Here is a 56,017-nt window from a genome sequence, read left to right on the forward strand (position 1 = left end):
GTGGAGACGGCCGCGGGGCGCTCGACGTCGGCACCGGCCGGTGGCATCCATCGATGCCAAGGAGAACCACCGCCATGACATCCCTGGTCCTGATCGCCGAGGACGACATCGAGATCGCAGCGATCCTCGACGCTTACCTGACTCGCGAGGGGTTCCGCACAGTGCAGGCACGCGACGGCCGCACCGCGCTCGACCTCCATCTTGCGCTGAAGCCCGACCTCGTGCTCCTCGACGTCACCATGCCGCGTCTCGATGGATGGGAGGTGCTGGCCGAGCTGCGCCGCCGGGGCCAGACGCCTGCGATCATGATCACCGCGCTCGACAAGGACATCGACCGGTTGCAGGGACTGCGCATTGGCGCGGACGACTACGTGGTGAAGCCCTTCAACCCGATCGAGGTCGTGGCGCGTGCCAAGGCGGTGCTCCGCCGGTCGGGCCTTGCCAGCGCCGCGGGCGTTCTTCGGGTCGGGGACCTGTCGATCGACCTCGACGCCTATCAGGCGAGCCTCGGCGAGGCGCCGCTCGCACTGACGCTGACCGAGTTCCGCATTCTCGCCCACATGGCGCGCAGCCCGACCAAGGTGTTCACGCGAAGCGAGTTGGTGGACGCCTGCCTGCCGGGGTCGGACGCGCTCGACCGCACCGTGGACAGTCATCTCAGCAAGCTGCGGCGGAAGCTGGAGCAGTCTGGTGGTGTGGGTCTGCTGCCTGGCGTGCGCGGCGTTGGCTACCGGCTGATGGTCTGAAGCCATGAAGCTTCCCGTCGGCCTCGGCCGCCAGATCCTCCTCGCCATGTCCGCGATCACCGTGGTCGCCGGCCTGATTGTCTTTTTCGGGACCTATCTCGCCTACACGGTGATGATCGCCTTCTATCCTCGTCTGGAGTCGGACGACGGCGGGCTGACGCTGACGGACCTTGCCATCCTCGGCGCAGCCATCCTGGTGACGTTGCCGATCGCGGTCTTCGTCGCTCTTCGCCTCGCGCGTCGCATCCTCGAGCCGCTGGAAACGCTAGCCCTGAGCGCCCGTCGCATCGCTGATGGCGACCTGTCGGCGCGCGCCGAGCCCGGCGACCGCTCGCTTGGCGAAACGGCGGAACTGGTCGACGACTTCAACACCATGGCCCAGCGCCTGCAGGACATGGCGGCCGACATGGCGCTCTGGAACGCCACGATCGCGCACGAGCTGCGCACGCCGCTGACCATCCTCAAGGGCCGTCTTCAGGGCATGATCGACGGCGTGTTCGAGCCGGACGAGCGGTCGCTGCGTGGGCTGGTGCTACAGGTGGACAGCCTGGCCCGGCTGGTGGAGGACCTGCGCACCGTGACGTTGGCCGACAGCGGACATCTCGACCTGCACCGGGAGGATGTGAACCTTGCTGTGGTGGTGGCCGAGCTGGCCGAGTTCGCCGGACCCGACCTGGCGGCGGCCGGTTTTCCGGTTCGGCTCGATCTTGCCGACGTCATCGTCCGAGTCGACGCGACGCGCATCCGCCAGGCCCTTCTCGCACTCGTCACCAACGCGCGGCGGCATGGCGCTGGGGGCGCGATCACGATCTCGCTCGGCGTGTCGGAGCGTACGGTTCTTCTCGGTGTGGCCGACCATGGCCCGGGCTTGACTCCCGAACTGGCCGCCCGCGTCTTCGACCCTTTCGTGCGCGGGGATCCCGAGCGCTCCCGGGAGGTCGGCGGCAACGGCCTCGGCCTTTCGGTGGTGCGCGCCATCGTCGAGGCGCACGGGGGGAACCTGCGCTACCGCCCGGCGCCAGGAGGTGGCGCTTTGTTCGAAATCGCCTTGACCACGTCCGGTCCGCCCGATCGTGTCGCCCGCCGGGATGCCGCGTCCCCCGTCCGCACCGTCTGACGGCCGACTCGACCATCGCTTCCCAAGCGACGTGACGCCGTCCCGGTGTCCGCTCCCGTCCCGTTTCCGAAAGCCCGATCCATGACCGAGACCCTTGCCGGAAGCCGTTGGCTGGTGCTGGCCATCCTGTCCAGCGCCCTCCTGCTGATCACCATCGACGTCACCGTCCTCTACGCCGCCCTGCCAAGGCTGACGGCGGACCTGTCGGCGACCGCGTCCGAGAAGCTCTGGGTCGTCAACGCCTATCCGCTGGTCATGGCCGGGCTCCTGCCGGGGCTCGGCACGCTGGGGGACCGTCTCGGGCACAAGCGCCTGTTCCTGTCGGGCTTGGCGGTCTTTGGTGTCGCGTCCTTGCTGGCCGCTTTCGCGCCGACGCCGGTGGTGCTGATCGGCGCCCGCGCACTCCTTGCCGTCGGAGCGGCCGCGATGATGCCCGCGACGCTCTCGATTATCAGGCTGACCTTTGAGAACGAACAGGAGCGTTCCTTCGCGATCGGTGTCTGGGCGGCGGTCGCGTCCGGCGGCGCGGCGCTGGGACCCGTCGTCGGTGGCCTCCTGCTCGAGCGCCTCTGGTGGGGATCGGTGTTCCTGATCAACGTTCCCGTGGTCTTGCTGGCCCTCGCACTCGGCGCCTGGCTGATGCCGTCGCGTCCCGGTCAGTCCACACGCCCCTGGGATCTTCTCGGCTCCTTCCAGGTGCTGGTGGGACTCGTGGCCATCGCCTACGCGGTCAAGGAAGCAGCTCGACGCGACGCGTCGCTGTTGCACGCCCTCATGGCGGTCTTTGTCGGCGTCGTGGCCTTCCTCCTCTTCAAGCGGCGCCAGGATCGCGCCCGGCACAAGTTGATCGACTTCTCGCTGTTCCGTGACCGCAACTTCACTGCGGGCGTCGCGACGGCTCTCGTCGCGACATTCGCGCTGATCGGTTTCATGCTCGTCCTCTCGCAGCGTCTTCAACTCGTGCTGGGTTTGAGCCCGCTGGAGGCCGGCCTGTTCACGCTGCCGATCCCGTTGGCGGCCTTCGTGACGGGCCCGATCGCAGGAGCCGTGGTGCCGCGCCTGGGCGCGACAAACATTCTCTGTGGCGGCCTGCTTCTTGCCGGCCTCGGCCTTGCGCTGTCGGGACTGACCTACGACGCGCACCTGACATGGCAGGTGCCGGGCTTCGTGCTTCTGGGAGCGGGGCTGGGCGCAACGATGACCGCGGCGTCCGGCGTCATCATGTCGAGCGCGCCCGCCGACCGGGCCGGCATGGCAGCCTCGATCGAGGAGCTGTCCTTCGAGCTCGGCGGAGCAATCGGCATCGCGGTTCTCGGCAGCGTCCTCACCGCCGTCTATGGCGGGTCCCTGGCCGTGCCAGAAGGACTGGTGGTGGCGCCGACGGCATTCGACAGCCTCGACGAAGCGCTCGTCGCAGCCGCGGCGTTGCCGGACGGATTGTCCGACGGATTCAGGAAGGCGGCGTTCGCCGCGTTCGACCGGGCGGTCATGGCCGTCATTCTCGTGGCGAGCATCGCAACGTTCGCCGCCGGGGCGGGCGTTGGCTGGATGACACGCGTTCACGGACACGGCGTGCGTCGATAAGGGCGCTCCGCATTCCTCGCGGGAGCAGGCTCGTGCATCGAACGGCATCCACCGAACCTCCACGAATCCTGCACGCCAACGCGACACGGCGATGCTCTGCTGCGGCCCTGCCGCACGCCGTCGGCGCGCCGACCGCAAACGAGATCGCCCATGGTTCACCCCGTTTCCGCCCCAGCCTTGCGCTACCCCCTGTCGCTTCGCGTTCTGCACTGGTCGCGGGCGGTTCTCATCCTCGGGCTCATCGCCTGCGGCTGGTTCATGACCGGACGAGCGGAGGACGACGCTGTAGCCGCCTGGCTCTACCCCAATCACAAGCAGTTCGGCCTGCTCGTCTGGCTGCTCGCGATGGTGCATCTCGTCGTGCGCTGGCGCGAGCGCGTACGGCTGCCGCGCGAGGCGCATGAGCTGAGGCCGTGGGAGCGCAAGCTTTCCATGGCGACGCAACGGCTGATGATCGCCCTGACGTTTCTTACACCGATGTTCGGATACGCCATGTCGAGCGTGTTCACACAGAGCGACGGTGTGCCGTTCTTCGTGGTCTCGCGCCTGCCGGAGTTCCTGCCGAAGAACGACGCGCTGTTTCCCCTCTTTCAAACGTTGCACCGCTACAGCGCCTACATTCTGCTCACATGTGTCGCGCTTCATGTGGCGGGCGCGCTCAAGCATCGTGTGCTGCATGCGGGGGGCGAGAGGGACGTGCTGACACGCATGCTCTGAACGGTCCCGAGCGAGACCGTCGATCCGAGGCCGGTGGCTTGTCTCCCAGCATGAGCGCGAGATCGAGGAGCCCGGAAAACCGCCTGACGGCTTGTTTCAATCGTTGAGTGCTGTGCAAATCCTCCTTTCGGCTGGCGTCTGCTGCCTTCTGATGTGCTCGGACGTTGGTTCCGTCCAGAAACACCATGCCGAGCCTGACGCCGCGCTCCCGAACCAGTGCCAGCAGCTTTTTCCAGACGCCGAGCCGTGCCAGACGGATGAAGGTTTGCGCTGCCATCCACCACGGGCCAAACTCGGCCGGCAAGGATCGCCACTTCGCTCCGTTCTGGAAACGCCAGAGGATTGCCTCGACCGTCCGCCGCAGGTGCTGGCTCGGCACCTTGGCGTGAGGGCGACGCACCTCGATCAGCGGTTCCCGATCAGACCACTGCTCTTCGCTCAGCATCCCAGCTTTCCCTCATCGGAAAAGCCAGCGACATAGTGACAGACCCAGGCGCTAACAGGCGCTAACAGGCCCTCAAAACCTTCGCAACGGAGCCCGTTCGCTTCATGCCATCCGTCCCCGATGAGGGTGGACTTTCGTCCAACGTGGAGGAGAAACTCAGTGGCAGGTCAGATGCGCCCACCTCTTTCTCTCCGCCATCTGCATCGCTGGCGCCGTCATCTTCTGGATTTGATCAATGAGTGGCGAGATTAAAGCAATCTGTACTTATGATAATAAGGACTTACATCCACGGCAGTTCTCTAAAAATAAAACGGCAGTTCTCTAAAAATAAACAGGTCTCATATTATTCGTAGGGAGAGTGTTTCGGAACGATCCGGCACGTGGGTTGGAGCATATAGGCTCATGAAGATTGGTATTGGGACTAAACTCGGCTCCGGGTTTCTTGCAGTTCTGGCGATGACCGGATTTGTAGGTTACGCCGGCTACACCTCGCTCGTGCAAAGCAACGAGCAACTGAGTCTTTTCACCCACCGTCCCTTCGTCCAGATGGAGACGACCAACCAGATTCTGACGGAGCTGGAGCGTCTTCGGCGTTTCAGTCGCTATGTGATGCTGGCCGACGATGCAAAGACACGTGACAGCTTCCAAGCGCAGCATGAAGCTGCGTGGAAGAATATCGATACTCTGGTCGAGCGCTACCTCGGTGCCGTCAGCCCGGACCACCTGGCCGAAGTGTCCGACATCCGCACGTCTATGACCCAGCTCAAACCCGTCACGGACAAGATGATGGCGATGGCGATCGAGACCGATCCCAACGAAGCCCAGAACGCGCTCCGCCTGGGACAGGCCGGTCTCGAAGAGGAAACGAAGTTGCTCGACGGGGCCATGGCGGGCGCGAGCGGGGCGGAGGCGAGCGCGGCGCGCCTGAGGGCGGAGCTGGCGATGACCCGCGCCGCTCTGGCCGCCCTTGCCGTTTCGGTCGAGAAGGACGAGGCCCGGAGCCAGCTGGCCAGTGCGGAGCTCGACCGGCAGATTGCGCAGGTTCGGGCCGATCTGTCCGCTCTCGGCGGGCTGGTTCCCGCGTCGGACGCCGTTCGGGCCCTGGATGCGCAATGGACCCGGCAGGCGGCGGCCTTGCGTCAAGCCGGCGATCTCGAACTCGAGAATCGCAATGCCCGATTCATCACCGTCGCCGACACCGAGCAGCGTCCGCTGATGACGGCCGTTTCGAAACGTGTCGGCGAACTGGCGACTCGCGCCAAGTCGATCTCCGACGAGTATATCGCCAGCGGGCGGGAGAGTTTCGTCAACACCGTCTGGTTCCTGATCGCCTCCATGACGGTCGCGTTCCTGATCGGCGTTTGCGTCGCGATCCTCCTGTCCCGCTCGATCGCCCGGCGTTTGAGCCGCTCGGTCGTGCAGGCCCAAGCCATCGGTCGCGGCGACCTGACCGCGAATGTCGAGGCACGGGGAACGGACCAGATCGCCGATCTCCTGCGCGCCATGTCGGTGATGACGGAGCGCCTGCGCGAAACCGCCGTCGAGGTGACCGTGTCGGCCCAGCAGGTGGCCGCCGGCTCGATGCAGTCCGCCGCCACCGCAGAGCAATTGTCCTCCGGCTCGAGCGAACAGGCGGCGGCCAGCGAACAAGCCTCCGCCGCCGTGGAGCAGATGACGGCCAATGTCCGCCAGAACGCCGACAGCGCCTCGCAGACCGAGAAGATCGCCTCCACCGCCGCCGAAAGCGCCGAGCGCGGCGGCAAGGCCGTGGCACGCAGCGTCGAGGCCATGCGCATGATCGCCGAGAAGATCGCGATCGTGGAGGACATCGCCCGCCAGACCGACCTTCTGGCGCTGAACGCCGCGATCGAGGCGGCCCGCGCGGGCCATCACGGCAAGGGTTTCGCGGTGGTCGCCTCCGAGGTGCGCAAGCTCGCCGAGCGCTCCCAGGTCGCGGCGCAGGAAATCGGCAAGCTGTCGGGCGAAACCCTCGTGGTGGCCGAAGAAGCCAGCGCGCTGCTCGGCCATCTGATCCCCGATATTCGCCGCACCGCCGAACTCGTGACGGAAATCTCGGCGGCCTGCCGCGAACAATCGGTGGGCGCGGAGCAAATCAATCAGGCCATCGTGCAGCTCGATCAGGTCACGCAGGCCAATGCCAGCGCGGCCAGCGAGATGGCGGCAACCGCCGAACAGCTGTCCAGCGAAGCTCGCTCGCTCAATGTTCGAGCCGGCTTCTTCAAGGTGCCGGACGCGGCCGCCGCGCAAGGCGGCGGGGCGATACCGCAAAGCGGGGAGGCGGAGCCTGCGCGGCGCGCAAGCTCGTCGCTTCTCCGGTTCCTCGGACGCCGCGCGGCTTCGCCCGTCGCGGCCAATGCGGAGCGGGGGGCGACGCTCGACCGGTTGAGCGCCTAGCGCGGCTCGGGCAAAATCGGACCGCTCCGGAACGGAGGAGACGAAAGGCGGGAGCGGCGCGCTGACCGCTTCTCGCCATCATCCCGCTCATCCCGCTTGGCGGGCGGGCCTCACCGTGTGGATGCTTTCTGATCCACCGTGCCATCGGGCCGCCCGGCGCCATTGCGGGCCAGAACGAAGTCGTGCTCGACCTCCCAGAACCAGCCGTGGCGGAATGCCAGCGCGTCCGCCCGGGCCGGATCGTCGATCCGCCGGAACTCGGCGAGCAGGCTTTCCTTCACGCCGAACACGGCGTCGGAGCCGATATAGGGATCGTCGGGGTCGAAGATATGCGTCGTCAGCGCCTCGAAGCCCGGTGCCTTGACGATGTAATGCAAATGGGCGGGCCGGAAGGGATGGCGGCCGAGCGCGCCGAGCAGCTTGCCCACCGGGCCATCATCGGGGATCGGATAGAATTTCGGCTTCACCGCCCGGAAGCGATAGGCCCCGTCCGGCCCGGTGCGGAACACGCCGCGCAGATTGAAGTCGGGCTGGATGCCCTTCTGCTGGACGTCGTAGAACCCCTCGTCATTGGCCTGCCAGACGTCGATCAGGGCGTCTGCGATGGGCTGGCCTTCGGTGTCGAGGATCCGGCCATGCACCAGCATGTCCTCGCCCTTGCCGTCGAGGCAGATATTCGCGCCCATGGGCATTTCGGGCGCGTCGGCGACATGGAACGGGCCGAGCACCGTGCTTTCCGAGGCGCCGGACGGCTTTCGGTTGTTGATCGCGTCGACCAGCATCGAGACGCCGAGAACGTCCGACAGGAGGATGAACTCCTGCCGCCAGTCGTTGCACATATGGCCCGTCCGCGTCAGGAACTGGATCGCGGCGAACCACTCGTCCTGCGTCGGCTCGATCTCCTTCACCGCCTCGTGCAGCTTGCGGGTCACGACCTCCATCACCTCGCGAAGGCGCTTGTCCCGCGCCCCGGCGTTTCGGGCCGTCACGACCTCGACCGAGTCCGCCTCGGTGAAGAAGCCGCCATCGCCATCCTTGGTCTGACTCGTCATCGCATCACCTCGAAAGAACGGAGTTGAGAGCCTCGCGCAGCGCCGCACCCGCGTCGGCGACTGGACCGTGCGCGCGCCAGGCGACATGATGGTCGGGGCGCACCAGAAGCGCGCCGCCATCGCGGATTTCGCTCGCGCGTGCCCAGTCGCCGCCGAGATCCTGCCAGTCGCAGCGCGGCCCGATCACCTCCGCCGCGAGGGGCAGCCCGGTCTCGGCGGCGATCTCGCGGGCGGCCTGCGCCCACGCCCGACCGCCGATCCCGGTGAGAAGCGTGAAGCGGCCGTGGCCGCACAGGTCGAGCGTCGAGACCTTCGCGCCATCCGCGCCGTAGAGCCAGACATGGGGCAGGCGTGCGCCCGGCCATGTCGTCGGCTGGTAGTGCAACTCGGCGTCCTTTTCGAAGGCGGGTTCTGGCTGGCCGCCGGCCGCCACCGCGCCGGAGCGGTAGCGCTGGTTCATCTCGACGCCGTGTGCGTCGAACTCGTATCGCTTGAAGGCGATCGCCTCGCGGATCGCCGCCCGCTGCGCCTCGGCCTCGGCCGTGTCGTCGCAGCGCGCGTCCATGTTGGCCTGCATCGTCACCGGATCGATCGAATCGAGAAGCCCCAGCGCCCCGAAGATCGGGCCGAACTCGCCGATCGACCGATTGGCCCGCGTCACGATCTGTTTGGCGATCGGCGCGCGCTCTTGGCTGAAGCTTTCCAGGAGGTCCGCGCCCGCATGGCCCTTCAGCACGAAGGCGAGCTTCCACGCGAGGTTGAACGCATCCTGGATCGACGTGTTCGAGCCCAGCCCGTTCGAGGGCGGATGGCGATGGATCGCGTCTCCGAGGCAGAAGACGCGCCCCTGCGAGAGGCGCGTCGCGTACATGTCGTTGACCGTCCAGGTGGAGATCGACCGGATCTCGGGGTCGATGTCGGGACTGCCCACGAGATCGCGCACGACCTTTCGCGCGAAGGCCTCGTCCACGTCCGGCGGCGGCTGGTTGATGTCGTAGCCCCAGACGATGAGCCATTCGTTCCACGGCCGCACCATGCGCACGAGGCCCATGCCGATGCCGCCGACATCGGCGCCGGGCTGGACGACCCAGTAGAGAACGGAGGGGCGATGGGCGACGAAGCGGCTGAGGTCGGCCTTGAACAGGATGTTCATCGAGCCGCCGACGCCCATCTTGCCTTCGAAGGGCAGGCCGAGGTCGGCGGCGACCTTGGAATTTCCGCCGTCCGCGCCGAGAAGATAGGTCGAGCGCACGGTGAAGGTCTGGCCCGTCAGGCGGTCGCGGCAGGTGGTGGTCACGCCGTCGCCGTCCTGCACATGGGACAGGTATTCCGTGGACATCCGCGCTTGAGCACCGCGCGAACAGGCCGTCTTGAACAGCAGCGGCTCCATGAAGATCTGCGGCAGGTCGTTCATGCGGGAGGGGGAGGAGAGAAGGTGCTCGGCCTTGCTGAGCGGGTGCTGGCCCCAGCTCTTCATGCGACCGATCTCCTCGCCGGCGAGCGAGGTGCAGAAGACGTTCTCGCCCATCAGCTCTTGTTGCACGGCGAAAAGATAGGCCTCGTCCTCGACCTCGCGGCCGAGATCGCGCAGGACCTCCATCGTGCGCTGGTTGGTGATATGCGCGCGCGGCGTCTGCGCAAGCCAGCGGTAGCGGTTGATGACGAGCGTCTCGACGCCGTAGGTCGCCAGCAGCGCGGCGGCGGCCGAGCCGGCGGGGCCGGTTCCGACGATCAGGACGTCGGTTGTGATGTCAGCCATGGATTTCCTCCCGGAACGGCTTGGTGTGGTGGAGGGTCAAAGCTGTGGCGGGCGCCCCTCCCAGGCGTCCTGCAACAGCGCGCGGATATCGGTTTGCGCGAACGGGCGCGGGTTGGCGTAGGGGCTGGCGACCGCGATCTCGGCCGCCTTGTCGAGATCCGCTTCGCCGAGGCCGAGATCCTTCAGCCGCAACGGCGCGCCGAGCGTCGTTGCGAAGGCGTGCAGGCCGACGCCCGGCGAGGCCCCGAAGATCTCCGCCAGAGGGCGCAGCTCCGCCACAGCGACGGCGGCGTTGAAGCCGACCGTGTGGGGCAGCATGATCGCGTGCGTCTCGGCATGGGGCGTGTCGAACGTGCCGCCGAGGACGTGGCAGAGCTTGTGATGAAGGCCCATCGTGGACCCGCCGAGCGCCACGCCGCAGAGCCAGGCGCCATAGAGCGCGTCGGAGCGGGCGCGGGCGTCGGCCGGGTCGGCCGCGATCGCCGGTAGGGCGCGGGCGAAGGCGCGCGAGCCCTCCTGCGCCATCAGGCTGATGATCGGATTGCGGTCGGGCGCGTAGAGCGCTTCCGCGGCGTGCGCGAGGGCGTTGAGGCCGGACGTGACGCTGAGCGCGAGCGGAAGCCCGAGCGTCAGGTCCGCGTCGTAGAGAACGGTTTCGGGCAGGATCGAGGGATCGCGCCGCGTCGTCTTGCGGGCGTTTTGGGTTTCCCCGAGAATGTCGGTCATCTCCGAGCCGGCATAGGTGGTCGGAATCACCAGTTGATCCGCCCCCGTGCGCGTTGCGATGGCCTTGCCGAGCCCGGTCGTGGAACCGCCGCCGAGCGAAACCACGCAATCGGCCCCGGCGGTCCGGTAGGCTTCGAGCGCGTCTTGCGTCACCTCCATCGGCGTGTGCATCGTGGCGCGGCTGAAGACGCCGGCCGCCAGCGAGCCGAGCCGCTCCGCCAGATCCGCCGCATCGGCTTGCTGATGCGGCGTCGACAGGACGAGCGCGCGGGTCGCGCCGAGGCGCTCGACCTCCTCGCCGACGCGCTGGATCGTGCCTCGGCCAAAAACGACGCGTGTCGGCAGGCCCTTGAAGACGAAGGACGATGGCAAGCTCATGAGCTGATGTTCCTTGGTATCCGAGCGGGGATGGCGAGAGGATCGACGGTGGCGGAAAGCGCCGCTAAGAGGCACGGCGATCCGACCGGGCCAACGCGACGCGCGGCCCGTCGCGACCGGGGCCGGACAGGTGCCGCCGCGCGACCACGCTCGCCGCCCGCCCGCCGAAATCGCCTGGATGCGCTGCCTTCGCCATGCTCCCTCCCGAAGCCTTGCGGAGAGCAAGCTAGCCGAGGACGTGCGGTGCGGAGATGATATTTTTCGGGTCTGACATAGCCGATCGTTATGAAACCCGGTGCGCGGCCACGGATTCAGCGCGGCAGGCACGGATGAGATCTCCGGGCGGAGACGTTTCTTCGGGCCGTGGCACTCTTGGCCCTCGGCCCGCGACGCGGGCGCTTCGATCCGCCCGTTTCGAACACGGGCGCGGGGTTCGTGCACGAAACATCGGCCTCGGGCGCGATCACGAATTGACCGTGACGGGCTGGACCGACACGAAGCAGTGCGGGGCACGCCGTGTTCCGGAACCTTCCTTTTTCAAGACGCGCCCGGGCGGCGGATCGGGGCGACGGGCCGCGCGCTCATGGGCCCAACGGGGATCCGCCTGCCGCGACGAGGGTGCCGAACCCATAGCGATCCGCTATGCGGCTTGCCGAGAAAAGGCCGGTCATGCCATGTTTCTCATCTACGATGGACGCTCACCCTCTCGAAAGGCGAAGGCCGACGCTGCACCGTCTCAGGGAAGCGGGGACAGGCGACGGGTCGAGGGGAGGACTCCGCCCCATGCGGTCGAGGCCGTCGCCACCGTCATCCGCAAGCAGCCGCTGGCCAAGCTCCCCGACCCGCCCGGCGCGGTCCTGTCCGCGCTGGATCAGCCGATCGGCGCACCGGCGCTGTCGAAGCTCGCCGCCGGGCGGCGGAGCGCCTGCCTCCTCATCTGCGACATCACCCGACCCGTGCCGAACGGCTTGTGCCTGCGCCCGATGATTGAGCCGCTGATGGCGGCGGGCATCGCGCGCGACAAGATCACGGTGCTCGTCGCCACCGGGCTGCACCGGCCCAATTTGGACGAGGAACTCGGAGAACTCGTCGGCGACCCCTGGTGCTGGAGCATGTGCGGGTCGAGAACCATGATGCGCGACGGGATGAGGACCATGTCGATTTCGGCGTCACGGCGACGCGCGGAACACCCGTGCGGATCGACCGCCTCTTCGCCGAGGCCGATCTGAAGATCGCCACCGGGCTCGTCGAGCCGCATTTCATGGCGGGCTGGTCGGGCGGTCGGAAGGTCGTCGCGCCCGGCGTCGCCCATCACGAGACGATCCGCACCTTCCATCCCGCGCGCTTCATGGGGATCCGCTGGCGGTCCAGTGCAATCTCGTGGGCAATTCCCTGCACGAGGAGCAACTCGAGATCATCAAGATGCTGGGCGATGTCTACGCCCGCAATACGGGGCTCGACGAGGAGCGCGACCTCGTCTGCATGACCTTCGGCGAGATCGTCGCAAGCCAAGCCGCCGCCGTCGACTTCGTGTCGGGCGCGACGCGGGTGATCCTGCCCCGGCGCTTCTCCACAATCGTCACCTCGTCGGCCGGATACCCGCTGGACAAGACCTACGACCAGACGATCAAGGGCATGGTGACGCCGCTCGACATTCTGGAGCCGGGTGGAACCCTCATCATGGTGTCCGAATGCTCGGAGGGCTTCGGCTCACACGAGTTCCGGGACGCGCAGACCCGGCTGCCGGCGCTATCGGGTCGTGATCGCAGTGGCCGGGATGGACGCAGCCCTTGCCAGCGTCCTTGGCGGGCTGGTCTCGGCACCGATGATCTGCGTGCCCACCTCCGTCGGCTACGGCGCGGCGGAGGCCGGTCGCACGGCGCTCGGTGCCATGCTGGCGAGCTGCGCTCCGGGCCTCGCCGTCTGCCACATCGACAATGGCTATGGCGCGGCCTGCGCCGCGTTGCGGATTCTGCATGGGCGGGCGGATGCCACCGCGAACGCTCGCGCGCCGTAAGCGCCGTGAGCCCGGTTTCAAATCCCGATCGTCAGCTTCCCCAGACGACCGCATTCTCGTGGCGCTTGATGACGTGCTTCAACTCCTCGAAGGCCGTCACGACGTAGCCGGCGAAACGATCGGCCGCCGGCGACTGCGGACCGGCCTTCAGGCGCAGGATGCCGAGCGAGCGGTTGGGCTGCGGAATGTCGTAAGGCAGGACGGTGATCTTGTTCTCCCGCCGCTGCGCGAACACGACCGAAAAGGGCAGAACGGCCAGGGCGTTCGTTTCCGCGAGATAATGAACGACGCTCATGAGCGAGCCGCCGGAATAGCGGATGTTGAGATCGGACATGCCGATGCTCATCAGGATCATCTGGAGGTCCGACATGAGCGGAGAGCCGGGAAGCGGGGCCACCCAGGGGTAGGTCACGAAATCCTGCGCCTGAAGCCGGCGCTTGAGAAGCAGCGGGTGATCGGGCCGGCAGGTGACGACGTTGCGGCCGGGCAGGATTTCGGTGAAGTCGAAGCTCGGCCCGAGATCGAGCGTCCCGATCGGCACGATGCCGAGATCGATCTGCTTTCCCTGGAGGGCAGCGACGATTTCGGGCAGATTGAGATAGCTCTGCTCGAAGGTGATCTCCGACTCCGTGTTCTGGAACGTGGCGATCATCCGGCTGATGATGGCGTCCATGAAGAAGGGCACGCCGCCGATCCGAACGACGCCGCTCGTTCCTTTCACGAAGCCCTGGACGGCATCGGACGCGCGGCGCGAGGCGGTGATGATCGCCCGGCCCTGCGCCGCGAGCTGGGCGCCGAGAGGCGTCGCCTGGAGGGGACGGCGGCCCTTCACGAACAAGGGCTCGCCGACCCGCGCCTCGAGCATGGCGAGCGACCGGCTGACGGCCGGCTGCGTCAGGCCCAACAATCCTGCGCCCTCCGACACGCCGCCTCCGTCGAGAACGGCGGCGAGCTGCATCAGGTGTCGTTCGTTCAGCTTCATACCAAATCGCTATATCGACTCGGCAAGAACTCATCAATAGCCGACTAAAGGCATGCTAGACCATGGCGCAAGGGAGCGGGAGGTCCCGATGGATGGGCGCCAGCCACGAGAGCGCGTCCCGGATCGTGCATCCGGCGTCGCGGACGATCGCCGATGAATTCGTGCGACGCCTGCAGGAGGCCGGTCCGTCTCGCCTCGCCGATGTCGCCGGAACGAGCGTCACCCTTCTTCATGCGCTCCTGGCGGAGCTCCGGCCCACCCGAGACGAGTTCCTGGCCGCGATCGAGTTCCTGACCGAGGTCGGCCATCACACGGACGCCCGGTGTCAGGAATGGGTGCTCCTCGCCGATGTCGTCGGTCTTGCCTCCCTGATGGAGGATATCAATCATCAACGGCCCTCCGGCGCCACGCCGAACACCTCGACGGGGCCTTTCTATCGTGCCGACGTGCCGGTCCTGCCCTTCGGGGCGGACATCTCGCGCGATGGGAAGGGCGAGCCGCTTCTCGTCGAGGGGCGGGTGCAGGATCTCGACGGACGAGGGCTGAGCGGCGCTCTTGTCGAAGTCTGGCACGCCAATGCGAAGGGGCTCTACGAGAACCAGGACCCCGACCATCAGCCGGAGCACAATCTGCGCGGCCGGTTCAGGACGGACGGGCAGGGGCGCTTTCGGTTCGCCAGCGTCAAGCCGGGCGGCACCACCCTGCCGACGGGCGGCCCTGTCGGGCGGCTCGCCGAACGGCTCGGGCTTCGCCTCAACCGACCCGCTCATATTCATTTCCGCGTTTCGGCGGCCGGTTTTCAGACGCTGACCACGCAGATTTTCGACAAGGCCGACGCCGCGGTGCGCGACGACGCGATCTTCGGGGTGAAACCCGGGCTCATGGCCGAATTCCACGCGCATCCGGCAGGGGCGGGCTCGCGCCGATACGGGCTCGATCTGACCCTCGTGCTCTGCCCCCAGTCTTCAGGACAACCCGAACAAACAGGAAGGATCTAGACGATGGCTCTGGTCAACGGCTTCCATCATCTGACGATGTCGACGGATGGCGCGCAGGAAGACTTCGACTTCTACACGAAGACGCTCGGCCTCCATTCGGTGAAGCGCACCGTTCTTTTCGACGGCACGATCCCTGTCTACCACCTCTACTACGGATCGCCGAACGGCGACGCCTCGACCATCATCACGACCTTTCCGTTCCGCAAGCCCGGCGTCTACGGCCGCCGAGGCACGAACCAGTCCCGCGCCATCATGCAGGCGATCCCGAAGGGGGCCGCCGCCTTCTGGGAGGACCGACTGAACGCCCATGGCATCGCCGCCTCGCGGGTCACACGCTTCGGAGCCGACCGCGTCGTCTTCGCCCATCCCTGCGGCATCGTGCACGAGCTCGTGGAGAGCGACGGCGACAGCCGCGAGCCGATCGTCAACGCGGCGATGGGCATCGGTCGCGAGCACGGCATCAAGGGCATCTACGGCGCGAGCGTCGCGGTCATGGATCGCACCGCGATGGACGAGTTCCTGACCATCGCCCTGCCTCTCGAAAAGGAGGCCGACACGCATGAGGGCCTGGTGTTCCGGGTTCCCGACACGAACGGCGTTGTCCAGCGCGTCGAGGTGCTCGTCGATCGCGACAGTCCGCAGGGGACATGGACCCTGTCGGGCGGCACCATCCACCATCTCGCCCTCAACACGGGCGACGAGGAAAGCCAGATGAAGCTGCGCGCCCATATCGAGGGGCTCGGCTTCACCGACATCTCCGAGCAGAAGGACCGCAACTACTTCAAGTCCTGCTATGTCCGCTCCCCGGGCGGCGCGCTGTTCGAACTGGCCTGGACGACGCCGGAGGGCTGGGCCAAGGACGAGGCGCCGGGAGAGATCGGCAAGACCCTCGTGTTCCCGCCCTGGTTCAAGGACCGGGAGGACGAGCTGCGCGCCGGCCTCGAGGAAGCGACGTTCCAGTGAGCGCGCCTGACGCCTCCCTCCGGATCGGCCCGCGCGGGCCGCAGGCCAGGATGGTCTGCGTCTTCGTTCACGGGCGCGGCCAGTCTCCCGAAGAGATGGAGACCGGCGTCCTGTCGCGGCTCGATGCGCCGGACGTCGCCTTTCTTCTGCCGCGCGCCCCCAAGGGCGCGTGGTACGAGGGCCGCGCCGTCGATCCGCTGACCTCGACGACCCGCTCGGCCCTCGATGAGGCGATCGACCAGCTCGCCGCGGCGATGGATGAGGCGCGCGCGGCCTTTCCGGGCGTTCCGGTGCTTCTCGGCGGTTTTTCGCAAGGGGCTTGCCTGTCGATCGAATATGTCTGCCGCGGCCTGTCCGCGCCCGACGCGCTGATCGCCTTCACCGGCTGCCGCGTCGGCACACCCCAGGACGACCGGCCGGACGATCTGCCGAAGGGCCTGCCGGTCTATCTGTCGGGCGGCGACGCCGATCCCTGGATTCCGGTCACGGCCTTCGCCGATGCGGCCCTGTCGCTCGGGCGCTCGGGCGCCCGGCTTCGGGCCGATCTCTTCCCCGGACGGGGCCATGAGGTCTGCGATGCGGAGATTGCGATGATGGCGTCGGTTCTCACCGACCTCTCGGCGGCACGAGCCGTGGAGTTCGGAGCGCCCCGATGAGAGCGCGCTGCGTCGTCCCGCCGGCGCGCGGCGCAAACCGGCCCAAAATCTGACGGAAATCAAGGAGGAGCACATGGGCGCATTGGAGAGAATGTTCGACGTCCGGGGCCTTTGCGTGATCGTGACGGGCGGCGCGAGCGGCATTGGGCGCGCCTATGCCGAGATCATGGCGGAACGCGGCGCGCGTGTGACGATCTTCGATCTCGACCCGGACGGCCTTCAGCGAACCGTCGAGGCGATCCGGGCGGCGGGCGGCGATGTGGAGGGCGAGGTCGTCGATGTCGGCGACCGGCCGGCCATGGCGGCGGCCTTCGACAGGGTGGCCGAGAGGGCAGGGGCGATCGACGTCGTCTTCGCCAATGCCGGCATTGATGCCGGGCCGGGCTTCATGGCGCCGGACGGCACGCGAAATCCCGCCGGCGCCATCGACACCCTGCCCGACGAGCATTGGGACAAGGTGATCGAGATCAATCTCACCTCGGTCTACACCACGATCAAGAACGCCGCCCGGCACATGAAACCCAAGGGGCGCGGCCGGATCATCGTCACGTCGTCGATCGCCTCGCTGATCAACGAGAGCATCGTCGGCACGCCCTACATGCCCGCCAAGGCCGGCGTGAACCATCTTGTGCGGCAGATGGCGATGGAGCTCGGCGCCTACGGAATTCTCGTCAACGCGATCCTGCCCGGTCCCTTCATCACCAACATCGCCGGCGGACGCCTGCGCAATCCCGAGGATCGTCTGGCCTTCGAGGCCATGTCGCTGATCGGGCGCATCGGCGATCCCGAGGACATCAAGGGCCTCGCCCTCTACCTCGCATCCCCCGCCTCGTCCTACGTCACCGGCTCGCAGATCGTCATCGATGGCGGCGCGCTGTTGCGGATGACGTAAGGGCAGCCAGGATCCTGCCAGCGCCGGGGGGAGGCCCGGCGCCGGACTTCATCGAAACGGGAGGAATGGGCATGACAGAAACAACCGACCAGCGGGCATCCGTCCGGCAGCCGAACCGCCGCACGCTTCTGAAGGGGATGGGCGCGGGCGTCGCCGCCGCGACGGTGGGTATGCCGACCTATCTGCGCGCGCAGACGGCCGGGACGATCAAGGTCGGCTATATCACGCCGGCCACCGGCCCCCTTGCCCTGTTCGGCGAGACCGACGCCTACATGCTCGCCAAGATCCGCCAGACGCTCGGCGGCAAGCTCCAGGCGTCCAACGGCAATGTCTACGACATCGAGATCATCGAGCGCGACAGCCAGTCCAACACGAACAAGGCCGCCGAGCTCGCCGGCGATCTGGTCCTGAACGAAGAGGTCCACCTCCTCGTTCCGGCCTCCACGACCGACACGATCATCCCGGCCGCCGAACAGGCCGAACTCTATGAGACGCCCTGCATCTCCTCCGGCGCGCCCTGGCAGGCGGTGGTCATGCCGCGCGGCGGCAACGAAGCGCCCCTCAACTGGACCTATCACTTCTTCTGGGGCCTCGACGAGGCGCTGAATACCTTCGTCGGCCTCTGGAACGGGCTGGAGACCAACAAGAAGGTCGGAATGCTGTTCCCTCAGAACATCGACGGCCTGACCTGGGGCAACAACGAATACGGCCTCCCCGCGCCGGCCCGTGCCGCCGGCTACGACGTGACCGTTCCCGGCTCCTTCCAGCCGCGCACCAACGACTTCTCCGCCCAGATCGCCGAATTCCAGAAGCAGTCCTGCGAGATCGTCGGTGGCATCACCTATCCCGACGATCTGAAGACCTTCGTCACGCAGTGCAACCAGCAGAATTTCCGGCCCAAGGCCGTGACGGTCGCCGCCGCGCTCCTGTTCCCCAGCAGCGTCGAGGCCCTGGGCAAGCTTGGCGACGGCATGACCTCGGAGGTCTGGTGGACGCCGGCCTTCCCCTTCAAGTCGTCGCTGACCGGCCAGAACAGCCAAGACGTCGCCGATCGCTGGGAAGCGGAGACCAAGCGGCAGTGGACCCAGCCGCTCGGCTATTCGCACGCGCTGCTCGAGGTCGTGATCGACATCCTGAAACGCTCCGCCAATCCGCTCGACCGGACCGCCAACCGCGACGCCATCGCCTCGATCGATCTTCAGACGCTGGTCGGGCGCATCAAATTCGATGGCTCGACGCACAAGAACGTCTGCAAAACCCCGATCTTCGGCGGCCAGTGGGTGAAGGGCGAGACATGGCCCTTCGATCTGAAGATCGTCGACAACTCGGTGAACCAGCTCTTCGCGCCCGAACAGAAGATCAAGCCGCTCGCCTGGTGAGGCGCCGCGGAAGAAGCGGAGAGAACCGATGACGGAGCCAGTTCTCCTGGAGGCTCGGAACGTGTCGAAATCCTTCGGCGCGCATCCCGTCCTGCACGACGTGAGCTTCGATGTGCGCCGGGGCGAGGTCCTCGGCGTGCTCGGCCCGAACGGGGCGGGCAAGACCACCCTGTTCAATGTCATCAGCGGGGACCACAAGGCCTCCGGGGGAACGATCTCCCTCGATGGCACGGCGCTCGGGGCCGAGCCTCCGTTCCGGCGCTGCCGGATCGGGATCGGGCGGACCTACCAGATCCCGCAGCCCTATTCGGGCATGACGACCTTCGAGAACCTTCTGGTCGCGGCGACCTTCGGGGGCGGCCGGTCGGAGGCGGACAGCTACGGGTTCTGCGCCGAGGTCCTGCGCGACTGCGAACTGGCCGGCAAGGCCAATGTCGCGGCCGGCACGCTGACGCTCCTCGACCGCAAGCGTTTGGAACTGGCGCGCGCGCTCGCCTCGGACCCGCGCCTCCTGCTTCTCGACGAGATCGCCGGCGGCCTCACCGATGGCGAATCCAAGGATCTCGTGGCGCTGATCGGGCGCATCCGGCAGCGCGGCGTCACGATCGTCTGGATCGAGCACGTCCTGCACGCGCTCCTGGCCGTCGCCGACCGGCTGATGGTGCTCGATTTCGGCCGCAAGATCGCCGATGGCTCCCCGGCCGAGGTGATCGCGATGCCCGAGGTCCGGCGCGTCTATATGGGGATCGAGCCATGAGCGCCGTTCTGTCCACGCACGGGCTGATTGCCCGTTACGGCGACTTCCAGGCGCTTCACGGCGTCGATCTCGAACTCCATGCCGGCGAATCCGTCGCGCTGATCGGGGCGAACGGGGCCGGCAAGTCGACCGTCCTGCGCTCGGTCATGGGGCTTCTGCCGGTGGCGCCCGAGATGGTGCGCCTCGCAGGCCGCCCGGTCGGCGGGATCGCGCCGCACCGCATGGTATCCGAGGGTGTCGCCATCGTTCCGGAAGGACGCCGGCTCTTCCGCGGCATGTCGGTGGTCGACAATCTGCGCGTGGCCGTCGATCAGGCCGCGCGCGCCGGCGCCAAGGGCGGCTGGACGATGGAGCGCCTGTACCAGCTGTTTCCGGTCCTGAAGGAAAAGGCGCGCGTGCCCGTACAGAGCCTGTCGGGCGGACAGCAGCAGATGGTGGCGATCGGCCGCGCGCTCCTGTGCCAGCCGCGCCTTCTCCTGTGCGACGAGATCAGTCTCGGCCTCGCGCCCAAGGTGATCCGGGAAATCTACGCCGTTCTTCCCGAAATCCGCGCGGCGGGAACCGCGCTGATCGTGGTGGAGCAGGATGTCGGCCTCGCGCAGTCCGCTTCCGACCGCCTCTATTGCATGCTCGAAGGGCGGATCACGCTGACCGGCCGCTCCACCGACATCGCCCGCGCGGCGATCGACGAGGCCTATTTCGGAGTGCGCCATGCAGTGGCTTGATGCCCTCGTCCAGGGGATCCTTCTCGGCGGAATGTATGCCCAGTACGCGCTCGGCATGGCGCTCATGTTCGGCGTCATGCGGATCGTCAACATCAGCCACGGCGATCTGGTCATCCTCCTGTCGCTGATCGGCATTTCGATGGCGGCCAGCTGGAATCTCGGTCCGATCGCGATCCTGTTCATTCTCGTGCCGATCGCGGTGGCGCTCGGCTGGTTGTTGCAGATGCTGGTGCTGAACCGCGTCGTCGGGAGCGATCCGCTGCCCTCGCTGATCGCCACGTTCGGCCTCTCCATGGCCCTGCAGAACCTGATGCTGCAGGTCTGGTCCGCCAACAGCCGGTCGCTGCCCGGCGGCGGGGTGGAGAGCCTGTCGGTGGATGTCGCGGGCATCCATATCGGCCTGCTTCCGATGATCGTCCTGGGCGCCGCCGGCGCGCTGACCTTCGGCCTCGACGCGACGCTGAAATTCACCCGCTTCGGACGTTCGCTACGCGCCGCCGCCTCGGACGTGGAAGCGGCGTCCATGACCGGGATCAACCCGCGCGCCGTCTACGCGGCGGCGACCGCCGTCGCGGTCGGCATTCTCGGCTTTGCCGCCGTGTTCCAGGCGCTGCGCTCGACGGTTGCGCCCGCCGACGGTCCGGCCCAGCTCATCTACGCCTTCGAAGCCGTCATCATCGGGGGCATGGGCACGGTCTGGGGCGCGTTCGCCGGTTCCATGATGCTCGGCATCGCGCAGGCCATCGGCTTCCGCATCGACCCCGGCTTCGGCGTGGTCGCCGGCCATCTCGTCTTCCTGATCGTTCTCGCGACCCGCCCGCAGGGCCTTTTTGGAAGGTCATGACCATGAGCCTAGCCGCTGCTCCTCCCGCCGTGACCGTGATCCGGCAGACGACGTCCGGCCGCCTCGCCCTGACGCTTGCGGCGCTCGCGCTTCTGACCGTCGCCGCCATGCCCTGGTGGGCCTCCACCGGCACGATCCGATCGGTCCTCGTCCTGTGCTGCTACATCGCCATCGCGCAGATGTGGAATCTCCTTGCCGGTTATGCGGGGCTCGTTTCGGTCGGGCAGCAGGCTTTCATGGGGGCCGGCGGCTACGCGCTGTTCGTGCTCGCCCAGACTGTCGGCATCAACCCGTTCGTGTCGGTCGCCCTCGCTCTCGTCGTTCCGGTGATCCTCGCGGTGCCGGTCTATCTTCTCCTGCACCGGCTCGAGGGGCCGTATTTCTCGATCGGAACCTGGGTCGTCGCCGAGGTCTTCCGCCTCGTCTGCACCAACTTGCCGCTGGTGAACGGCGGCGCCGGCATGTCGCTGCGGGTGATGGGCACCTATTCCGCCTTCGAGCGAAACGTCGCCATGTCGGTCCTGTGCGCGGCGATGCTTCTCGTCACGCTCGGCGGCAGCTACTGGCTCCTGCGCTCGCGCTTCGGCATCGCGCTCGTCGCGATCCGCGACAACATGACCGCCGCCGCGAGCCAGGGCGTGGACGTCGCGCGGCTGCGCTTCCTCGTCTTTGTCGCGGCGGCGGCGGGCTGCGGTCTCGTCGGGGCGGTGTATTTCATGGCGCAGCTGCGCATCACGCCCGGCGCGGCCTTCGACCCGATGTGGGCGAACGTCGCGATCTTCATCGTCATGATCGGCGGCATCGGCTCGATCGAGGGCGTCCTGATCGGCGCGCTCGTCTTCTTCCTCGCCGAGCGCTGGTTCGCTTCCTACGGCTCGGTCTACTTCGTGGCGCTCGGCCTCCTGACGCTCGCCACCGCCCTGTTTGCGCCCAAGGGCATCTGGGGCCTGGTCTCGCAGCGCTGGGACATGTCCTGGTTTCCGACCGGCCGGCGCCTCGCCAACCCCCTTCGCAGCTGAGGTGCCGTCATGAAGGCCGCCATTTTCGATGAGGTCGGAACCCCCTTGCGCATCGGCGACATGGCCGATCCCGCGCCGGGGCCGGACGAGGTGGTCCTGCGGGTGGAGGCCTGCGGCATCTGCGGCAGCGACCTTCACATGACCCACGATCCCGAGCCGTTCGGCCTTCTCGCGCCCTTCGTCCTCGGTCACGAGATCGCGGGCGAGGTCGTCGCCCTGGGCGCCGAGGTGGCGGACCTGCGCGAGGGGGACCGCGTCGCCGTCGCGCCAATGCGCGGCTGCGGCCATTGCGACGCCTGCCGCGAAGGGGACCCCGCACGCTGTTCCGCCATGACGCTGATCGGCGGCGGCTATGCCGAGCGTGTTCTCGTCGCCGCGCGGCAATGCCGGGTGCTGCCGGACGACGTGGCAACGGCCGATGGCGCGCTGGCCGAGCCGCTCGCCGTCGCGCTCCATGCCGTTCTGCGCTCGCAGATGAAGCCCGGCGCGCGCGTCGCCATTCTCGGTGCCGGTCCGATCGGCCTTCTCGTGGCCTTCTGGGCGCGGCGGCTGGGGGCGAACCGTGTGGCGATCGCCGATCTCAACACCCATCAGCGCGAGCGGGCGCTGCAACTCGGGGCGACCGGCTTCGCGCTGTCGAACGAGCGGCTGACGGAAAGCCTCGCGGAACTCTGCGGCGGCGCGCCCGACATCGTGTTCGAATGCGTCGGCCGTCGCGGCCTGATCGAAGCCGCCATGCGCGCGGTGCGCCTGCGCGGCACGGTGGTGGGCGTCGGCCTGTGCCTCGGCGGCGACGAATGGAACCCGTTCGTCGCGCTGTCGAAGGAAGCGAACCTCGTCTTCTCCGCTTTCTTCCACCACGGAAACGAGTTCGGCATGGCGATCGAAGCGCTGCGCGGCGGCGGTCCCCAGGCGCTCATCACCGACCGGATCGGCCTTTCGGCGGTCCCCCGGGTTTTCGAAGATCTGCGACGGCGCACCGGGACGTGCAAGGTGCTGATTCAACCTGCCAAGGCTTGAGGAGACGACCAACATGACGGTTGCGTTCGAAACGCTTCGCTTCGAGATCGACGGGGTCGAAACGGTGGTGAAGGCGATCGGCCAAGGCCCGACCCTTCTCTATCTCCACGGCGCGGCGACGCTCGAAGGCTTCGACTTCGCGGCCGCGCTGGCCGATCGGTTCCGCGTTCTGTGCCCGAGCCATCCCGGCTTCGGCTTCTCGGGCGATGCGCCTGACGTGTCGGGCATGACCGACATGGTGCTGCATTACCTGAACCTTCTCGACAGGCTCGCTCTGCCCGAGCCGCCCCATCTGATGGGCTTTTCCATGGGCGGCTGGATGGCGAGCGAACTCGTCGGCCTCGCGCCCGAACGCTTCGGCAAGGTCGTGCTCGTGTCCCCGGCCGGTCTCAACGATCCGGCCTATCCCGCGACGGATCTCGCCGCCGTCCAGCCACAGGCGCTTCCGGCCTATCTGTCGCACGACCCGTCCGTGGCTCTTGGCTACTTCCCCGATGGTTCGGACGAGGCGGCCGCGCAGCGCTTCGGCGCGGACCGTGCGCGCGAAGGCGCGGCGGTCGACCGCCTCACCGCGCCCTTCGGCATGGGCCACCCGAACCTCGCACGCTTTCTGCGGCGCATCCGCCAGCCCGCCCTCGTCGTGTGGGGCACGAACGACCGGCTGCTGCCGGCGGGGCAGGCGGACGTCTGGGCTGCGGCGCTGCCCGACGCGCATGTCCTCCTGGAGGAAGGCGCCGGGCATCTGATCCTGCAGGAGCGGCCTGATGTCCTGCAACGAATTGGCGACTTCCTCGACGAGGCGTCCTGACACAAAAGCGGAGGATACGATCATGAACAAACCCATCCATCACAGCTATTGGGGCTCGAGCGTCGATCATCGGCAGCTCCTCGACAAGGTCGCCGAGATCGGCCCGCTTCTGGAAGCCAATGCCGAGGCGGACGAGGCGAATGGCGAGCTGACCGCCGACAGTTTCGAGGCGCTCAAGCCGTTGCGCATGTCCCACGCGCTGGCCGCCGAGGCGCTGGGCGGGGCCCAGTTTCGCCCGACGCAGGTGTTGGAGCTTCTGGAAGCCATCACCTGGCATTCCGGCGCGGCGGGCTGGGTCTCGATGGTCCACTGCTGCATCGGCGCGATGTCGGCGGCCTTCCTGCCCGACAGCGCGGTGGAGCGCCTGTTCGGCCCCGGCACCGACAATCGCTTCTCCGGCCAAGGCGCACCGCTCGGCTTGTTGACGAAAGTCGAGGGCGGCTACCGCCTGACCGGAAAGTGGAGCTACGGCAGCGGCTTCAGCCACGCCACCTATTCCCACAGTGCCGCCTTTCTCGACGACGGGACGGGCAAGCCGGCCAAGGACGCGGACGGCAACGCCCTCATCCTGTGCGCCCATGCGCCGATATCCGAACATGACAAGCTCGGCAACTGGGACGTGCTCGGCCTCAACGGCACGGGGAGCATCGACTACGCGGCCAACGACGTCTTCATTCCCGACGATCTGGTGTTCCCGATCCAGACGGCGGTTCCGCAGCGCCAGAGGGAGCTTTTCAGCCTCGGCGTCGTGGGTCTTGCCGCGATCGGCCACACCGGCTGGGCGATGGGGCAGGGCCGACGGATGCTGGACGAGATTGCGAGCTTCGCCCGCTCCAAGTCCGGGCGCGCCGGTCTGATCGGCGAAAGCGAGAAATTCTGGTACGATTACGCCCGCCTTGAAGCCCGCTACCGCGGCGCCCGCGCCTTCGTCTTCGAGGTCTGGCGCGACGTCGAGGCCACGGTGGAAGCGGGCCATCCGGTTTCGACACGCCAGATCAGCCTCGTTCATCTCGCCAAGTCCGAGATCCACGAGGTCGGCGTCGATGTCTGCACCTTCGCCTACCGCGCCGCCGGCGGCGCGTCGCTGCGCGCGGGAACCCTCCAGCGTACCTTCCGCGAGATGATGGTGGGCGCCAATCACTTCACCATCGCGCCCGGCATCGTGACCTCGGCGGGCCGCAATATCGGCGGGCTCTGGCCCGATCGCGTCTGGCGCTTCTACGACCTCGTCGAACCGAAGTGAGCCCTTGGCCCGGCGCGGGTCGCCGGGCCACCCCTTATGTCCAATGCGAGACAAGGCCGATGAACCAGCAGTCCAAGATGTCCGACGCCTTTCGCACGGCCTTCCGCCACCATCCGGCCGGCGTTGCCGTCGTGACGGCCGATCCGGGCGACTGCCCGGTCGCGCTGACGATCTCGTCGCTGATCTCGGTCAGCGCGGCTCCTCCGGTGATCGCCTTCTCCTTGTCGGCGCGCTCGAACTCCACCGAGCCCCTGCTGCGCGCCGAAACCATGGTCGTGCATTTTCTGCGCTATGCCGATCTCGATCTCGCCCAGCTCGGCGCGTCGAGCGGCGCGGAGCGCTTCGGCGGGGCCGTGCCCTGGGAGCGGCTGCCGACCGGCGAGCCACGCTACACCGGCGTCGGCACCTGGTTCCGCGTCCGCAAGCTCGGCCTCCTTCCGGTCGAAGGGGCGACGCTGGTGGCGGCCGAGCTCCTTGAGGGCGAGGTGGGCTCGGACGGGGACGCTTCCGACATCGACGCTCTCGTCTATCAGGACCGCCGCTGGCACCGCCTCCAGAAGGGCGTCGACGCCTCGGCGCACCTCTGCGACCTGTCCCATTTCCTCTAGATGTTTGATCCCGGGGTTTGATGGTGTGACCCTTTCCGTAGAATGGAAGGAGGCACTATGGGGCAGGTACGTCACGGCAGCGCCATGACCATGCACGCCACCCGCCGGCGCACGAGCCGGGTCCGGCGAGTGACCTGCCGTCTGAAGGCAGGGGGCCGATCGTCCGGAGCCCGCGCCACCGACCGCATACGAGCCTCGGCAGTTTGAACCCCGGCCGAGGTCGCGGACTAACTCAGAACAGCCCGAGAACTCTCATGACGCCTGGGCCAAAGTCCGGGGCAGGACCACTGGGGCAAGTCGGCTTACGGAGGACCGACCCTTCAGCTGGCTCTCGTTCGATGACGTCCCGCTGGTTTCAACGTCGGACACCTCATGATGCACAGGAGCAGAGGTGGTCTCCTCGTCCAGCGTGAAGAAGCTGACATGCTCGCTGAGATGGGCGGCCTCCGTGGACAGTTGCTCGGCGGTCGCCGCCATCTCGTTGGCGGCCCCGGCATTGTTCTGCGTCACGTGATCGAGCTGCTGAATCGCCTGATTGATCTGTTCGATGCCGACGGACTGCTCGCGGCAGGCCGCCGAAATCTCGGCCACCAGATCAGCCGTACGCCTGATGTCGGGCACCAACCGGCTCAGCATGTCGCCGGCTTCCTCGGACCGAACGAGCGTCGAGTTCGATAGGTCGCTGATTTCCATCGCGGCCTCCTGGCTCCGCTCGGCCAGTTTTCTCACTTCCGAAGCGACCACCGCGAAGCCCTTCCCGTGCTGCCCCGCCCGCGCCGCCTCGATCGCCGCGTTCAAGGCAAGAAGGTCGGTCTGACGCGCGATCTCGCGGATGATCGCGATCTTTTCAACGATGATCCGCATCGCTTCCATCGACTCCACCACGGCCGTGCCCGTGCGCTCCGCGCTGGCATTGGCCTGGATGGCGATCTTCTCGGTCTGCGAGGCATTGTCGGCATTCTGCCGAATGTTACCCGCCATCTGCTCCACGGCGGCCGTGGCCTGCTCGGACGCCGCTGCCTGCTCGGTCGATCCAGCGGACAATTGCTCGGCTGTCTCAGCAGAATGCGTCGATCCGGCGGAAACGCTGGTGGCCGATATTTGAGCGGCCTGCAGCGCCCGGACCAGATTGGTCCGCATGCGCTCCGTCAGGATCTGCAACTCGCCGCTCAGACGTCGCGAGCCGTTCGAGTGAGTGGACCGCAGGTCGCCCTCGGCAAAACGGCTGATCTGGGCAGAGACGAAGCGCAAAGGCGCGATAGCCTTCCGGTTGAAGAAGAGGAGGCCGCCCAGAAAGAGAGCGAGGGACATGGCGGAGACGAGGCTGGAGAGGATCAGGAGGGAATGCGTCTTCTCCGCAGCCTTCTGCTCCTTCTCTCGGGCATAGGTGGTGGCATCTTTCACGAGACTGTCGACGGCGGCCGCATGCTGACTGAACGTCTGCCCGAGAGCCTCGAAAGCGGTGTCGATTTGCGCCGCATCTCCCGACCGGATGGCAGGAAGAGCCTGAGTATCCAGCACCCTCCAGAACTCCCGAGACGTCGCCTGAACAGGGCCGAGCAGCGCCGTCTTCAACTGACTGGCGAGTTCGTGCGAGCCCCAATAGGCGTTCCGCTCCGTGTAACTGGCGCGCGCGGCCTCGATCGACTTCAGGATCGGATCGAGATCGCCTTGAGAAAATCTCGCCTGAAACGCCAGTCGATAGGCTCCCGACAGGAAGAGGGGCGGCGGCAGGATGTCGGCTTGAAGATCTCGCCCGGCAATAATGCGATCGTAGTTTTCGCTGCCAATTCGTAAGTTAAGGAATGCATATGTTTGCGTGCCGAGCGCTGCGGCAAACAGGAACGTCACAAACGCTCCGAAAATAAGAAGCATCTTAGAGGCGGACAAAGCCAGGAACCTTATTTAATAGGAACAATAACTGCCGATTGCTGCGAGAAGAATATTGCTTTGCCGGTTAAGCAAATTCTATTCGGTCCGAAAATCAGTGCGCTGAGGTTAAGAAGGTTCTGATTTTAACTCATGATTATGAATATGACCGAATTGAAAGAACCGAAAGTCCTAACTCCTCGTCTGAAGCAAACGAGATGAAAGGTCCCAGATGGGTCGATGTTTCTGGCGACTCGTCCCACCAAGGCTCGTAGAGCGCTCCTGAGACGGGTCCGCGCGTCTCCGCACCGATCGCGTCCGGGGCTGCCGAAGGGCGGACGGCACGGCTACCGCCTGTTGGCAATCGGTGCAGCCGTGCCCCCATCTCATGATGGGGACTGTCACGCATTCTGTGCGGGAAGCCCAGTCTTTGTCAGGGGCCGAAGCGGTTCCCGAAGGCGACAGCGAACTGCGTCTTGGCCTCGATCTGGCGGCGCGGAGGGCGGTTTCATTCCTCGGCGGGACGGTTGAGGACGAGGTATGGCCGCTTCAAAGCGGCATCGTCGTTGGGGACGTGGCTGCGTGTACCGGCAGCAGGTCTCAGCTGCAAGTGCAGCGCCTCAAAGGCGTTCGGGGCGAATGGATGTATCGCTACCGCGCGATCGGCGACGGCGGCGAGACGCTGGACTTCCACCTCTCGCAAACCCGCACGACAAAGTCGGCCAAACAGGTCCCGAGCAAGGCTGCGAACCGTTCGCCGCATCATCGGCCATGGATGATGTCGAGCGACTGGAACCGGGCTTACCTTGAGCCGATCGGCTCTTCTCCCCCGCGCCCTTCGACATCGTGGGGCAGGTCGTCACCTGGATCAGCGATCCCAGCTTCTACCACCCTGTCGGCATCACGCTGAGGGAAACGGTGCTCGAATGCCCATGTCGATCCAACATTGCAGCTTTGTCCGCTCCCCCTTCCCGAGAGCGGCCTGATCGCTCTCGGCCCAATTACATCAGCGCAGGAGCGCCGGGTCCATCAAGCGCTCATGCGCTCGAAGCTTTGATGGTCGTCCAGCTCGAGAGCGAAGCCTGGGCCGGTTTCGGTCCGGGCCTTGGACATGGCTCTGGCGGCCGGTTTCGCGGTCGGCTTGGCTTGCGCCGATGTCACGCTGGTGTCCGCCTTTCGCTGCGCGGAGCGAACATCGTCTGGCGCCGCTGCCGGCTCGTTGCGGCTGGAGGGGGCCAACCTGAAGAAGCTGGCGCTCTGTTGGAGACGGCTGGCCTCTGCCGAAAGCTGGGACGCGGTGGCTGCCATCTCGTTGGCGGCGCCCGAGTTCGATTGGGTCACTTGGTCCAGCTGCTGGATGGCCTGGTTGATCTGATCGATGCCGACCGACTGCTCGCGGCATGCGGCGGAAATCTCGGACACGAGATCGGCTGTGCGCTGGATATCCGGCACCAGCGCATCCAGCATCTGCCCGGCTTCTTCGGAGGTCAGCAGCGTCTGCGACGACAGAAGGCCGATGTCGCGAGCCGCCTCCTGGCTCCGCTCGGCGAGCTTTCGCACTTCCGAGGCCACGACCGCGAACCCCTTGCCATGGGTGCCGGCACGGGCCGCCTCGATGGCCGCGTTCAATGCCAGAAGGTCGGTCTGGCGGGCGATTTCCTGAACCACCGATATTTTCTCGGCGATCGTGCGCATGGCCTCGACCGAGGCGGCAACGGCCGAGCCGGTCTTGCGAGCGCTCGTCGAGGCCTGCACGGCAATTTTCTCGGTCTGCCCGGCATTGTCGGCATTCTGCCGCACGTTCGCGGCCATCTGTTCGATCGCGGCGGAGGCTTGTTCGGAGGCGGCAGCCTGTTCGCTCGATCCCGACGACAGCTGCTCGGCGGTTGCCGCCGACTGCGACGAACCGGACGCCACTTGGCCCGACGATGATGTCACGGTCGAAGCGACTTCGCCAAGCTTGACGCTCATGGCGTTCATGGCGCGCAGGAGATCGCCGATCTCGTCCGAACTGCTGGCGGACACGCGCTGGGACACGTCGCCCTGACCGATCGCGTCGGCCAAGTCTACCGCACGCCCCAGCCCGCGCGAGATCGACAAGGCGATCCAGGTCGCGGCACTGGCGCCCAGCGTGATGCCACCTGCGATCAGGCAGAGGAGCCAGAGACGCGTCGTCCGGTAGCTTCGATCGGAATCGGCGAGGAAGTTTCTCGCCTGGTCACCGGCCGCCGCGTTCAACTCGTCGAGCCGCTTCGAGGCGGCGGCCGCCATGGGGATCTGTTTCGTGTTGGCCAGATCGCTGGCTTTGGCAAGCCAGTTGTCGACGCCGATATCGGCCGCCGCGCGCATCGTCTGGAATGTTTGGGCCCAGGTCGATTGCAGGGCCTGCATGCGGGCCGTTTGCTGGGGGAGGCGCCCTGTCAGCTCGCCGATTGCCGCCTTGATCGTCCCATCGAGCTCGTTCAACCGCTGGCTGGCATTCGCAATCTGAGCGTCGTCATCATAAGCGAGGGCTTCTGCCATCTGGATGCGCGCGTCCAGAACGAGGGTCGCAATGCGTTGGATGGCTTCCGGCGGCGACACGGTCGCGGTCGCCGAAGCAGGCACGACCGCTGCCCGCAGGTCCGCCAGCTGGCGGTTGATGTCCCCGATGGGCGCTTCGCTCCGAACAAGGCCGCTGATGGTGGCGCTCGGGTCGGCCTTTTTTCCCAATGCGAATGTCTCGTCGGAAACCGATTTGAGGTCGTGCAACAGCGGCTCGATGTCCTTGAAGGCTTCGCGCCCTTCCGGCGACATACTCCGCAAAACGTCCTTCAGGTTCGTCTCGACGTTCAACCAGTTCCGGTCATATTCCGCGCCCGTCTGCTTCAGGATTTCAGCGTCGGACGTGAAGAACGATGTCAGGATGTCTCGACGGATGGTTGCGAGGTTGGTCTGGATTTGGTTGGCGCTCTGCACCTGAACGAAGGGACGCTCCGAAAATGCTTTCAGCATATCGTTCGTGGAGGCGACCGAGGCGAGGCCGAAGTATCCGACCGCGCCTGTGACGCACAGGATCGTCCCGAAGCTCGCGGCGAGCTTCAGCTTCATATTCAGGCGCATGGCAATCGTCCGAGGTCCAGAAAATCCGATTGCCATACTGATGCGGGGATGGTTCAAATTTGCTGAACATTTTATCGTAAGCGATCTTTCAGGCTACCTTCGCCGACGGGAGCCTTTTGCTCGTCGCCACCGAGCCGTTCCGACCAAGGGCAAGCGTGCGGGCCGTTCGAGAGATCGGCGAAGCGTGAGCCGCAAAGCCCAAGCCTAAAGCTTCGAACAGGCCGGTCGATGCTTCTCCTGCACCTTCCGCGCAAGGGCGAGAAACACATTCGCCATCCCTTCGTACATCTCACCGAGCTCGATCGGGACAGTGTCCAAGGTATCCAGATCGGCTCCGATAGCCGCGGCTGCGACTTCCGTGATTTCGCAAATCTGCGAACTGAGTGCGACCACTTGGGCCGCGCGCGACTGCGCTGCGCTCGGCTCTGAATCGGCGTGAAAGCTTTTGCATTTTGCGACCATCTTCCTCTCCGTAATCAGGGATTACAATTTGGAGACCTAAGATTACCTGAGGCTTAAAGTCAGGATGCAAACATTACGGTTTGCGAGAATGACGGAGAGACCTGTCGCAAGGCGTCGGCATGGTGCTGGCGTGCCGCCCAAGTGCTACGCTGGCACCGCGCGCCTGACATCACACTCCCTTACCCCATCTCGTTATGCTGTCACGCGCTGCGTTTCGCAGCGTCGGAGGATGATCGCAGACGCGCTCGCGACGCGGACCCATGACATTTGAACGATGTCGTTCACGTCTGGAACACCAGCCGCGACAAATGCCCCTCGTCGCCGTTCCGGTGAGACGCTAGGTGACGCCTCGCACGAGATGTTTTTGCTGTAGAATATATCTATTGCCTGAAAGTTTGCCTCTATGCGTATCACCATCAAGTCGCGTCTTGCCCTCAGCTTCGGGGCATTGCTCGTTTCCACCGCCACCATCAACGCCTTGAGCATCCACGCCCTCACGCGCGCTGGGCAAACCGGCTATGACAGCACGCAGCTCGCCTTGTTCGGCGCCATTGCCGGCGTCATGGTTCTGGGCATCGGGCTGGCCGCCTGGATCATCCATTCCCTGAACGGCGGCCTTCGCCAGCTGGCCGAGAACATGGATCGCATCGCGAGCGGGGATCTGTCTCAACGCATCGTCCATTCGCGCCAGAACGAACTCGGCGATCTCCTGACGCGCCTGTGCCAGACGCGCCTGCGGCTGTCGGGAACGGTTCATGCCGTGCAGGGCGCGGCGATGCAGGTCGCCGCCGGCTCGCAGCAGTCCTCCGCCACGGCCGCTCAACTCTCCTCGGGCTCGACCGAGCAAGCGGCGGCCTCGGAGCAGGCCTCGGCAGCCATCGAGGAGATGAGCGCCAACCTTCGCCAGACCGCCGACAACGCCGCGACGACCGAGACGATGGCAGCCCATGCCGCCAGGGATGTCGGCACGACCGAGTCCGCGGTGGTGCAATCCACCCAGGCCATGCGCGAGATTGCCGAGAAGATCGCCCTGGTGCGCGAGATCGCCCGGCAGACCGATCTTCTGGCGCTCAACGCTGCGATCGAGGCGGCCCGCGCGGGGCAACACGGCAAGGGTTTTGCGGTCGTTGCCTCCGAGGTGCGCAAGCTCGCCGAGCGGGCGCAGAAGGTGGCGTCCGAGATCGGAGACCTGTCGAGCCGAACGCTGGCCGTGGCCGAGGACGCCGGCTCGCGCCTCGAACGCCTTGTTCCCGACATTCGCCGGACGGCCGAACTGGTGTCGGAGATTTCGGCGGCCTGCCGCGAGCAGTCGGTCGGCATCGAGCAGATCAACCAGGCGATCGGCCAGTTGGATCAGGTGACGCAGGCCAATGCCGGTGCCGCCAACGAAATGGCGGCAACCTCCGAACAGCTATCGGACCAGGCGGGGCGGCTGGAGGATCGCATGGCGATCTTCCGTCTCAACGACGGCGAAGCGCGGGTCATTCTGGCGGGTATCGAAGCGGGCCGTGACGGAAACGGACTTCAGGCCCTGGCGGAGGCGTTTGCGGCCGGAAAGCCGGAAATCGCGCCCTTGAAGTCTACCCCGTCAAAGCCGGCCCTGCCCATGGCTGCTTGACCCCGGCCATGGCCGAGATGGGTGATGGCTGCCGGTCCGGTTCGGGGCGCTAGAAAGAGGTGAGCGGGTGACAGACTCTCGGCCGCTCCCGCTTCCTTGCCACCTCGAGGGAATGCGTCGAGACTGATCCCGCTTGCTGTTCTTCACCGCCCGTCGAATTTTCGCCCGCGTCTTTACTCCGCCTTGGGGATATCCCGAAACGACATGGAGGGCTCATCCGATAGAGAGGCAACGTAAGGTTTTCCGCCCTTACCTTGCACGCATCGAATATCGAGCTTGGGAGAGCCGAATCTATGGCCCTGCCGCACCATCTCGCGCAACGTTTGCGCTCCGCCCGTACGTGGATTGCGCTCGGCATCCTCGCCCCCATCGGCATGGTGATCATGTCAGGCATGATGCTGCTCGACTTGCGTCGCGATGCCTGGACCATGGCGGACCAGACCTCGAAGAACCTGATGCAGGTCATCGAACGGGACATTGCTCGTAACGTCGAGATCATCGACCTGTCCTTACGGGCTGTCGTCGATAACCTGAAAGCGCCCGGCGTGGCCGAGAGCACGCCCGAACTCCGGCAGCTCATCCTGTTCGACCGAGCCTCGACAGCTCCCGATCTCGGCGCAATGATCGTCTTGGACGAGAACGGTGATAGCATCATCGACGCCGCGTCCGTGCCGCCGCGCAAGCTCAACAACGCCGACCGCGACTATTTCCAAGCGCATAAGGCCAACCCCAAGCTTGGACTTGTCATCAGTAAGCCGCTGATCTCCCGTCTGACAGGAGACCGCGTCGTCGTATTGAGCCGCCGCATCGACAAGCCGGATGGTTCGTTCGGCGGAATTGTTCTCGCAAGCCTGAAATTGTCCTACTTCAGCTGTCTCTTCGACCAGATCGGCCTCGGCAAGGACGGCGCGATCAACCTTTATCTGCGCGATGGCACACGTTTGATGCGCCATCCCTTCGTGGAAGAAGACATCGGCGTGAGCATCGCCGGCACGGACAACTTCGACCGGTTCGTACGCGAGCGCCGAGGGTCCTTCGTTGGCACATCCGTGCGCGATGGCGTGGAACGCCTCTATAACTTCACGCAGGTCGGCGAATGGCCGCTGGTTCTGAACGTCGCCCTCTCAACCCATGAAATCGAGGTTGCATGGGGAGTGAAGGCGCTTGTCATCGGCGGGGTCATGCTGATCCTTTGCGGACTGACCGTGCTGCTCTCGCTGCTATACGGCCGGGACCTGAGACGCCAAGCCGCCATGCAGGCGGAGCTGGCCGAACTGTCGCGCACCGACGATTTGACGGGACTTCCGAACCGACGTCGGTTCGAGGAGACCTTTGAGGGCCTGTGGGCGGGTGCGAAGCGGACCGGCCGGTCGTTCTCTCTCCTTGTCGTCGATGCCGATCACTTCAAGCGATACAATGACCGCTATGGGCACGCGGTCGGCGATGAGGTTCTCAAGGGGATCGCCGCCTGCCTGAAGGGCAGCGTTCATCGGCCGGATGATCTTGTTGCCCGCGTTGGCGGCGAAGAGTTCGCGATCCTCCTGGCGGAGACCGATATCGAGGGCGCCTCCCGCATCGCGGCCAAGCTTCACGAGGCCATCGCGTCATTGGCGGTTCCGTCGGCCGGCCTTGGCGCGGGCGCGGTCACTGTGAGCGTGGGGCTCGCTGTCGGACCGGCTGGCATTGCATCGCCTGACGCGCTTTACCAAAAGGCGGACGCGGCTCTCTATGCCGCGAAGGAAGGTGGACGCAATCAGACCCGGTTCGCGCCGAGGGATCGAAAGAATACGGGTGTTGTCTCCGCACTCCGCTCGGCTCATGCCTAATTGAACTTGCCCCGACCATCGGAACCCAGGCTGCTCCGCGACAACAGCCCGGGCACTCGCTCAAGTCCGCTTCCGATCACGCTGCAAACCTCTTCGTTCGGCGAGGTCGGGTCGGAACCGGACGGCCTCTTTCGAGAGATGGCGCTCGGCCTGCATCTCCCCGTGGTGGGCCAGCACATAGAGTGTGCCAAGATGGACGCTCACGGATCGCCGCGGCGATCGAAGCGGGCCGTCTGCGGACAGCTTCACTGGTGGAAAGGCCGCTGTCGGCTTCGGGACGCGATGTGCAGGTTCGCAGGGCGCTGACTTGTTCACGGCCTCGGGCGCCGAGACGGCCCTTCCACCATCCTCCCGACCTGCCGTGCTATCACGACAGAAGCGTCTCGCGTTCGCGCCGCGAGCCCGCCATGCGAGCCTTGGCGGCTGCGATGGCGGCATCCGGGGCCGAGTGGGGGGAGCCGGCATCGAAGGGGGGAGCGGGGTCGTATTCGAGCGAAAGCTGGATCGTTTCGGCCTCCTCACGGCCGAGAAGTTCGGCGACGACGGTGAGGCCGAAATCGATGCCCGAGGTCACGCCGCTGGCGGTGATGACCGACCCGTCCCGCACGACCCGTTCCGCGACCGTCGCATCGGCGCGGCGCACGAGCCCGTCTGACGGAAAGCCCTCACAGCCCTTTCGGCATCCAGCGCCGCCGTGTCCAGACGGCGAGCGCGGCGACGAACAGAACCGCGCCGGCCAAGCAGGCGAGAAGGCGATGGTGAAGGCGGAGCTGGCCGAAGGCCGCTTCGATGCCGTTGCCGAACCAGTATCCGGCCGAGACGAAGACCAGCGCCCAGGTCGCGGCGGCAAGCGCATTGATGAGGAGAAAGCGCGCGGTCGAAAGCTGCGTGGTTCCGATGGCGATCGGGCTCACCGTGCGAAAGCCGTAGATGAAGCGGAAGCCGAAGGTGAAGAGAAGTGGCCGCTTCTCGAAGGCGGCGAGAGCCTTGGCGAAGAAGGGACGCTGGCTGACGCGCCGCACGAAGCGCGCCTGACGGAAAAAGCGTCCGCACAGAAAGAAGATCTGGTCGGCCACGAAGGAGCCGAGGGCGACGGTGACGAGGGTCGGCCAGAAGCCGAGCGTGCCGCTATGGGCGATCACGCCCGCCAGGATCGCGACCGTCTCCCCTTCGAGGCCCGCCCCCAGGAAAATCGCGGGCAATCCATATTGGGCGACAAGGGTCTCGATCGTCATGCGTCCATCACCGGCTGGCGTGCGACCACGGCACGCAGACCCGGCAAGCCGCGCCGACCCAAAGGGTTCCATTGGGGGGTATGATGGATGGAGGGAGACCGTGAGGGACGCCTCGCCCCGCTTCGGCTGGCGGAGGGGCCGGGCACGGAGCCACCCGTCTGCTTTCCGCTGACATGGGGAAAGACGCCGAAGCCCTCGGAACCGGGGACGGAACCCTTCGGGCCGGTCCGCCAGTGCTTTTCGGTCCGCCTGCGCCTTCGCCCGGTCGGCATCGTTGGCGACGCTCGGGCCTCGCGCGGCATCGGCTCCACGCCCGGGCGAGCCACAAGTCTCGCCTGTCCTGACGGACTGCCCCGCGCAAACGCTCCCGACGAACAAGCGAACGGGGTTGAGCGAGGGGACGGAGGGACGATCGTGGGGCGATGCCGGAACGGATGCGCCGTGCCGAGCCCAGATGGTTCGGGACAGGAGGCGCGGGTCCCGACGGGGCTGTGCTTGCCGCACGGCCCCGCCGAATGCCCGATCAGTTGCCGTCGGTGAACGTATAGGCGCAGATCTTGTTGCCGGCGGGATCGCGCAGATAAGCGGCATAGGCGCCCGGAAGATGGCCGCGCGGACCGGGCGCGCCTTCGTCCGTGCCGCCCGCGCCCAGCCCGGCGCTGTGGAAGGCGTCCACTTCTGCCGTGGTCTTGGCCGCGAAGCCGATCGTCACGCCGTTGCTGGTCGGCGCATTGCCATTCCCAGGCTTGGCGACGATGAAGGCCGGCTTGTCCCGGCCATAGAGCACCCAGCCGTTGCCGAAGGGTCCGAGATTGTTGACGCCGAGCGCGCCCAGCGCGGCGTCGTAGAACGCGGTCGAGGTCGCGACATCGGTTGCGCCGATCATCACATGCGAAAAGACGTCGTTTCCAGAAATCACGGCCATCGCTTTTTCTCCCATTCGGAACGCGGCCGCGCAGACGCGCCGTGCCCCTGTGAACCCATTCCGGCGTCATAAGGCCGGGCGCTCGATCCACCGCGCTCAGCGGAGGGCGGATCGATGCGCGACTGTGACCCCGGTTTGCGCCGGGAGACAGCACGGACCCGCCATGGAAAGGCGATGAATGCGTCATGGGGCGAAGAGAGTGGCGAAGGCTGGCCGGAGCTTCGGGTGGCGAGGGCGCGTGACGGCCGGCTCGCCGCAGCCTCGCGCGCCCGCCGATACCCGGCGGACGCGCGTCGTCATCGGGCCGTGTCAGCGGGCGCGGGGGCCGAGCAGGTGCAGCGGGGTGCGATAGGTCTCGCGCGCCGTGAAGGCCGAGATCGCCGCGATCACCGAGGTGATGGTGACGAAAATGGCCACGGGATGCCAGCCGGTCGGTCCCGTGCCCTGGATGGCGGCGGCGATGGTGGGCGCGAAGCCGCCGAGTGCGAAGCCGATCTGCGTGCCGATCGCCATGCCCGACAGGCGCACCCGCGTGTCGAACATCTCGCCATAAAGCGAGGGCCAGACGCCGTTGGCCGCCGAATAGACGACGCCCAGAAGCAGGATGCCGAAGACGAACATCAAGGTGACGTCGCCCGAGGAGACCGCCCAGAACATCGGCCAGACGGTGGCGGCCGAGCCGAGCGCGCCGAAGATGAAGACGGGGCGGCGGCCGATCCGGTCGGCCAGGATGGCCCAGAGCGGAATGGCGGCGAGCGCCACGAGATTGGCCGAGATCAGGACGAGCAGCGTGGTGGCCTGCGGAATCTTCGCCTCGCGCACGGCATAGGCCAGAACGTAGTTCGCGCCGATCGTGCTGACCACCGAAACGAGCGCGGCGAAGACGACGCGCAGGACATCGCGCCATTGCTCGCGGAACAGCGTGACGACGGGCGCGCGCTCCGTCTTGTTCTCCTCGCTCTCGAAGGCCGGGGTTTCGGGCAGGGTGCGGCGAACCCAGAAGCCGACCGCGACCACGAGGGCGCTCAGAAAGAACGGGACGCGCCAGCCCCAGGAGAGAAGCTGGTCCTCCGGCAGGGCGGTGATCGGCAGGAATACGAGATTGGCGAGGATCAGCCCGGCCTGCGTGCCCGACAGGGTGAAGCTGGAGAAGAAGGCGCGCCGATGCGCCGGCGCGTGTTCCAGCGTCATGGAATTGGCGCCCGCCTGCTCGCCGGCGGCCGAGATGCCTTGAAGCAGGCGTGCCACGACCAGCATGGCCGGAGCCCAGATGCCGGCCTGCGCGTAGGTCGGCAGGCAGCCGATGATGAAGGTCGAGAAGCCCATGAGGAGAAGCGTGAAGGTCAGAACCTTCTTGCGGCCGAACTTGTCGCCGACATGGCCGAGCACGACCGCCCCGATCGGGCGCGTGATATAGGCGACGCCGAAGGTCGCGAAGGACAGCATCAGCGCCGCCTGCGGGTTTTCAGACGAGAAGAAGAGCTTGGGAAAGATCAAGGACGCGGCCGCGCCGTAGATGAAGAAGTCGTAGTATTCGACGGCGCTGCCGATCCAGCTGGCGAGCGCCGCCTTGCGGGGGGCCTGCATCTCGTGCGGATGCGCCCCGGCTGTGGCCGATCGCGCCGAGCTTGATCGCACCGAGCTTGCCTCAGATATCATGGTTGTTCCTCCTCTCGGTGGTGTGTCGGACCCGGCCCGTGGCTCTCCCAGCCTGACGGGGCGCGGGACGTGATGTCAGCTGGCGCTGGTCATCTCGGTGAAGTGGCGGCGCATCCGCTCGGCGTCGGGGTCAAGGCCGGTGAAGAGCCGGAAGGCTTCCACCGCCTGAAACACCGCCATGCCGCCGCCGTCGAGCGTTTGGCAGCCGAGCGCGCGCGCCGTGCGTAGAAGCTCGGTTTCGAGTGGGAAATAGACGATTTCCGCCACCCAGAGGCCGGAATGCAGCCAGGCAGCCGGCAGCGGCAGACCCGGCAGCTTGTCCATGCCGGTGGGCGTGCAATGGGTGAGGCCGGTGGCAGCGGCCAGATCGGCCTGAAGATCACCGGCCGCGCGGGCGCGGCCCGCGCCGAAGCGCTCGCAGAGCGAAGCGGCGAGGTCTTGCGCGCGGCTGGGCTCCACATCGGAGAGGATCAGCTCGCCCGTGCCCAGCGTCAGCAACGCATGGGCCACCGCCGCGCCCGCGCCGCCCGCGCCGAGCTGCACCACGCGCGTCATCGCCGCGCCGGGCAGGCCGCGCCGGAAGCCTTCGGCAAAGCCCCACCAGTCGGTGTTGTGGCCGACGCGCCGGCCCTCGCGAAGCACCACCGTGTTCACCGCGCCGAGCGCGCGCGCGTCGTCCGACAATTCGTCGAGATGGGGGATCACGGCCTGTTTGGCGGGATAGGTGATGTTGAGCCCGGCAAAGCCCATGCGCTCGGCCGCCGTCAGAAGCTCGGGCAGCGCCTCGACGCCGAGGCCGAGCGGCATCAGGTCGATCTTCTGATAAAGGACGCGCAACCCTTGCGCATCGCCCTCGCGCTCATGCATGGCCGGGGTGAGCGAGCGCTGAATGCCCGCGCCGATCAGGCCGGCCAGAACCGAACGCCCGCGCTCTGGCCCGGCGTCCTGCGTGTTCGCGTGTGACCGCTCCTGCACCAGCAGAGCCATCCGCGCCTCCCAAATGTCTCGAAAAAGGCCACGCTCCCACGGGCATGGTGCAAAATTTGTACGAACTGGTACGTTCGTGTCAAGAGCCGACGAAGGAATTGCTGTTCAGCCCTCGCCCCGGATCGTCGCGGCCACCGCGCGCAGCTCCTCCAGAAGGATCGCGGCGGAGGGCGAGGGGGCGATGCCGGCGCGCAGCGTAATGCCGACCGGCCCCTGCGTTTCCCGCGTTCCGAGGGCGAGGCGCTTGAGGGTGCCGGCGGTGAGGTCGTCCAGGACGACCCCTTCCGAAATCGCCCAGATTGCATCGCTCGTCTGGACATAGGTGCGCGAGAAGGCGAGCGACACGGTTTCGATCACGCGCGGCGGCGCGGGCAGGTTGGCGGCGGTGAAGAGCCGGTCGAGCACCGGGTGGATCACCGATCCGGGCGGGGGCAGGAGGCATTCATAGGCCGCGAGATCGCCGGGCTCGAACGGCTTGTCCGCCAGCGGGTGGCCGGCGCGCACCACGAAGACGATCGGCTCGGAATAGAGATGCTCGAAGACGAAGCCGGTCATCGCGTCGGGCTCGCCCATGCGCCCGATCACGATGTCGAGCCCGCCCTCGCGCAGCTGGCCGGCGAGATAGTCGTTCGGCCCCGTGACGATGCGCGGCACCGCGCCGAGCGAATGGGTCATGTAGCGCCGGATCGCCTCGGGCAGGAGCCGCGCCGACACGGTCGGCAGCGCGCCGACGCGCACGGGTAGGGCGCTGGGCGAGGCCGCCCCCTCCACCTCTTCGACGCCCCGCCGCAGCGCCGCGAGGCTGGCTTCCGCATGGCGCAGGAAGAGTTCGCCATAGGGCGAGAGAAACGCCCCGCCGCGCGAGCGCGACAGAAGATCGACGCCCAGAATCGCCTCGAGCTCCTTGATCGTCTTGGACACGGCCGGCTGCGTCACCGAAAGTTCGGCCGCCGCGCGCATCACGCCGCCCTGCCGCGCAACCGTGACGAAGGTTCGGAGATGTCGCAGGCGAACGGCGGAGAGGGACATCGGCATAACCTCTGAGTTATCGCTGTCGCACCAATCATCATTTTACATAAGCGATCAAGCGTCCTAGCTCTCACGTCATGTCTGGGGAGGACACGGATGGCCTTCATCACCGCCAATGGCATCGCGATCCATGCCGAGGTCGAAGGGCGCGCGGGCGCGCCTCGTCTCGTGTTTCTGAATTCGCTGGGGTCGGATCGCCGCATCTGGGGCGAGACGGTCGCGCGGCTTGCCTCACGGTTTCAAATCCTGACCTTCGACCAGCGCGGCCACGGCCTGTCCGAGACCGGGGCCGAGCCCATCACCATCCCGCTTCTGGCCGAGGACGTGACCGCGCTTCTGGACGCGCTCGGCTGGAGCCGCGCTTCGCTCGTCGGCCTCTCGATCGGCGGTCTGATCGCGCAGCACCTTGCCATCCACCATCCCGAGCGCATCGAGCGGCTCGTGCTTCTCGACACGGCGGCGCGCATCGGCTCGGCGGAGTCCTGGAACGCGCGCATCGCCGCGGTGCGCGGCGAGGGGCTCAAGTCCATTTCGGAAACCGTCCTGCGCGGCTGGGTGTCGGAGGGTTTTCCCGCCGCGCAGGCCGCCCGGTTCGCGGCATGGCGGCGCATGTTCGAGGCGACGCCGGCGGAGGGCTATGTCGGGGCCTGCGAGGCGCTGCGCGAGGCCGATTACACCGATCTCGTCGCCACCATCCGCGCGCCGACCCTGGCGCTGGCGGGAGACGGCGACCGCGCCACCACGCCCGACCTCGTGCGCGCCACGGCCGAGCGCATTCCCGGCGCGCGTTTCGAGGTGATCGCGGGTGCTGGACATCTGCCCTGTCTGGAGCGGCCCGAGGACCTTGCGGCGCTCATCGCCGCCCATGTCATGCCGAGCGAGGACGGGCAGACGAGCCGCTTCGAGGCGGGCATGAGCGTGCGCCGCGCCGTCTTGGGCGAGGCGCATGTGAACCGCGCGACGGCCGCCATCACGCCCTTCGACGCAGCCTTCCAGCGCTTCATCACGGAAGGGGCCTGGGGCTCGGTCTGGGCGCGCAGCCATTTCACGCGGCGCGAGCGCTCCATCGTCACCATCGCGCTTCTGGCCGCGCTGGGGCAGGATGACGAGGTCGCCATGCATGTGCGCGCCACCGCCAACACGGGCGCGAGCCCGGAGGATGTGGCCGAGGCGCTCCTGCATGTCGCCGTCTATGCCGGCGTTCCGGCGGCCAATCACGCGATCAAGATCGCCAAGACGACATTCACCGAGATGACATGGACCGAGCGGGAGGGCGCGGCACGATGAGCGGTTCCTATTTTCAGCGTGACCGGGACTGGCATCCGCCGGCCCTGACGCCCGGGTACAAGACCTCGATCCTGCGCAGCCCGCGCAACGCGCCTCTCTCCCTGCCGACGACGCTTTCGGAGGAAACCGGGCCGGTCTTCGGGCACGATCTCATCGGCGCGCTCGACAACGACCTGATCCGCAATTTCAGCCGAGACGGCGGCGAGGCCATCGGTCAGCGCATCGTGGTCTATGGCCGCGTCTTGGACGAGAACGCCCGGCCGGTACCCGGCGCGCTGGTGGAGTTCTGGCAGGCCAATGCCGGCGGGCGCTATCGCCACAAGAAGGAAAGCTATCTCGCCGCGATCGACCCGAATTTCGGCGGCTGCGGGCGCGCGGTCACCGATGCCGAAGGGCGCTATTCCTTTCGCACGGTGAAGCCCGGCGCCTACCCTTGGCCGAACGGCGTCAACGACTGGCGGCCGGCCCATATCCATTTCTCGGTGTTCGGCCACGCCTTCGCGCAGCGCCTGATCACCCAGATGTATTTCGAGGGCGATCCGATGATCTGGCAATGCCCGATCGTCAAGACGATCCCCGACCGGGCCGCGATCGAACAGCTCGTCGCCGCGCTCGACCGCAATGCCACGATCCCGATGGACAGTCTGGCCTATAAGTTCGACATCGTGCTGCGCGGCCGCCGCTCCACCATGTTCGAAAACCGGATGGAGGGGAACTGATGGCCCAGCGCCTCGACTACCTCAAAGAGTCGCCCTCGCAGACGGCCGGCCCCTATGTCCATATCGGCACCAACCCGAACTGGGTGGAGATCACGGGCGTCTGGAAAGACGATCTCGGCCTCGTCATCGTTGGGCCGGACACGAAAGGCGAGCGCGTCATTCTGGAGGGTCAGGTCACGGATGGCGCGGGCTCGCCGGTGCGCGACGCCCTCGTCGAGATCTGGCAGGCGGATGCGCAAGGCTTCCACAATTCGCCAGCGGAGACGCGCGGCCAGGCCGACCCCGCCTTTGCCGGCTGGGCGCGCCAGCCCCTGTCCGAGACGGACGGCACGTTCCGCTTCGAGACGATCCGGCCGGGCCGCGTGCCCTATCCCGATGGCCGGCTCCAGGCGCCGCATGTCACGGTCTGGATCGTCGCGCGCGGCATCAATCTCGGCCTCCACACGCGGCTCTATTTCGGCGACGAGGTGGAGGCCAACGCGGCCGATCCGCTCTTGAACCGCATTCCCGAACCGGCCCGGCGCGCGACCCTGATCGCGCCGCGCACGGAGAGGGATGGCCTGCCCGTCTTCCGCTTCGACATCCGCCTTCAGGGCGAGAACGAAACCGTCTTCCTGGATATGTGATCTCATGGACAAGAGCCTTTCCAGCCTCAGCGAGGCGGTCTCCGGCATCGAGGACGGGGCGACCGTCATGATCGGCGGCTTCGGCGGCTCGGGCGCGCCGATCGAGCTGATCCACGCGCTGATCGACCGGTTTCTCGCGACCGGCTCGCCGAAGAATCTCACCATCGTCAACAACAATGCCGGCAACGGCCATGTCGGCCTCGCCGCCCTGATTGAGCAGGGCATGGTGAAGAAGCTCATCTGCTCCTTCCCCCGCTCGGCCGACCCGCGCGTCTTCACCGAGAAATATCTCGCCGGCGAGATCGAGCTGGAACTGGTGCCGCAGGGCACGCTCGCCGAGCGCATTCGGGCAGGGGGCGCGGGCATTCCCGCCTTCTACACGCCGACCAGCTACGGCACGGATCTGGCCAAGGGAAAGCCGGTGGAGGAGTTCGACGGCCGGCCTTACGTGCGCGAGCGCTGGCTGAAGGCCGATGTGGCCCTCATCAAGGCGCATAAGGGCGACCGGCTCGGCAACCTCACCTTCAACAAGGCGGCGCGCAACTTCAACCCGCTGATGGCGATGGCCGCCGCCACCACGATCGTTCAGGTGTCGGAGATCGTCGAGCCCGGCGCGATCGATCCCGAAAGCGTGGTGACACCCGGCATCTTCGTGCAAGGGCTGGTGGAGGTCGCGAGCCCCGCTCAGGAAGAAGAGCTGAACCGCGCGAACGCGGTCTACCCTGCGAGGGCGGCATGAGCACCAAACTCACCTCCACCCAGATCGCCTGGCGCGCCGCGCAGGACATTGCCGACGGGGCCTATGTCAATCTCGGCATCGGCTTTCCCGAAATGGTGGCGAAGTTCCAGCCGCCCGGCCGCGAGGCGATCTTCCACACCGAGAACGGCATTCTGGGCTTCGGCGAAGCGCCAGCGGCCGGCGAGGAAGACTGGGACCTGATCAATGCCGGCAAGAAGGCCGTCACGATCAAGCCCGGCACGGCCTTCTTCCACCATGCGGATAGCTTCGCCATGGTGCGCGGCGGGCATCTCGATGTCGCGATCCTCGGTGCCTACGAAGTCGCCGAAACCGGCGATCTCGCCAATTGGTCGACCGGGCCGAAGGGCGTACCGGCGGTGGGCGGGGCGATGGATCTGGTGCATGGAGCCAAGCGCGTCGCGGTCATCACCGAACATGTCACCAAGGACGGCAAGCCCAAGCTGGTGAAGCGCTGCTCGCTGCCGCTGACGGGCGTGGCCTGCGTCACGCGCATCTATACGAGCCTTGCCGTGATCGACATCGAGAATGGGCATTTCGTCCTGCGCGAAAAGCTGCCCTCGCTCTCGCTGGACGAGCTTCAGGCCCTCACCGGCGCGGAGCTTCATCAGGACGGCCCCGTCTTCGACCTCATCGTGCCGGAGCTTTGACCATGCGCGACGCCTTTCTCTGCGCCTATCTCCGCACGCCCATCGGCCGCTTCGGCGGGGCGTTGTCCTCCGTGCGGGCCGACGATCTCGGCGCGGTGCCGCTCAAAGCCCTGATGGAGCGGCACGCCTCGCTCGATTGGGCGGCGGTGGACGACGTGATCTTCGGCTGCGCCAATCAGGCGGGCGAGGACAATCGCAATGTCGCGCGCATGAGCCTCCTGCTCGCGGGCCTGCCCGACAGCGTGCCGGGCACCACGATCAACCGCCTCTGCGGCTCGGGCATGGACGCGGTGATCCAGGCTGCGCGCGCGGTGAAGTCCGGCGAAGCCGAGCTGATCGTGGCGGGCGGCGTGGAGTCCATGAGCCGCGCGCCTTTCGTTATGCCCAAGGCCGAGACCGCCTTTTCGCGCCACGCGGAAATTCATGACACGACCATCGGCTGGCGTTTCGTCAACCCGCTGATGAAAGCGCAATACGGCGTGGATTCCATGCCCGAGACCGGCGAGAACGTCGCCGAAGACTTCCAGATCAGCCGGGAGGATCAGGACGCTTTCGCCGTCCGCTCGCAGAACAAGGCGGCGGAAGCGCAGGCCAATGGGCGGCTCGCCAAGGAAATCGTGCCCGTCACCATCCCGCAGCGCAAGGGCGATCCGAAAGTCGTGGAGGCCGACGAGCACCCGCGCGCCACCACCATCGAGACGCTGGCGAAGCTCCCGACGCCCTTCCGCAAGGGCGGCACGGTGACGGCCGGCAACGCGTCCGGCGTCAACGATGGCGCGGCGGCGCTGATCGTGGCTTCGGAAGAAGCCGCCAAGCGCCATGGTCTGACGCCCATCGCGCGTATTCTCGGCGGCGCGGCGGCGGGCGTGGCCCCGCGCATCATGGGCTTCGGCCCCGCGCCGGCCTCCAAGAAGCTCATGGCCCGGCTGGGGCTCATCGCAGCCGATTTCGACGTGATCGAACTCAACGAAGCCTTCGCCTCCCAAGGCCTCGCCACCCTGCGCGATCTTGGGCTCGCCGACGACGATGCGCGCGTGAACCCCAATGGCGGGGCTATCGCGCTCGGCCATCCGCTGGGCATGTCGGGCGCGCGCATCACCGGCACGGCGGCGCTGGAACTCCAACTGACGGGGAAGCGCCGCGCGCTCGCCACCATGTGCATCGGCGTCGGCCAGGGCATCGCGATCGCGCTGGAGCGGGTGTGATGCCCGCCCGCGCCTCGCTGGCCGCCTCGCTGATCGAGGACGCGGAGATTTCGGCGCTCGTCGGCGCGCAGGCCGAGATCGCGGCCATCCTGCGGTTCGAGGCGGCGCTGGCTCGGGCGGAGGCTGACATCGGCACCCTGTCGGAGGCCGCCGCCGAGACGATCGAAGACGCGATCAAGTCTTTCGCGCCCGATCTCACCGCCATCGGCCAAGGCATGGTGCGGGACGGCGTGCCCATTCCCGTTCTGGTGAAGGCGCTGCGGGCGGCCGTGGGCGAGCCCTATGGCGCTTTCGTCCATCGCGGCGCGACGAGCCAGGACGCCGTCGATACCGGCCTGATGCTGCGCATGAAGACGCTGCTTGGCCTCCTCTGCGACCGGCTGGATGCCATCCTCGCGGCGCTCCAAACCCTCGCGGATACGCAAGGTGCGACCCCGCTGATGGCGCAAACGCGCATGCAGGCCGCGCTGCCCTTCACCGCCGCCGACAAGCTCGCCACCTGGACGCGCCCGCTCGCGGAGCATCGCGCCCGACTTGCCGCGCTCGGGGACGCCCTGCCGATCCAGCTCGGCGGGCCGATCGGCCATGGCGCGAGCTTCGGCGCGCCCTACGAGGCGCTGCGCGCGGCGCTGGCCGCCCGCCTCGGCCTTCGCGACGCCGCGCCCTGGCACAGCGACCGCACGATCATTCTCGACATCGCGCAAGGCTTCGCCCTCGTCACCGGCACACTCGGCAAGATCGGGCAGGATTTGGCGCTGATGGCGCAGAACGAGATCGGCGCGGTGTCGCTGCCCGGCGGCGGCGCGTCCTCGGCCATGGCGCACAAGCAGAACCCGGTCGCGGCCGAAGTGCTCGTTTCGCTGGCGCGCCTCAATGCGGGGTATCTGGGCACGCTCGCCCAATCCCTGGTGCATGAGAACGAGCGCTCGGGCGCGGCCTGGACGCTGGAATGGCTGGTGCTGCCGGATATGGCGCAGGCGTCGGGCGCGGTGCTCAGCCATGCCTCCGTGCTGCTCGCCGGCCTGCGCTTTCAGCCGCGAACGGAGCCGTGATCGCGGCCGCTGCTCTGCCGGCTTGAGATCGCCCCTCTCTTCGCCCACCATCCGCGCCGAGCCCGCCTATCCGTTTCGTCCACCCGCCGACCCGCCGACCTGTTGGAGCCGTCTCATGAAGACCTCGATCGCCACCGTCTCCTTGTCCGGCGACCTGTCGGAAAAGCTCGCCGCCATCGCGCAGGCAGGCTTCGGCGCGGTCGAGATTTTCGAGAACGACTTTCTCGCCTTCGATTCCGGCCCGCGCGAGGTCGGGCGCATGGTGCGCGACGCCGGCCTCACCATCTCGCTGTTTCAGCCCTTCCGCGATTTCGAGGGCCTGCCCGAGCCCCAGCGCGCCAAAGCCTTCGAACGCGCGCGGCGCAAGTTCGAGACGATGAACGAGCTGGGCACCGACCTCATTCTCATCTGCTCCTCCGTGTCGCCCTTGGCGCAAGGCGGCATCGACCGGGCGGCGGACGATCTGCGCGAACTCGGCGACATCGCCAAGGCCGCCGGCGTGCGCGTCGGCTACGAGGCGCTGGCCTGGGGCCGCTTCGTCAACGACCATCGCGACGCCTGGGAGATCGTGCGCCGCGCCGACCACCCGCATATCGGCCTCATCCTCGACAGTTTCCACACGCTCTCGCGCGGGCTCGACCCCGCCTCGATCCGCTCCATCCCCAAGGACAAAATCTTCATCGTCCAGATGGCGGACGCGCCGAAGCTCGATCTCGATCTTCTCTCCTGGAGCCGGCACTATCGCAACATGCCGGGGCAGGGCGATCTGCCGGTGGCCGACTTCATGGCCGCCGTCGAGGCCACGGGCTATGACGGCTATTACTCGCTGGAAATCTTCAACGACCAGTTCCGCGCCGGCTCGGCCCGCCAGACCGCCGTGGATGGCCGGCGCTCCCTGATCTACATGATGGACCGGCTCAAGGCGGAAGGGCGCGCGGTGAAAGGCCCGTCCGAGCCGAGCCCGCTGCCCCCGCCCGCCCAAACGGCGGGCGTCTCCTTCGTGGAATTCGCCGCCGACACGTTCTCGGCGCAGTCGCTGTCGAAGCTTCTCCAATCCATCGGCTTCGCCCATGCCGGCACGCATCGCTCCAAGGACGTGGAGCTTTACGCGCAAGGGAACTTGCGCGTCGTGATCAACACCGAGGTCGAGGGCTTCGCGCATTCGGCCTATGTGGTGCACGGCACCAGCGTCGCCGCGCTCGGCCTGCGGATGCGGGACGCGTCGGCGGCCTTTGCGCGCGCTAGAGGGCTGCTCGCCACGCCCTTCCGCCAGCCGGTCGGGCAGGGCGAGCTGGAGCTTCCCGCGATCCGGGGCGTCGGGGGGAGTCTTCTCTATCTGGTGCCGGAGGCCGAAGCGCTGGATCGCCAGTGGGAAACCGATTTCGACCTGAAGCCCGGTTGGAACCAGCATGCAGGCGCGGGCCTCAAGGCGGTGGATCACATCGCCCAGACCGTGCGCTTCGAGGACATCCTGTCCTGGACGCTGTTCTACCGCTCGATCTTCGACCTGAAGCCCTTGCCGGCGGTGGAAGTGCCCGATCCCGGCGGTCTGGTGCTGAGCCAGGTCATCGAGAATGCCGACGCCAGCCTTCGCATCGTGCTCAACGGCTCGCAATCGACCCGCACGCTCTCGTCCCGCTTCGTGTCGCAATTCGTCGGGCCGGGCGTCCAGCATATGGCGCTGAGCACCGACGACATCTTCGCCACCGCCACCGCCCTCGTCGCCAACGGCGTCTCTCTCCTGCCCATTCCGCGCAATTATTACGACGATCTCGACGCCAAGTTCGATCTCGCGCCCGACATGCTGGATGCCATGCGCCGCACCGGCATCCTCTATGACCGCGACGAGGCGGGCGATTATTTCCAGATCTATCTGAAAGCGCTGGATGGCGGCTTCTTCATCGAGATCGTCCAGCGCCGCGCCTATCGGGGCCTCGGCGCTGCCAACGCGCCCATTCGCCTCGCCACGCAGGCCCGCCAGACGCCGGTGACGATCCCCTTGCTATAAGCCCAACCCGGCAGGCCGCGCCGTTCCCTCCGTTGGAGGGGGCGGCTTCGGCGGATCGAAGGGGAGACGAACCAGGGATCATCGAAACGCCAAGAGCGCCTCCGCCGAACATCGGTTCGTTGGAGGCGCTCTCGTTTGTGCTTCTGTGAAAAGGCGAGCGCGAAAGCCGATCCGGCTTTCGCTGGAGAACCCTAGTGCAGGATTTCGCCGAGGAAGGCGCGCGCGCGCTCGTGGCGCGGGGCCTGGAAGAAAGCCTCCGGGCTGTTCTCCTCGATGATCTCGCCATCGGCCATAAAGATCACGCGGTCGGCCACCTGCCGGGCGAAGCCCATCTCGTGCGTCACGCAGATCATGGTCATGCCGTCGCGGGCAAGACCCACCATCGTGTCCAGCACTTCCTTCACCATCTCGGGGTCGAGCGCGGAGGTCGGTTCGTCGAAGAGCATGGCGATCGGCTCCATGCAGAGCGCGCGGGCAATCGCCACGCGCTGCTGCTGGCCGCCCGAAAGCTGGGCGGGATATTTGTCGGCCTGATTGCCGATCCGCACGCGCTCCAGAAAGCGCCGCGCGGTGGCCTCGGCCTCCTCGCGCTTGGTGCCACGCACGCGCATCGGGGCGAGCATGCAGTTTTCCAGAACCGTCATATGCGGGAAGAGGTTGAACTGCTGGAACACCATGCCGACCTCGCGGCGCACGATGTCGATGGACTTCTGCCCGTCGCTGAGCTCCGTGCCATCCACCACGATCCGGCCCGACTTGATCGGCTCCAGATGGTTGATGCAGCGGATGAGCGTCGATTTGCCCGAGCCCGACGGCCCGCACAGGACGATCTTCTCGCCGCGCTTGACCGTCAGGTTCACGTTCTTGAGGGCGTGGAAGGAGCCGTAATACTTCTCCACGTTGTCCATGCGGATCAGAATGTCGTCGCTGGTAGCGGTCATCGGTTCCTCCCGTGCCCGGCGTGCGCCGTTTCGGGCGCGCGCACGGGGATGTCTTTACTGGCTGACGGTGAAGCTGACGCCGTCGATCGTCGCCGGCAGGTCGGTCACCGGCACCTGGAGCCATTCGGCATAGGAGGCCTTGTAGCCCTCGCTGCCGATATAGCTCTTCAGGAAGTCGTTGAGCGCCGCGTTCCAGTCGCGCTCGCCCTGACGCGTCGCGACGCCCTGATACAGCTGGCCGATCGGGAACTTGTTCTCGTAGGTGCCGGGCGAGGCCTTCTCGAGGCGCTGGATATAGAACTGGTTGGAGCCGACCGCCTGCACCTGACCCGACAGAAGCGCCTGGATATTGGCGGCGTCGTCGTCGAAGCGGCGGATATCGGCTTTCGGCGCTTCCTTGGTGAGGATCGTGTCCATGGGTGCGGAGCGCGGCACGCCGACGCTGACGCCGGCGAGCGAGGCGGCATCGGGCAGCTTCGCGCTCTTGGCGGCCGTCACGTAGAGCGTGTTGGCGGCATAGGGGTGACTGAACTGCACGGATTTGGCGCGCTCGGCCGTGATGCCGACGGAGGCGATCAGCATGTCCACGCGGTTGGCGGTGAGCGCGGGAATGCGGTTGGCGACCGCGAGCGGCACGAACTCGGCTTCCAGCCCGAGGCTCTTGGCGAAGGCGCGGCCCACCGCCGCGTCGAAGCCCTGCGCTTCGCCCGTGGTGGACAGGCAGCCCCAAGGGCAATTGTCGGCCTGGATGCCGATGCGCACCTTGCCGGCGGCCTTGGCCTCATCCAGCGTCATGGCGCCGGCAGGCAGGGCGGCGGCGATCAGCGCGACAGCGGCTAGGCCGAGACCGAGCGTGCGGGTGAGCGTCTTCATCGTGATGTTCCTCCTCTTTTATTCTCAAGCAGTTCGGCGACCGCGCGCCGCCTCTTAACGGGCGGCCTGCGCGAGCCGGCGCTCCATCCGGCTGCCCCAGAGCGACAGGGGCCAGCACATCAGGAAATACAGGACACCGACGATCCCGAAGACGAGAAGCGGCCGGAAGGTCTGGTTGGAGACGATCTGCCCGGCGCGCGAAAGCTCGATGAAGCCGACAATGGCGGCGAGCGAGGTGCCCTTGAGAAGCTGCACCAGGAAGCCGATCGTCGCTGGCAGCGACAGGCGAAAGGCCTGCGGCAGGATCACGTCGCGCATGAGGCTGCGATATTTGAGGCCGAGCGCATGGGCCGCCTCGCTCTGGCCGAGCGGCACCGCCTCGATGGCCCCGCGCCAGATTTCGCCCAGGAACGCCGATGCATGGGCGGTGAGGGCCACCGCCACCGCCAGCCACGGGTCCACGTTGAGCCCGAAAAGCGGCAGGCCAAAGAATACCACGAACAGCTGCATCAGGAGCGGCGTGCCCTGAAACACCACGATCCAGGCCTTGGCGGGCCAGCGCAGGGCGCGGTGCTTCGACACGCGCGCCAGCGCCACCACGAGGCCGAACAGGATGCCGCCGACGAAGCCGAACGCGGTGAGGATCAGCGTCCAGCCGAGGCCGCGCAGGAGAAAGAGGATTTCCGGAAGGCCGATCGTGCTCGTTCCCATATCCCGCGCCTCACTTCGTCGGATAGTTGAAGGACAGACGCGCGATGGCGGCAAGACCCGTCATCAGGAGCCAGGACAAGACGAGATAGATGCCCGTGATCGTGAAATAGACCTCGAAGGAGCGGAACGTGTCGCCGTCGATGCGCTGGGCGACGCTGGTCAGCTCGAAGGCCGAGATCGAGGTCGCGATCGAGGTCATCAGCGTAAGCAGCACGAATTGGCTGGCGAGCGAGGGGAAGATCGCGCGCAGCGCCGGCTTCAGGATGATGAGCCGGAAGATGTCGGCGCGCGACAGGCCGAGCGCGAAGCCCGCCTCGCTCTGGCCCTTGGGAATGCTCTCGACGCCGCCGCGAATGATCTCGATCGCATAGGCTCCGCCATTCAGGCCGAGCGCCAGGATCGCTGTCGTCGTGGGGTCGAGCCGCACACCCGCCAGGGGCAGCGCGAAGAAGATAAAGAAGATCTGAACGAGGAACGGCGTGTTGCGCACCAGTTCCACGAAGGCGATCACCAGACCCGCGCCGATGCGCGAGTTGGATCGGCGCACGGCAACGCCGGCGACGCCGATGATCATGGCGAGGATCATGCCGCAGAGCGCGAGCCAGAGGGTGCCGAGCGTGCCCCAGGCGAGCTCCGGCCAACGCGCCAGGACGGCGCCGAAGTCGAGTTCGACGTTCAAGCCTGTTCTCCCATCGAGCCGTCCCCATGTCTCTCCCGGACAGCCCTATGCCAAGCCATCGCAAGAGCGTCCCCGAACGTCAAATACCGATTTCGTAATCCACGGAACATCATGTTAATCTGCCCTCCTGCAAGAGCCGGGAGAGAGCGGTGGCCAAGGACCTGACGCTGCGCCAGATCGAGGTGATCCGCGCCGTGATGGTCGCGGGTACGATCCAGGGCGCGGCCAAGCTCATGGGCGTTTCGGCGCCGGGCGTCAGCCGCCTCCTGAAATACACCGAGGACACGGTCGGCATCCGCCTGTTCGAAAGGAAGGGCGGCGTCTTCCTGCCCGCCTCCGAGGCGCAGATGATCTTCGCCGTGGTGGATCAGGTGCATCGCGAGATCGGCAATCTCAACGAGGCGGTCAGCCTGCTGCAACGCGGCGACAATTCGGTCCTGAGCTTCGCCTCGGCCCCGTCCATCGCGCAGTTCATCGCCGCGCGGGTGATCCGCTCGCTGCGCCAGACCTTTCCCAATCTCGGCATCGATCTCAACGTGCTGAAGATCGAGGAGACGGCCGATTACCTGCTTCTGGAGCGCGGCGAGTTCGTCATCATGAGTTCGCCCAGCACCCATTCCGCGCTGGTTTCGCGCCCGCTGGCGCAAGGGCGGCTCGTGGTGATCGTGCCGGAGGGCCACGCCTTGGCGGCTCGGGAGGCGATCTCCATTCACGAGCTGGCGCGGGAAGCGGTGATCGGCGTCGATCCCGGCGATCCCTACGGCGCGGCGCTGGCGCGGCCCTTCGTGGAGGCCGGGCTGACGCCACATTACACGATGCGCGGCCGCTTCGCCCAGACGGTGGTGTCGCTGGTGCGCCATGGGCTCGGCGTCGCGCTGATCGACGAGTTCTCCGTGGCGGAGGTCTATATGCCGGGTCTCGTCCAGCGCCCGCTGGCCGAGCCGAGCGTGATCGTGCCCTATGCGCTGATGAAGCGCGGACGCGTCCTGTCGAGCTTCGCCGAAGACGCGATCGAACGCTTCCGGGCGGAACTGGTGCAAAGCTCGGGCGCGGGCGCTTCGTAGCGCAGTCATGAGGCGGCCGGCTCGGCTCTCGACGCGAACCAGGCTTCGAGCGCCTTCTGCGCGTGCGTCTTGCCCAGGGGGATGGCGAGCGCCTGGGGAATGCGCAACACGTCGTCCTCCATCAGGCGCACCGCCGCGTTCTCCCGCGCCAGCCCGGCCAGGGTCGAGCGGATGCCGGCCACGAAGTCGCAGGTGCCCTCAAGCAGGGCGGCGCGCGCGGCCTTGGGGCTGTCGAAGGGGACGAGTTCGGCCTGGGCGATGCTCGCCTGGAGATGCGCCGTATAGGCCGCACCGCGCACCACCGCAATCCGAACGCCCTCAACATCCGCGCCCCGGCAGGTCGAGATGTCGGAGCGCCCAAGCGTTGCCAGCGTCGCATCGACACTCGCGAAGGGTGGCAGGAAGTAAATGCGGTCGCGGCGCGAGGGTTCGACGGCAAGCACCGCCGCGTCCCAGGCGGCCATATCGGCGAGGATCGCCCCGCCCGAGGCGAAGGGCAGGATTTTTACTGCGATGCCCCAGTCGTCGGCCAGCCGCCGCGACAGATCGATCGCCTTGCCCCGGAAAGCGCCGGGGCTCGTCTCCGCCACCATCTCGGCATTGGTGACATTGACCGCCAGCCGCAGCGCGCCGGTCGGCAGGAATTCTTGCCGCGCGGTCTCCGTGAGCAAGGCCGCGCTCACGTCTGAAACTCGGCTGCGAGGGCTTCCGTCTGGCGGGCGAGGATGCCGAGATCGACGCCGACGGCGGTGAACGTCGTGCCGAGCGCGATGCAGCGCTTGGCGAAGGCTTTGTCGGGCGTCAGGATGCCCGCCGGCTTGCCGGAGGCCGCGATGCGCGCGATGGCCCCTTCCACGGCCGCGACGACCTCGGGGTGGCCGGGCTGGCCGACATGGCCGAGGCTGGCCGCCAGATCGGCCGGGCCGATGAAGACGCCATCGACGCCCTCCACCGCCGCGATCTCCTCCAGCCGGTCCAGCGCCTCGCCGGTCTCGACCTGCACGAGAAGGCACAGCTCGCTTTCGACGGTTTTCGCATAGTCCGCCACCCGCCCGAAGCGCGTGGCGCGCGTCAGCGCCGAGACGCCGCGAATGCCGGATGGGGGATAGCGCATGGCCTCCACAGCCGCTCTCGCTTCCGCCGCCGACTGGACATAGGGGATCAGCAGCGTCTGCGCGCCGATATCGAGAAAGCGCTTGATGAGCACGGGATCGTTCACCGCCGGGCGCACCACGGGCGACACGTCATAGGGGGCGAGCGCCTGAAGCTGCGGCAGGACGGTGAGCACGTCGCCCGGCGAATGCTCGGTGTCGAGCAGAATCCAATCGAAGCCCGACCCCGCCAGCGCCTCCGTGACGAAGGCATCGGGGATCGCCGACCAGAGGCCGATCTGCGAGCGACCCGCCTTGAGCCCGGCCTTGAAAGCGTTGCGGGGCAGGGGCAGGGCGGTCATGTGAAGGACACGCCGATCGCGCCGCAGGGGCCGTAATCGGCGTGGATCACGTCGCCCGGCGCAATGTCCACCGGCCGTGTGAAGGAGCCGCCGAGCACGATCTGCCCTTTCTTCAGGCCCGCGCCGACATCGGCCAGCTTGTTGACGAGCCAGGCGATGCCCGCCGCCGGATGGCCCATGATCGCGGCCGACACGCCGGATTCCTCGATGATGCCGTTCTTGGACAGCGTCGCGCCGATCCAGCGCACGTCCACGTCGAAGGGGCGGAACACCCGGCCGCCCACGACGATGGCCCCGAAGGCGGCGTTGTCGGCGATCGTGTCGGTGATCGCGCGCGGCACGTCCGTACGATAATCGATGATCTCCAGCGCCGGCACGACATATTCCGTCGCCCGCATCACGTCGTGAATGCGCGTGCCCGGACCCTCCAGATCCTCGCCCATCACGAAGGCGAGTTCGACTTCGAGGCGCGGCTTGATGAAGCGCGTGGCCGGAATCTGCGCGCCGTCATTGAACAGCGCGTCGTCGAGAATGCGCCCGTAATCGGGCTCGGTCATCTTGGAGGCCATCTGCATGGCGCGGGAGGTCAGGCCGATCTTGTGGCCGGCGAGCCGTGCGCCACGGGCGATGCGCTGCTCGGCCCAGAGGTCCTGAATGCGATAGGCGTCCTCGATCTCCATCTCGGGGTATGTGCGGCTGAGCTGCACCACGGGCACGCGGGTTTCCTCGGCGCGCAGGATGGAGGCGGCGGCCTCGCGGCGTTGGTCGTCGGTCAGCATCGTCTCGGCTCCTTAGAGACTGTTTCGGAAGTCCCCCGGTCGGCTCGCCGGGTCTTTCAGCCCCTCACTTCGTTGCCAATCCTCGCCGATGCCTCCGGCATCGACTGCGTTTGGCGCCTCGTGGAGCGGCTGAAATCCCTCGCCGCCCCTCCGCCGGGGACTTCCGAAACAGCCTCTTACTGGATGGGCGGGCGCGGCAGCACGGCCTCGCCGGGTTCCATGACGTAGGTGTAGTCGAGCTGCACCCACGGGCCCGCCAGGTCGGGCCGGTCCGGGTGGGGCTCGGTGTGCTCCACGAAATCGCCGGTCAGCGCCTTGGTGACGCCGAACTGTACGTCCGAATCGATCCAGGGGCAGGACGGGTCGAAGACCTGGGAAATCAGCGTCTTGTAGCCCGGCTTGAAGATCAGCGCGTGGAGATGGGCGGGGCGATAGGGATGGCGGCCCTGCGCCTTCAGGAGACGCCCGACGACGCCTCCGGTCGGGATCGGATAGCCGATCATGCGCACCGACCAGAAGGAGAAGCGGCCGTCCGCGTCGGTGGTGAACTTGCCGCGCAGGTTCATCTCGGCCTGCTCGGGGTCCTGGTTCTCGTAGAGGCCGACGGGCGAGGCGTGCCAGACATCGACCTCCGCCCCCGCGATCGGCCGT

52 protein-coding genes and 2 pseudogenes (1 of these 54 cut by a window edge) are annotated in these 56,017 nt (G+C 66.9%); 33 read left to right on the forward strand and 21 right to left on the reverse strand.

Annotation, left to right across the window (positions count from 1 at the left end):
- Nucleotides 1–74: 74 nt before the first annotated feature.
- From AUL28_RS17655 to AUL28_RS17670, 4 genes are all read left to right on the forward strand, one after another.
- Nucleotides 75–746, forward strand: a complete 672-nt coding sequence (locus AUL28_RS17655) for a response regulator (protein WP_058634168.1) — start codon at nt 75–77, stop codon at nt 744–746.
- A 4-nt stretch (nt 747–750) separates the two neighbouring features.
- Entirely contained in the window at nt 751–1,863 is a 1,113-nt protein-coding gene (locus AUL28_RS17660) for an ATP-binding protein (protein WP_062221072.1), read from the forward strand.
- Nucleotides 1,864–1,944: 81 nt separating this feature from the next.
- Nucleotides 1,945–3,447, forward strand: a complete 1,503-nt coding sequence (locus tag AUL28_RS17665; protein ID WP_062235148.1) for an MFS transporter — start codon at nt 1,945–1,947, stop codon at nt 3,445–3,447.
- Nucleotides 3,448–3,597: 150 nt separating this feature from the next.
- Nucleotides 3,598–4,164 carry a cytochrome b gene (locus AUL28_RS17670; protein ID WP_062235152.1) on the forward strand — a complete coding sequence of 189 codons (567 nt, stop codon included), beginning with the start codon at nt 3,598–3,600 and terminating at the stop codon, nt 4,162–4,164.
- A 70-nt stretch (nt 4,165–4,234) separates the two neighbouring features.
- On the opposite strand, the pseudogene AUL28_RS22260 reads toward AUL28_RS17670, so the two are convergent.
- Nucleotides 4,235–4,609: pseudogene (locus tag AUL28_RS22260) on the reverse strand (transposase); the annotation flags it as partial.
- 402 nt (nt 4,610–5,011) lie between these two features.
- Here AUL28_RS22260 and AUL28_RS17675 point away from each other — a divergent pair.
- Nucleotides 5,012–7,024, forward strand: coding sequence for a HAMP domain-containing methyl-accepting chemotaxis protein (locus AUL28_RS17675; protein WP_082640549.1), 2,013 nt, complete (start codon nt 5,012–5,014; stop codon nt 7,022–7,024).
- A gap of 110 nt (nt 7,025–7,134) precedes the next feature.
- Here the strand turns inward: AUL28_RS17675 and AUL28_RS17680 are convergent, their stop codons facing one another.
- Genes AUL28_RS17680 through AUL28_RS17690 form a run of 3 tightly spaced genes read right to left on the reverse strand, consistent with a single transcriptional unit; the run spans nt 7,135 to nt 10,939 of the window.
- Nucleotides 7,135–8,076, reverse strand: a complete 942-nt coding sequence (locus AUL28_RS17680; protein ID WP_062235157.1) for an intradiol ring-cleavage dioxygenase — start codon at nt 8,074–8,076, stop codon at nt 7,135–7,137.
- Nucleotides 8,077–8,080: 4 nt separating this feature from the next.
- Nucleotides 8,081–9,835 carry an FAD-dependent oxidoreductase gene (locus AUL28_RS17685; protein WP_062235159.1) on the reverse strand — a complete coding sequence of 585 codons (1,755 nt, stop codon included), beginning with the start codon at nt 9,833–9,835 and terminating at the stop codon, nt 8,081–8,083.
- A gap of 36 nt (nt 9,836–9,871) precedes the next feature.
- Nucleotides 9,872–10,939 carry a maleylacetate reductase gene (locus AUL28_RS17690; RefSeq protein ID WP_062235162.1) on the reverse strand — a complete coding sequence of 356 codons (1,068 nt, stop codon included), beginning with the start codon at nt 10,937–10,939 and terminating at the stop codon, nt 9,872–9,874.
- 674 nt (nt 10,940–11,613) lie between these two features.
- Here AUL28_RS17690 and AUL28_RS23370 point away from each other — a divergent pair.
- The 3 genes and pseudogenes from AUL28_RS23370 to AUL28_RS17705 all read left to right on the forward strand — a co-directional run.
- The gene (locus AUL28_RS23370) at nt 11,614–12,168 is read left to right on the forward strand and encodes a lactate racemase domain-containing protein (RefSeq protein WP_280137291.1); all 555 of its coding nucleotides are present in this window, start codon (nt 11,614–11,616) and stop codon (nt 12,166–12,168) included.
- Nucleotides 12,054–12,425 carry a lactate racemase domain-containing protein gene (locus AUL28_RS23570; protein WP_280137292.1) on the forward strand — a complete coding sequence of 124 codons (372 nt, stop codon included), beginning with the start codon at nt 12,054–12,056 and terminating at the stop codon, nt 12,423–12,425. The genes AUL28_RS23370 and AUL28_RS23570 overlap by 115 nt, the downstream gene beginning before the upstream one ends.
- 258 nt (nt 12,426–12,683) lie before the next feature.
- A pseudogene (locus AUL28_RS17705) lies at nt 12,684–12,956 on the forward strand (AIR carboxylase family protein); the annotation flags it as partial.
- 31 nt (nt 12,957–12,987) lie between these two features.
- Here AUL28_RS17705 and AUL28_RS17710 read toward each other — a convergent pair.
- Entirely contained in the window at nt 12,988–13,938 is a 951-nt protein-coding gene (locus AUL28_RS17710) for a LysR family transcriptional regulator (protein WP_062235171.1), read from the reverse strand.
- Nucleotides 13,939–14,030: 92 nt separating this feature from the next.
- Between AUL28_RS17710 and AUL28_RS17715 the strand changes: the two genes are divergently transcribed.
- The 13 genes from AUL28_RS17715 (at nt 14,031) to AUL28_RS17775 (ending at nt 25,850) form a co-directional block, all read left to right on the forward strand.
- On the forward strand, nt 14,031–14,936 hold the full coding sequence (locus tag AUL28_RS17715) for a dioxygenase family protein (protein WP_062235175.1): 906 nt from the start codon (nt 14,031–14,033) through the stop codon (nt 14,934–14,936).
- Nucleotides 14,937–14,939: 3 nt separating this feature from the next.
- Nucleotides 14,940–15,899 (forward strand): VOC family protein, encoded by a 960-nt coding sequence (locus AUL28_RS17720; protein WP_062235178.1) that lies wholly within the window; start codon nt 14,940–14,942, stop codon nt 15,897–15,899.
- On the forward strand, nt 15,896–16,555 hold the full coding sequence (locus AUL28_RS17725; protein ID WP_062235181.1) for an alpha/beta hydrolase: 660 nt from the start codon (nt 15,896–15,898) through the stop codon (nt 16,553–16,555). Before AUL28_RS17720 ends, AUL28_RS17725 begins: the two co-directional genes overlap by 4 nt.
- A 73-nt stretch (nt 16,556–16,628) precedes the next feature.
- Nucleotides 16,629–17,447, forward strand: coding sequence for an SDR family NAD(P)-dependent oxidoreductase (locus tag AUL28_RS17730; protein ID WP_062235184.1), 819 nt, complete (start codon nt 16,629–16,631; stop codon nt 17,445–17,447).
- A gap of 71 nt (nt 17,448–17,518) precedes the next feature.
- Entirely contained in the window at nt 17,519–18,826 is a 1,308-nt protein-coding gene (locus tag AUL28_RS17735) for an ABC transporter substrate-binding protein (protein WP_062235289.1), read from the forward strand.
- A 28-nt stretch (nt 18,827–18,854) separates the two neighbouring features.
- Complete coding sequence (locus AUL28_RS17740; RefSeq protein ID WP_062235187.1) at nt 18,855–19,583, forward strand: ABC transporter ATP-binding protein; 729 nt, start codon at nt 18,855–18,857, stop codon at nt 19,581–19,583.
- On the forward strand, nt 19,580–20,308 hold the full coding sequence (locus AUL28_RS17745; RefSeq protein WP_062235190.1) for an ABC transporter ATP-binding protein: 729 nt from the start codon (nt 19,580–19,582) through the stop codon (nt 20,306–20,308). The genes AUL28_RS17740 and AUL28_RS17745 overlap by 4 nt, the downstream gene beginning before the upstream one ends.
- A complete protein-coding gene (locus AUL28_RS17750) occupies nt 20,295–21,152 on the forward strand; it encodes a branched-chain amino acid ABC transporter permease (RefSeq protein ID WP_062235192.1) in 858 nt (285 codons plus the stop codon). Before AUL28_RS17745 ends, AUL28_RS17750 begins: the two co-directional genes overlap by 14 nt.
- Before the next feature lie 2 nt (nt 21,153–21,154).
- A complete protein-coding gene (locus AUL28_RS17755) occupies nt 21,155–22,171 on the forward strand; it encodes a branched-chain amino acid ABC transporter permease (protein WP_062235195.1) in 1,017 nt (338 codons plus the stop codon).
- A gap of 9 nt (nt 22,172–22,180) precedes the next feature.
- Nucleotides 22,181–23,191: a zinc-dependent alcohol dehydrogenase gene (locus tag AUL28_RS17760; protein WP_062235198.1), complete on the forward strand. Its 1,011-nt coding sequence runs from the start codon at nt 22,181–22,183 to the stop codon at nt 23,189–23,191.
- 13 nt (nt 23,192–23,204) lie between these two features.
- The gene (locus tag AUL28_RS17765; RefSeq protein WP_062235202.1) at nt 23,205–23,999 is read left to right on the forward strand and encodes an alpha/beta fold hydrolase; all 795 of its coding nucleotides are present in this window, start codon (nt 23,205–23,207) and stop codon (nt 23,997–23,999) included.
- Nucleotides 24,000–24,021: 22 nt separating this feature from the next.
- Nucleotides 24,022–25,242: an acyl-CoA dehydrogenase family protein gene (locus tag AUL28_RS17770; protein ID WP_062235206.1), complete on the forward strand. Its 1,221-nt coding sequence runs from the start codon at nt 24,022–24,024 to the stop codon at nt 25,240–25,242.
- 59 nt (nt 25,243–25,301) lie between these two features.
- Nucleotides 25,302–25,850, forward strand: coding sequence for a flavin reductase family protein (locus tag AUL28_RS17775; RefSeq protein ID WP_062235209.1), 549 nt, complete (start codon nt 25,302–25,304; stop codon nt 25,848–25,850).
- Nucleotides 25,851–26,102: 252 nt separating this feature from the next.
- On the opposite strand, the gene AUL28_RS17780 is transcribed toward AUL28_RS17775, so the two are convergent.
- The gene (locus tag AUL28_RS17780; protein WP_244493563.1) at nt 26,103–27,701 is read right to left on the reverse strand and encodes a methyl-accepting chemotaxis protein; all 1,599 of its coding nucleotides are present in this window, start codon (nt 27,699–27,701) and stop codon (nt 26,103–26,105) included.
- 409 nt (nt 27,702–28,110) lie between these two features.
- Between AUL28_RS17780 and AUL28_RS23715 the strand changes: the two genes are divergently transcribed.
- Complete coding sequence (locus AUL28_RS23715; protein WP_374701438.1) at nt 28,111–28,629, forward strand: DDE-type integrase/transposase/recombinase; 519 nt, start codon at nt 28,111–28,113, stop codon at nt 28,627–28,629.
- Between the two features lie 119 nt (nt 28,630–28,748).
- Here AUL28_RS23715 and AUL28_RS17785 read toward each other — a convergent pair whose 3' ends face one another.
- On the reverse strand, nt 28,749–30,821 hold the full coding sequence (locus tag AUL28_RS17785) for a HAMP domain-containing methyl-accepting chemotaxis protein (RefSeq protein WP_062235213.1): 2,073 nt from the start codon (nt 30,819–30,821) through the stop codon (nt 28,749–28,751).
- Nucleotides 30,822–31,686: 865 nt separating this feature from the next.
- Here AUL28_RS17785 and AUL28_RS17795 point away from each other — a divergent pair.
- Nucleotides 31,687–32,901, forward strand: coding sequence for a methyl-accepting chemotaxis protein (locus AUL28_RS17795; RefSeq protein ID WP_062235217.1), 1,215 nt, complete (start codon nt 31,687–31,689; stop codon nt 32,899–32,901).
- A 293-nt stretch (nt 32,902–33,194) separates the two neighbouring features.
- Nucleotides 33,195–34,727 (forward strand): sensor domain-containing diguanylate cyclase, encoded by a 1,533-nt coding sequence (locus AUL28_RS17800; RefSeq protein WP_062221000.1) that lies wholly within the window; start codon nt 33,195–33,197, stop codon nt 34,725–34,727.
- Nucleotides 34,728–35,094: 367 nt separating this feature from the next.
- On the opposite strand, the gene AUL28_RS17805 is transcribed toward AUL28_RS17800, so the two are convergent.
- The 6 genes from AUL28_RS17805 to pcaQ all read right to left on the reverse strand — a co-directional run bounded on the left by AUL28_RS17805 (nt 35,095) and on the right by pcaQ (nt 40,562).
- Nucleotides 35,095–35,370 (reverse strand): hypothetical protein, encoded by a 276-nt coding sequence (locus AUL28_RS17805; RefSeq protein WP_082640551.1) that lies wholly within the window; start codon nt 35,368–35,370, stop codon nt 35,095–35,097.
- Nucleotides 35,371–35,392: 22 nt separating this feature from the next.
- A complete protein-coding gene (locus AUL28_RS17810; RefSeq protein ID WP_062235220.1) occupies nt 35,393–35,962 on the reverse strand; it encodes a DedA family protein in 570 nt (189 codons plus the stop codon).
- A gap of 523 nt (nt 35,963–36,485) precedes the next feature.
- Nucleotides 36,486–36,887 (reverse strand): VOC family protein, encoded by a 402-nt coding sequence (locus tag AUL28_RS17815; protein ID WP_062235222.1) that lies wholly within the window; start codon nt 36,885–36,887, stop codon nt 36,486–36,488.
- 309 nt (nt 36,888–37,196) lie between these two features.
- Nucleotides 37,197–38,474 (reverse strand): MFS transporter, encoded by a 1,278-nt coding sequence (locus tag AUL28_RS17820; protein ID WP_058601782.1) that lies wholly within the window; start codon nt 38,472–38,474, stop codon nt 37,197–37,199.
- A gap of 147 nt (nt 38,475–38,621) precedes the next feature.
- Nucleotides 38,622–39,533, reverse strand: a complete 912-nt coding sequence (locus AUL28_RS17825; RefSeq protein ID WP_082640552.1) for a shikimate dehydrogenase — start codon at nt 39,531–39,533, stop codon at nt 38,622–38,624.
- A 105-nt stretch (nt 39,534–39,638) separates the two neighbouring features.
- The gene (gene pcaQ, locus AUL28_RS17830; RefSeq protein WP_062235294.1) at nt 39,639–40,562 is read right to left on the reverse strand and encodes a pca operon transcription factor PcaQ; all 924 of its coding nucleotides are present in this window, start codon (nt 40,560–40,562) and stop codon (nt 39,639–39,641) included.
- Between the two features lie 96 nt (nt 40,563–40,658).
- Here pcaQ and pcaDC point away from each other — a divergent pair, with 96 nt between their 5' ends.
- The 8 genes from pcaDC to AUL28_RS17870 all read left to right on the forward strand — a co-directional run bounded on the left by pcaDC (nt 40,659) and on the right by AUL28_RS17870 (nt 48,866).
- Nucleotides 40,659–41,849, forward strand: a complete 1,191-nt coding sequence (pcaDC, locus tag AUL28_RS17835) for a bifunctional 3-oxoadipate enol-lactonase/4-carboxymuconolactone decarboxylase PcaDC (protein ID WP_062235224.1) — start codon at nt 40,659–40,661, stop codon at nt 41,847–41,849.
- Nucleotides 41,846–42,568: a protocatechuate 3,4-dioxygenase subunit beta gene (gene pcaH / locus AUL28_RS17840; RefSeq protein ID WP_192843491.1), complete on the forward strand. Its 723-nt coding sequence runs from the start codon at nt 41,846–41,848 to the stop codon at nt 42,566–42,568. Before pcaDC ends, pcaH begins: the two co-directional genes overlap by 4 nt.
- Nucleotides 42,568–43,194 carry a protocatechuate 3,4-dioxygenase subunit alpha gene (pcaG, locus tag AUL28_RS17845; protein WP_062235230.1) on the forward strand — a complete coding sequence of 209 codons (627 nt, stop codon included), beginning with the start codon at nt 42,568–42,570 and terminating at the stop codon, nt 43,192–43,194. Before pcaH ends, pcaG begins: the two co-directional genes overlap by 1 nt.
- Nucleotides 43,195–43,198: 4 nt before the next feature.
- On the forward strand, nt 43,199–43,933 hold the full coding sequence (locus tag AUL28_RS17850) for a 3-oxoacid CoA-transferase subunit A (protein ID WP_062235231.1): 735 nt from the start codon (nt 43,199–43,201) through the stop codon (nt 43,931–43,933).
- The gene (locus AUL28_RS17855) at nt 43,930–44,601 is read left to right on the forward strand and encodes a 3-oxoacid CoA-transferase subunit B (RefSeq protein ID WP_062235234.1); all 672 of its coding nucleotides are present in this window, start codon (nt 43,930–43,932) and stop codon (nt 44,599–44,601) included. Before AUL28_RS17850 ends, AUL28_RS17855 begins: the two co-directional genes overlap by 4 nt.
- Before the next feature lie 2 nt (nt 44,602–44,603).
- Complete coding sequence (pcaF, locus tag AUL28_RS17860) at nt 44,604–45,806, forward strand: 3-oxoadipyl-CoA thiolase (protein WP_062235235.1); 1,203 nt, start codon at nt 44,604–44,606, stop codon at nt 45,804–45,806.
- Nucleotides 45,806–46,858, forward strand: coding sequence for a 3-carboxy-cis,cis-muconate cycloisomerase (locus tag AUL28_RS17865; protein ID WP_062235238.1), 1,053 nt, complete (start codon nt 45,806–45,808; stop codon nt 46,856–46,858). Before pcaF ends, AUL28_RS17865 begins: the two co-directional genes overlap by 1 nt.
- 115 nt (nt 46,859–46,973) lie before the next feature.
- On the forward strand, nt 46,974–48,866 hold the full coding sequence (locus AUL28_RS17870; protein WP_062235242.1) for a bifunctional sugar phosphate isomerase/epimerase/4-hydroxyphenylpyruvate dioxygenase family protein: 1,893 nt from the start codon (nt 46,974–46,976) through the stop codon (nt 48,864–48,866).
- 191 nt (nt 48,867–49,057) lie between these two features.
- On the opposite strand, the gene AUL28_RS17875 is transcribed toward AUL28_RS17870, so the two are convergent.
- From AUL28_RS17875 to AUL28_RS17890, 4 genes are read right to left on the reverse strand one after another with little or no spacing between them, the layout of a single operon-like run.
- Nucleotides 49,058–49,807 (reverse strand): amino acid ABC transporter ATP-binding protein, encoded by a 750-nt coding sequence (locus AUL28_RS17875; RefSeq protein ID WP_153005313.1) that lies wholly within the window; start codon nt 49,805–49,807, stop codon nt 49,058–49,060.
- A 54-nt stretch (nt 49,808–49,861) separates the two neighbouring features.
- The gene (locus AUL28_RS17880; RefSeq protein ID WP_062220972.1) at nt 49,862–50,680 is read right to left on the reverse strand and encodes a transporter substrate-binding domain-containing protein; all 819 of its coding nucleotides are present in this window, start codon (nt 50,678–50,680) and stop codon (nt 49,862–49,864) included.
- 54 nt (nt 50,681–50,734) lie between these two features.
- Nucleotides 50,735–51,391: an amino acid ABC transporter permease gene (locus AUL28_RS17885; protein WP_062235245.1), complete on the reverse strand. Its 657-nt coding sequence runs from the start codon at nt 51,389–51,391 to the stop codon at nt 50,735–50,737.
- Between the two features lie 10 nt (nt 51,392–51,401).
- Nucleotides 51,402–52,070, reverse strand: coding sequence for an amino acid ABC transporter permease (locus AUL28_RS17890; protein ID WP_058601771.1), 669 nt, complete (start codon nt 52,068–52,070; stop codon nt 51,402–51,404).
- A gap of 149 nt (nt 52,071–52,219) precedes the next feature.
- Here AUL28_RS17890 and AUL28_RS17895 point away from each other — a divergent pair, with 149 nt between their 5' ends.
- Nucleotides 52,220–53,134 carry a LysR family transcriptional regulator gene (locus AUL28_RS17895; RefSeq protein WP_082640553.1) on the forward strand — a complete coding sequence of 305 codons (915 nt, stop codon included), beginning with the start codon at nt 52,220–52,222 and terminating at the stop codon, nt 53,132–53,134.
- Nucleotides 53,135–53,139: 5 nt separating this feature from the next.
- Here AUL28_RS17895 and AUL28_RS17900 read toward each other — a convergent pair whose 3' ends face one another.
- From AUL28_RS17900 to AUL28_RS17915, 4 genes are all read right to left on the reverse strand, one after another.
- Nucleotides 53,140–53,817 carry a transporter substrate-binding domain-containing protein gene (locus AUL28_RS17900; RefSeq protein WP_062235248.1) on the reverse strand — a complete coding sequence of 226 codons (678 nt, stop codon included), beginning with the start codon at nt 53,815–53,817 and terminating at the stop codon, nt 53,140–53,142.
- Nucleotides 53,814–54,587, reverse strand: a complete 774-nt coding sequence (hpaI, locus tag AUL28_RS17905; RefSeq protein ID WP_374701437.1) for a 4-hydroxy-2-oxoheptanedioate aldolase — start codon at nt 54,585–54,587, stop codon at nt 53,814–53,816. Before hpaI ends, AUL28_RS17900 begins: the two co-directional genes overlap by 4 nt.
- On the reverse strand, nt 54,584–55,366 hold the full coding sequence (hpaH, locus tag AUL28_RS17910) for a 2-oxo-hept-4-ene-1,7-dioate hydratase (protein WP_062235251.1): 783 nt from the start codon (nt 55,364–55,366) through the stop codon (nt 54,584–54,586). The genes hpaI and hpaH overlap by 4 nt, the downstream gene beginning before the upstream one ends.
- 176 nt (nt 55,367–55,542) lie before the next feature.
- Nucleotides 55,543–56,017, reverse strand: partial view of a dioxygenase family protein gene (locus tag AUL28_RS17915; protein ID WP_062235254.1) — the 3' portion only. The gene runs 419 nt beyond the window's last position; the window shows 475 of its 894 coding nt (coding positions 420–894); the start codon falls outside the window, past its right edge; its stop codon occupies nt 55,543–55,545.

This window comes from Aureimonas sp. N4, from assembly GCF_001463925.1.
Taxonomy (GTDB): Bacteria; Pseudomonadota; Alphaproteobacteria; order Rhizobiales; family Rhizobiaceae; genus Aureimonas; species Aureimonas ureilytica_A.

Excerpts from the sequence above, each read along its gene's own strand:
- AUL28_RS17730 (WP_062235184.1), top strand. The coding sequence starts at position 16,629 with ATGGGCGCATTGGAGAGAATGTTCGACGTCCGGGGCCTTTGCGTGATC.
- AUL28_RS17735 (WP_062235289.1), top strand. The coding sequence starts at position 17,519 with ATGACAGAAACAACCGACCAGCGGGCATCCGTCCGGCAGCCGAACCGC.
- AUL28_RS17755 (WP_062235195.1), top strand. The coding sequence starts at position 21,155 with ATGAGCCTAGCCGCTGCTCCTCCCGCCGTGACCGTGATCCGGCAGACG.
- AUL28_RS23370 (WP_280137291.1), top strand. The coding sequence starts at position 11,614 with ATGTTTCTCATCTACGATGGACGCTCACCCTCTCGAAAGGCGAAGGCC.
- AUL28_RS17760 (WP_062235198.1), top strand. The coding sequence starts at position 22,181 with ATGAAGGCCGCCATTTTCGATGAGGTCGGAACCCCCTTGCGCATCGGC.
- AUL28_RS17850 (WP_062235231.1), top strand. The coding sequence starts at position 43,199 with ATGGACAAGAGCCTTTCCAGCCTCAGCGAGGCGGTCTCCGGCATCGAG.
- AUL28_RS17660 (WP_062221072.1), top strand. The coding sequence starts at position 751 with ATGAAGCTTCCCGTCGGCCTCGGCCGCCAGATCCTCCTCGCCATGTCC.
- pcaF (WP_062235235.1), top strand. The coding sequence starts at position 44,604 with ATGCGCGACGCCTTTCTCTGCGCCTATCTCCGCACGCCCATCGGCCGC.
- pcaG (WP_062235230.1), top strand. The coding sequence starts at position 42,568 with ATGGCCCAGCGCCTCGACTACCTCAAAGAGTCGCCCTCGCAGACGGCC.
- AUL28_RS17800 (WP_062221000.1), top strand. The coding sequence starts at position 33,195 with ATGGCCCTGCCGCACCATCTCGCGCAACGTTTGCGCTCCGCCCGTACG.
- AUL28_RS17880 (WP_062220972.1), bottom strand. The coding sequence starts at position 50,680 with ATGAAGACGCTCACCCGCACGCTCGGTCTCGGCCTAGCCGCTGTCGCG.
- pcaDC (WP_062235224.1), top strand. The coding sequence starts at position 40,659 with ATGGCCTTCATCACCGCCAATGGCATCGCGATCCATGCCGAGGTCGAA.
- AUL28_RS17685 (WP_062235159.1), bottom strand. The coding sequence starts at position 9,835 with ATGGCTGACATCACAACCGACGTCCTGATCGTCGGAACCGGCCCCGCC.
- AUL28_RS17715 (WP_062235175.1), top strand. The coding sequence starts at position 14,031 with ATGGGCGCCAGCCACGAGAGCGCGTCCCGGATCGTGCATCCGGCGTCG.
- AUL28_RS17825 (WP_082640552.1), bottom strand. The coding sequence starts at position 39,533 with ATGGCTCTGCTGGTGCAGGAGCGGTCACACGCGAACACGCAGGACGCC.
- AUL28_RS17740 (WP_062235187.1), top strand. The coding sequence starts at position 18,855 with ATGACGGAGCCAGTTCTCCTGGAGGCTCGGAACGTGTCGAAATCCTTC.
- hpaI (WP_374701437.1), bottom strand. The coding sequence starts at position 54,587 with ATGACCGCCCTGCCCCTGCCCCGCAACGCTTTCAAGGCCGGGCTCAAG.
- AUL28_RS17770 (WP_062235206.1), top strand. The coding sequence starts at position 24,022 with ATGAACAAACCCATCCATCACAGCTATTGGGGCTCGAGCGTCGATCAT.
- AUL28_RS17810 (WP_062235220.1), bottom strand. The coding sequence starts at position 35,962 with ATGACGATCGAGACCCTTGTCGCCCAATATGGATTGCCCGCGATTTTC.
- AUL28_RS17815 (WP_062235222.1), bottom strand. The coding sequence starts at position 36,887 with ATGGCCGTGATTTCTGGAAACGACGTCTTTTCGCATGTGATGATCGGC.
- AUL28_RS17675 (WP_082640549.1), top strand. The coding sequence starts at position 5,012 with ATGAAGATTGGTATTGGGACTAAACTCGGCTCCGGGTTTCTTGCAGTT.
- AUL28_RS17720 (WP_062235178.1), top strand. The coding sequence starts at position 14,940 with ATGGCTCTGGTCAACGGCTTCCATCATCTGACGATGTCGACGGATGGC.
- AUL28_RS17680 (WP_062235157.1), bottom strand. The coding sequence starts at position 8,076 with ATGACGAGTCAGACCAAGGATGGCGATGGCGGCTTCTTCACCGAGGCG.
- AUL28_RS17765 (WP_062235202.1), top strand. The coding sequence starts at position 23,205 with ATGACGGTTGCGTTCGAAACGCTTCGCTTCGAGATCGACGGGGTCGAA.
- AUL28_RS17655 (WP_058634168.1), top strand. The coding sequence starts at position 75 with ATGACATCCCTGGTCCTGATCGCCGAGGACGACATCGAGATCGCAGCG.
- AUL28_RS17865 (WP_062235238.1), top strand. The coding sequence starts at position 45,806 with ATGCCCGCCCGCGCCTCGCTGGCCGCCTCGCTGATCGAGGACGCGGAG.
- pcaQ (WP_062235294.1), bottom strand. The coding sequence starts at position 40,562 with ATGTCCCTCTCCGCCGTTCGCCTGCGACATCTCCGAACCTTCGTCACG.
- AUL28_RS17785 (WP_062235213.1), bottom strand. The coding sequence starts at position 30,821 with ATGCGCCTGAATATGAAGCTGAAGCTCGCCGCGAGCTTCGGGACGATC.
- hpaH (WP_062235251.1), bottom strand. The coding sequence starts at position 55,366 with ATGCTGACCGACGACCAACGCCGCGAGGCCGCCGCCTCCATCCTGCGC.
- AUL28_RS23715 (WP_374701438.1), top strand. The coding sequence starts at position 28,111 with ATGGGGACTGTCACGCATTCTGTGCGGGAAGCCCAGTCTTTGTCAGGG.
- AUL28_RS17690 (WP_062235162.1), bottom strand. The coding sequence starts at position 10,939 with ATGAGCTTGCCATCGTCCTTCGTCTTCAAGGGCCTGCCGACACGCGTC.
- AUL28_RS17665 (WP_062235148.1), top strand. The coding sequence starts at position 1,945 with ATGACCGAGACCCTTGCCGGAAGCCGTTGGCTGGTGCTGGCCATCCTG.
- AUL28_RS17745 (WP_062235190.1), top strand. The coding sequence starts at position 19,580 with ATGAGCGCCGTTCTGTCCACGCACGGGCTGATTGCCCGTTACGGCGAC.
- AUL28_RS17750 (WP_062235192.1), top strand. The coding sequence starts at position 20,295 with ATGCAGTGGCTTGATGCCCTCGTCCAGGGGATCCTTCTCGGCGGAATG.
- AUL28_RS17885 (WP_062235245.1), bottom strand. The coding sequence starts at position 51,391 with ATGGGAACGAGCACGATCGGCCTTCCGGAAATCCTCTTTCTCCTGCGC.
- pcaH (WP_192843491.1), top strand. The coding sequence starts at position 41,846 with ATGAGCGGTTCCTATTTTCAGCGTGACCGGGACTGGCATCCGCCGGCC.
- AUL28_RS17820 (WP_058601782.1), bottom strand. The coding sequence starts at position 38,474 with ATGCAGGCCCCCCGCAAGGCGGCGCTCGCCAGCTGGATCGGCAGCGCC.
- AUL28_RS17710 (WP_062235171.1), bottom strand. The coding sequence starts at position 13,938 with ATGAAGCTGAACGAACGACACCTGATGCAGCTCGCCGCCGTTCTCGAC.
- AUL28_RS17670 (WP_062235152.1), top strand. The coding sequence starts at position 3,598 with ATGGTTCACCCCGTTTCCGCCCCAGCCTTGCGCTACCCCCTGTCGCTT.
- AUL28_RS17775 (WP_062235209.1), top strand. The coding sequence starts at position 25,302 with ATGAACCAGCAGTCCAAGATGTCCGACGCCTTTCGCACGGCCTTCCGC.
- AUL28_RS17875 (WP_153005313.1), bottom strand. The coding sequence starts at position 49,807 with ATGACCGCTACCAGCGACGACATTCTGATCCGCATGGACAACGTGGAG.
- AUL28_RS17870 (WP_062235242.1), top strand. The coding sequence starts at position 46,974 with ATGAAGACCTCGATCGCCACCGTCTCCTTGTCCGGCGACCTGTCGGAA.
- AUL28_RS17855 (WP_062235234.1), top strand. The coding sequence starts at position 43,930 with ATGAGCACCAAACTCACCTCCACCCAGATCGCCTGGCGCGCCGCGCAG.
- AUL28_RS17795 (WP_062235217.1), top strand. The coding sequence starts at position 31,687 with ATGCGTATCACCATCAAGTCGCGTCTTGCCCTCAGCTTCGGGGCATTG.